The organism is Fastidiosipila sp. (assembly GCA_012511175.1).
GTDB lineage: Bacteria > Bacillota > Clostridia > Saccharofermentanales > DTU023 > UBA4923.
Window position 1 is genome coordinate 1 of record JAAZGO010000024.1, and the last position, 57,671, is coordinate 57,671.

At 51.4% G+C, this 57,671-nt stretch carries 49 protein-coding genes (1 of these 49 running past the window's edge); 16 read left to right on the top strand and 33 right to left on the bottom strand.

The genetic code is table 11. The features are described from left to right. Both GX839_04600 and GX839_04605 read left to right on the top strand, forming a co-directional pair. The coding region (locus tag GX839_04600) for an amidohydrolase family protein (GenBank protein ID NLB04737.1) at window positions 1-1,191 on the top strand (1,191 nt) is incomplete at its 5' end. After that, window positions 1,188-2,522: an amidohydrolase family protein gene (locus GX839_04605; protein NLB04738.1), complete on the top strand. Its 1,335-nt coding sequence runs from the start codon at window positions 1,188-1,190 to the stop codon at window positions 2,520-2,522. The genes GX839_04600 and GX839_04605, both read left to right, overlap by 4 nt. Before the next feature lie 98 nt (window positions 2,523-2,620). Here GX839_04605 and GX839_04610 read toward each other — a convergent pair whose 3' ends face one another. The 4 genes from GX839_04610 to GX839_04625 all read right to left on the bottom strand — a co-directional run bounded on the left by GX839_04610 (window position 2,621) and on the right by GX839_04625 (window position 7,188). Further along, window positions 2,621-3,871 (bottom strand): 2-oxo acid dehydrogenase subunit E2, encoded by a 1,251-nt coding sequence (locus tag GX839_04610; GenBank protein NLB04739.1) that lies wholly within the window; start codon window positions 3,869-3,871, stop codon window positions 2,621-2,623. Between the two features lie 20 nt (window positions 3,872-3,891). Next, the gene (locus tag GX839_04615) at window positions 3,892-4,872 is read right to left on the bottom strand and encodes an alpha-ketoacid dehydrogenase subunit beta (protein NLB04740.1); all 981 of its coding nucleotides are present in this window, start codon (window positions 4,870-4,872) and stop codon (window positions 3,892-3,894) included. Then, window positions 4,865-5,851: a thiamine pyrophosphate-dependent dehydrogenase E1 component subunit alpha gene (locus tag GX839_04620; GenBank protein NLB04741.1), complete on the bottom strand. Its 987-nt coding sequence runs from the start codon at window positions 5,849-5,851 to the stop codon at window positions 4,865-4,867. Before GX839_04620 ends, GX839_04615 begins: the two co-directional genes overlap by 8 nt. 302 nt (window positions 5,852-6,153) lie before the next feature. Beyond that, the gene (locus tag GX839_04625; protein NLB04742.1) at window positions 6,154-7,188 is read right to left on the bottom strand and encodes a lipoate--protein ligase; all 1,035 of its coding nucleotides are present in this window, start codon (window positions 7,186-7,188) and stop codon (window positions 6,154-6,156) included. Between the two features lie 173 nt (window positions 7,189-7,361). Between GX839_04625 and mch the strand changes: the two genes are divergently transcribed. Further along, the gene (gene mch, locus GX839_04630) at window positions 7,362-8,357 is read left to right on the top strand and encodes a methenyltetrahydromethanopterin cyclohydrolase (GenBank protein NLB04743.1); all 996 of its coding nucleotides are present in this window, start codon (window positions 7,362-7,364) and stop codon (window positions 8,355-8,357) included. A 44-nt stretch (window positions 8,358-8,401) separates the two neighbouring features. Here the strand turns inward: mch and GX839_04635 are convergent, their stop codons facing one another. The 15 genes from GX839_04635 to GX839_04705 form a co-directional block, all read right to left on the bottom strand. Further along, a complete protein-coding gene (locus GX839_04635) occupies window positions 8,402-9,619 on the bottom strand; it encodes a YgeY family selenium metabolism-linked hydrolase (GenBank protein NLB04744.1) in 1,218 nt (405 codons plus the stop codon). A gap of 24 nt (window positions 9,620-9,643) precedes the next feature. Further along, window positions 9,644-10,798 (bottom strand): epoxyqueuosine reductase, encoded by a 1,155-nt coding sequence (locus GX839_04640; protein ID NLB04745.1) that lies wholly within the window; start codon window positions 10,796-10,798, stop codon window positions 9,644-9,646. A 508-nt stretch (window positions 10,799-11,306) separates the two neighbouring features. Further along, window positions 11,307-12,176 (bottom strand): RimK family alpha-L-glutamate ligase, encoded by an 870-nt coding sequence (locus tag GX839_04645; GenBank protein ID NLB04746.1) that lies wholly within the window; start codon window positions 12,174-12,176, stop codon window positions 11,307-11,309. Then, on the bottom strand, window positions 12,173-12,931 hold the full coding sequence (locus tag GX839_04650; protein ID NLB04747.1) for a hypothetical protein: 759 nt from the start codon (window positions 12,929-12,931) through the stop codon (window positions 12,173-12,175). Before GX839_04650 ends, GX839_04645 begins: the two co-directional genes overlap by 4 nt. Before the next feature lies 1 nt (window position 12,932). Continuing rightward, a complete protein-coding gene (locus tag GX839_04655) occupies window positions 12,933-14,459 on the bottom strand; it encodes an amidohydrolase family protein (protein ID NLB04748.1) in 1,527 nt (508 codons plus the stop codon). Continuing rightward, window positions 14,453-15,364, bottom strand: a complete 912-nt coding sequence (locus tag GX839_04660; protein NLB04749.1) for a hypothetical protein — start codon at window positions 15,362-15,364, stop codon at window positions 14,453-14,455. Before GX839_04660 ends, GX839_04655 begins: the two co-directional genes overlap by 7 nt. Then, window positions 15,354-16,430, bottom strand: a complete 1,077-nt coding sequence (locus tag GX839_04665) for an ATP-grasp domain-containing protein (GenBank protein NLB04750.1) — start codon at window positions 16,428-16,430, stop codon at window positions 15,354-15,356. Before GX839_04665 ends, GX839_04660 begins: the two co-directional genes overlap by 11 nt. Then, the gene (gene fhcD / locus GX839_04670) at window positions 16,427-17,305 is read right to left on the bottom strand and encodes a formylmethanofuran--tetrahydromethanopterin N-formyltransferase (protein ID NLB04751.1); all 879 of its coding nucleotides are present in this window, start codon (window positions 17,303-17,305) and stop codon (window positions 16,427-16,429) included. The genes GX839_04665 and fhcD overlap by 4 nt, the downstream gene beginning before the upstream one ends. 43 nt (window positions 17,306-17,348) lie before the next feature. Further along, a complete protein-coding gene (locus tag GX839_04675; protein NLB04752.1) occupies window positions 17,349-18,689 on the bottom strand; it encodes an amidohydrolase in 1,341 nt (446 codons plus the stop codon). A 100-nt stretch (window positions 18,690-18,789) separates the two neighbouring features. Next, window positions 18,790-19,557, bottom strand: a complete 768-nt coding sequence (locus tag GX839_04680; GenBank protein ID NLB04753.1) for a hypothetical protein — start codon at window positions 19,555-19,557, stop codon at window positions 18,790-18,792. 105 nt (window positions 19,558-19,662) lie between these two features. Continuing rightward, entirely contained in the window at window positions 19,663-20,424 is a 762-nt protein-coding gene (locus GX839_04685) for a hypothetical protein (protein NLB04754.1), read from the bottom strand. 316 nt (window positions 20,425-20,740) lie between these two features. Further along, a complete protein-coding gene (locus tag GX839_04690; protein ID NLB04755.1) occupies window positions 20,741-21,565 on the bottom strand; it encodes an ATP-binding cassette domain-containing protein in 825 nt (274 codons plus the stop codon). Then, the gene (locus tag GX839_04695; protein NLB04756.1) at window positions 21,562-22,431 is read right to left on the bottom strand and encodes an ABC transporter ATP-binding protein; all 870 of its coding nucleotides are present in this window, start codon (window positions 22,429-22,431) and stop codon (window positions 21,562-21,564) included. Before GX839_04695 ends, GX839_04690 begins: the two co-directional genes overlap by 4 nt. Before the next feature lie 18 nt (window positions 22,432-22,449). Then, window positions 22,450-23,199: an energy-coupling factor transporter transmembrane protein EcfT gene (locus tag GX839_04700; GenBank protein NLB04757.1), complete on the bottom strand. Its 750-nt coding sequence runs from the start codon at window positions 23,197-23,199 to the stop codon at window positions 22,450-22,452. An 827-nt stretch (window positions 23,200-24,026) separates the two neighbouring features. After that, a complete protein-coding gene (locus GX839_04705; protein ID NLB04758.1) occupies window positions 24,027-26,339 on the bottom strand; it encodes a molybdopterin-dependent oxidoreductase in 2,313 nt (770 codons plus the stop codon). 751 nt (window positions 26,340-27,090) lie between these two features. On the opposite strand from GX839_04705, the gene GX839_04710 reads away from it, so the two are divergent. From GX839_04710 to GX839_04735, 6 genes are all read left to right on the top strand, one after another. Further along, the gene (locus tag GX839_04710) at window positions 27,091-28,050 is read left to right on the top strand and encodes a methenyltetrahydromethanopterin cyclohydrolase (GenBank protein NLB04759.1); all 960 of its coding nucleotides are present in this window, start codon (window positions 27,091-27,093) and stop codon (window positions 28,048-28,050) included. A 117-nt stretch (window positions 28,051-28,167) separates the two neighbouring features. Next, entirely contained in the window at window positions 28,168-29,331 is a 1,164-nt protein-coding gene (locus tag GX839_04715; GenBank protein ID NLB04760.1) for an FAD-binding oxidoreductase, read from the top strand. Window positions 29,332-29,429: 98 nt separating this feature from the next. Continuing rightward, the gene (locus tag GX839_04720; GenBank protein ID NLB04761.1) at window positions 29,430-29,786 is read left to right on the top strand and encodes a (2Fe-2S)-binding protein; all 357 of its coding nucleotides are present in this window, start codon (window positions 29,430-29,432) and stop codon (window positions 29,784-29,786) included. Next, entirely contained in the window at window positions 29,783-30,928 is a 1,146-nt protein-coding gene (locus tag GX839_04725) for an FAD-dependent oxidoreductase (protein ID NLB04762.1), read from the top strand. The genes GX839_04720 and GX839_04725 overlap by 4 nt, the downstream gene beginning before the upstream one ends. Then, a complete protein-coding gene (locus GX839_04730; protein NLB04763.1) occupies window positions 30,925-31,203 on the top strand; it encodes a (2Fe-2S)-binding protein in 279 nt (92 codons plus the stop codon). Before GX839_04725 ends, GX839_04730 begins: the two co-directional genes overlap by 4 nt. A gap of 49 nt (window positions 31,204-31,252) precedes the next feature. Beyond that, entirely contained in the window at window positions 31,253-31,663 is a 411-nt protein-coding gene (locus tag GX839_04735) for a 4Fe-4S binding protein (GenBank protein ID NLB04764.1), read from the top strand. A gap of 66 nt (window positions 31,664-31,729) precedes the next feature. Here the strand turns inward: GX839_04735 and GX839_04740 are convergent, their stop codons facing one another. The 9 genes from GX839_04740 to gcvT all read right to left on the bottom strand — a co-directional run bounded on the left by GX839_04740 (window position 31,730) and on the right by gcvT (window position 42,577). Beyond that, window positions 31,730-32,431: a flavodoxin family protein gene (locus tag GX839_04740; protein ID NLB04765.1), complete on the bottom strand. Its 702-nt coding sequence runs from the start codon at window positions 32,429-32,431 to the stop codon at window positions 31,730-31,732. Window positions 32,432-32,515: 84 nt separating this feature from the next. Beyond that, complete coding sequence (locus tag GX839_04745; protein NLB04766.1) at window positions 32,516-33,856, bottom strand: amidohydrolase; 1,341 nt, start codon at window positions 33,854-33,856, stop codon at window positions 32,516-32,518. 83 nt (window positions 33,857-33,939) lie between these two features. Next, on the bottom strand, window positions 33,940-35,040 hold the full coding sequence (locus GX839_04750; GenBank protein ID NLB04767.1) for an FAD-binding oxidoreductase: 1,101 nt from the start codon (window positions 35,038-35,040) through the stop codon (window positions 33,940-33,942). A gap of 101 nt (window positions 35,041-35,141) precedes the next feature. After that, window positions 35,142-36,101, bottom strand: coding sequence for a methenyltetrahydromethanopterin cyclohydrolase (locus GX839_04755; GenBank protein ID NLB04768.1), 960 nt, complete (start codon window positions 36,099-36,101; stop codon window positions 35,142-35,144). Window positions 36,102-36,283: 182 nt separating this feature from the next. Further along, entirely contained in the window at window positions 36,284-37,213 is a 930-nt protein-coding gene (locus GX839_04760) for an ABC transporter permease (GenBank protein ID NLB04769.1), read from the bottom strand. Next, the gene (locus GX839_04765) at window positions 37,197-38,288 is read right to left on the bottom strand and encodes an ABC transporter permease (protein NLB04770.1); all 1,092 of its coding nucleotides are present in this window, start codon (window positions 38,286-38,288) and stop codon (window positions 37,197-37,199) included. Before GX839_04765 ends, GX839_04760 begins: the two co-directional genes overlap by 17 nt. Before the next feature lie 76 nt (window positions 38,289-38,364). Continuing rightward, the gene (locus GX839_04770) at window positions 38,365-39,441 is read right to left on the bottom strand and encodes a BMP family ABC transporter substrate-binding protein (protein ID NLB04771.1); all 1,077 of its coding nucleotides are present in this window, start codon (window positions 39,439-39,441) and stop codon (window positions 38,365-38,367) included. 1 nt (window position 39,442) lies between these two features. After that, window positions 39,443-40,969 (bottom strand): ABC transporter ATP-binding protein, encoded by a 1,527-nt coding sequence (locus GX839_04775; GenBank protein ID NLB04772.1) that lies wholly within the window; start codon window positions 40,967-40,969, stop codon window positions 39,443-39,445. Window positions 40,970-41,440: 471 nt separating this feature from the next. Next, window positions 41,441-42,577, bottom strand: a complete 1,137-nt coding sequence (gene gcvT, locus GX839_04780) for a glycine cleavage system aminomethyltransferase GcvT (protein ID NLB04773.1) — start codon at window positions 42,575-42,577, stop codon at window positions 41,441-41,443. Between the two features lie 208 nt (window positions 42,578-42,785). Between gcvT and GX839_04785 the strand changes: the two genes are divergently transcribed. The 5 genes from GX839_04785 to GX839_04805 all read left to right on the top strand — a co-directional run bounded on the left by GX839_04785 (window position 42,786) and on the right by GX839_04805 (window position 49,136). Continuing rightward, window positions 42,786-43,931 (top strand): FAD-binding oxidoreductase, encoded by a 1,146-nt coding sequence (locus tag GX839_04785; protein ID NLB04774.1) that lies wholly within the window; start codon window positions 42,786-42,788, stop codon window positions 43,929-43,931. A gap of 376 nt (window positions 43,932-44,307) precedes the next feature. Next, on the top strand, window positions 44,308-44,982 hold the full coding sequence (locus GX839_04790; GenBank protein NLB04775.1) for a UbiX family flavin prenyltransferase: 675 nt from the start codon (window positions 44,308-44,310) through the stop codon (window positions 44,980-44,982). Next, window positions 44,969-46,306, top strand: a complete 1,338-nt coding sequence (locus GX839_04795; protein NLB04776.1) for a UbiD family decarboxylase — start codon at window positions 44,969-44,971, stop codon at window positions 46,304-46,306. Before GX839_04790 ends, GX839_04795 begins: the two co-directional genes overlap by 14 nt. A gap of 127 nt (window positions 46,307-46,433) precedes the next feature. Beyond that, the gene (locus tag GX839_04800; GenBank protein NLB04777.1) at window positions 46,434-47,897 is read left to right on the top strand and encodes an aldehyde dehydrogenase; all 1,464 of its coding nucleotides are present in this window, start codon (window positions 46,434-46,436) and stop codon (window positions 47,895-47,897) included. A 141-nt stretch (window positions 47,898-48,038) separates the two neighbouring features. After that, entirely contained in the window at window positions 48,039-49,136 is a 1,098-nt protein-coding gene (locus tag GX839_04805; protein NLB04778.1) for an iron-containing alcohol dehydrogenase, read from the top strand. A 120-nt stretch (window positions 49,137-49,256) separates the two neighbouring features. Here GX839_04805 and GX839_04810 read toward each other — a convergent pair whose 3' ends face one another. After that, complete coding sequence (locus tag GX839_04810; GenBank protein ID NLB04779.1) at window positions 49,257-50,465, bottom strand: YgeY family selenium metabolism-linked hydrolase; 1,209 nt, start codon at window positions 50,463-50,465, stop codon at window positions 49,257-49,259. 400 nt (window positions 50,466-50,865) lie between these two features. Between GX839_04810 and GX839_04815 the strand changes: the two genes are divergently transcribed. Next, window positions 50,866-51,861, top strand: coding sequence for an ornithine carbamoyltransferase (locus GX839_04815; protein NLB04780.1), 996 nt, complete (start codon window positions 50,866-50,868; stop codon window positions 51,859-51,861). Window positions 51,862-52,102: 241 nt separating this feature from the next. On the opposite strand, the gene GX839_04820 is transcribed toward GX839_04815, so the two are convergent. Continuing rightward, window positions 52,103-53,347: an amidohydrolase family protein gene (locus tag GX839_04820; GenBank protein NLB04781.1), complete on the bottom strand. Its 1,245-nt coding sequence runs from the start codon at window positions 53,345-53,347 to the stop codon at window positions 52,103-52,105. Between the two features lie 302 nt (window positions 53,348-53,649). On the opposite strand from GX839_04820, the gene GX839_04825 reads away from it, so the two are divergent. Next, the gene (locus tag GX839_04825; protein ID NLB04782.1) at window positions 53,650-54,699 is read left to right on the top strand and encodes a zinc-binding dehydrogenase; all 1,050 of its coding nucleotides are present in this window, start codon (window positions 53,650-53,652) and stop codon (window positions 54,697-54,699) included. A gap of 96 nt (window positions 54,700-54,795) precedes the next feature. On the opposite strand, the gene GX839_04830 is transcribed toward GX839_04825, so the two are convergent. The 3 genes from GX839_04830 to GX839_04840 all read right to left on the bottom strand — a co-directional run. Continuing rightward, a complete protein-coding gene (locus GX839_04830) occupies window positions 54,796-55,572 on the bottom strand; it encodes a fructose-bisphosphate aldolase (GenBank protein ID NLB04783.1) in 777 nt (258 codons plus the stop codon). A 279-nt stretch (window positions 55,573-55,851) separates the two neighbouring features. Then, on the bottom strand, window positions 55,852-56,913 hold the full coding sequence (locus GX839_04835; protein ID NLB04784.1) for an ABC transporter ATP-binding protein: 1,062 nt from the start codon (window positions 56,911-56,913) through the stop codon (window positions 55,852-55,854). Window positions 56,914-56,929: 16 nt separating this feature from the next. Continuing rightward, window positions 56,930-57,671, bottom strand: partial view of an ABC transporter permease subunit gene (locus tag GX839_04840; protein ID NLB04785.1) — the end only. Its footprint extends 1,109 nt past the window's final position; the window shows 742 of its 1,851 coding nt (coding positions 1,110-1,851); its start codon lies off the right edge, out of view; the stop codon is at window positions 56,930-56,932.

A 57,671-nucleotide genomic window follows, 5' to 3' on the forward strand; every position in this document is an offset into this window, starting at 1 on the left:
CCATCAGAGGAAACCATCGACGCAAGCGGATTATTCGTTATCCCGGGCTTGATCGATCCCCATGTGCATCTGGCCATGAGAAACCGGTTTGCGCAGAGTGCTGATGATTTTGAATCGGGCAGCATTGCGGCTGCTTATGGCGGAGTCACCACCATCATCGATTTTCTCGACGAGGCCACTTCAGCCCTGGAAGTAAAACAACGCTTCGATGAGCGAATGAAAGTGGCTGTAAATGTGCATATAGACTTCACCTTGCATGCCGCCGTCAAAGATATCGCCGATGATCCGGAAAATATCGCTTCCGCCGCTCTTGAACTGGGAATGCCCACCATCAAGCTCTATACCACCTACAAGGCAGATGGATCCTATTCATCACCGCGAACTGTGGAGGCCATGATTCGCCGCTCCGCCAAGGGCGATCTTCTGATCCTCTGCCACAGTGAAAAGGATGACATGCTTGATCTTGTCAATCCGAATGTCTCGGATCATAGTCTGAACCGGCCCCCCGAATCGGAGGTTGAACAGGTTCGGGAGATTGCCGGATGGGTCAGGCAGTACCGTGGCCGTGCCTACATCGTGCACACCAGTTGCGGAAGTACCATCCAGATGCTTAAGAATGAGTTCGCAGATATTCTGGGATCGAATCTTTTTATCGAGGGATGCCCGCAATATTTCCTGTTTAATGACAGCGTCTATCAGGGGCCGGATGCTCCTCTTTATACGATGACACCCCCTATAAGACCCGTTAAGGAGCAGGAATTGCTGAATAAGTATTGGCGTGACATCGACTGCTTCGCCACCGATCATTGTCCCTTCCTAAAAAAATACAAGTTTAAACCCAGCCTGCAGGAAATTCCCATGGGATGCGGCGGCATTGAGCATTCCTTCAGCGTGCTCCATCCACTTTTCGGTGACGCTGTAATTGACCGCTTTACGGAAAATACCGCACGCCTGCACGGGCTCTACCCGCGTAAGGGCGTTTTGCGGGCTGGCAGCGACGCAGACATCACAATCTTCAGCAAGACCGCTCCCGCCAGGCGGATCGATCATTCCGCTGCCGATTATTCGATTTATGCAAATGTCCCCCGCGATGTTGAGATTGTTTCTGTCATCTCCCGCGGTTCTTTTGTAATCAGGAATGGAGTCCACCAGCACCATCGGGGTCAGTATCTTGAAAGGAGGCTGTTATGAAAGCATTAAAAGCGAGATGGCTTGTCATCTCTTCCGAGGAAGTGAGAGAGAATGCCGGATTCATTTTCCAAGATGACAAAATTGTCGGCATCCTGTCGAATTCCGAAATTGAAGAAATGGAAATTGCCGGCGATCTCGGCGAAGTGATCGATGCCACGAAAGAAATTGTCTGCCCTGGCTTCATCAACTCGCATATGCACCAATATGGCTTGATATCCCATGGCATGATCCCGCGCTCAATGATTCGCAACTTCGATTCTTTCCTTGCGGATTATTGGTGGCCGGATATCGAGGACCAGCTCCGCAAGGAGGACTTGGTCGCGGGAACGTATGTCTCTGCCGCCGAATTGTTGCACTCAGGCTGTGTCGCTCTCTGTGATATTCTGGAAGCTCCCTTCATCGAAGAGGATGCCTTGATCGCTCAGGGAGAGGCACTGGAATCAATTGGCATGCGTGCCGTTGTCTCATTGGAATCCTCTGAACGTGTCAGCTACGAGAACGGCCTCCGGGGCTTGCATATGAATCGCGATGCCGTACGTCATTTCAGGAACAGCGAGCTGGTTCGCGGCGCCATCTGCACCCATACAACATTCTCCTGCAGCGAAGCCTTTATCCGCCTGGCGAGCGATATAGCACTCACTGAGGGGGCCATGATGCAGTTTCATCTTTCTGAAAGCTCATATGAACCGGAAAGAATCATGCGCGAATACGGCACCAAACCCGTCAAAATATATGAGAAAGCGGGCGCCCTGCATCCGACAACACTGGCATCCCAATGCGTCAAGGTCGATGAAGAGGAAATCTCCCTGATGGCGAAATATGGAATCAAAGCGTCTCACATGCCCATCAGCAACTGCGAGGTCGGGGGCGGCATCGCGCCGATCCCCTCTCTCTTGGACGCGGGAATTGATGTGGGTATCGGAACTGACGGGTTTGTCAATAATTTCTTTGAATTAATGCGGGCAACCTTCCTGATCCACAAAGCGAATCATGAACGAACCGATATTATGCCCGCCTCCCTGGTTTTTAAGATGGCCACCGAAATGGGAGCCAAAGCGATGGGCCTGACCCGCTCCGGTTTGTTACGCGAAAACTTTGTACCTGATTTCGTTATCATCCGCGCTGCTTATCCAACCCCCGTGCTCCCCGCCAATATCTATGACCAGATTGTCGTTTACTCGGAGCCTGCCTATGTGCGCGACGTCTACATCGGAGGACATGCGATCGTGAAAGAGGGCCGCATTACAAGTTTCGACGAGGCAGCAGCCAGAAGAAGGCTGATGGAACGAACCGAGCTGCTCTGGCACGATCAGGGAAGACCCCGGTCTTAAATAGATACTGATCCCTCGGGCACAAGAAAGCAGGGTGGCCGCTGTCAAAGCGGCCATCCTGCCTTTTTTCTAACTATTAAGCAAGTGATCCTGAAGAATCAGAATTCCGGAAAATGCTGCAGTGTGTCCACGACCTGTTTTAGAAAACGCGCGGCCGGCCCCCCATTGATGATACGGTGATCGTAAGTGAGGCTTAAATACATAACCGGCGCAATCGTCATATTGCCCTGATTGACTACAATCTGTTCGCGCATTGCACCGACACCCAACAGCGCCCCCTCTGGCGGATTGAGCACGGGTGTGAAGTAGGTGACGCCCATATTCCCCATATTACTGACGGTTATCGATGCATCGCCCAGCTCCTCGTATTGCAGTGCGTTGTTCCTGGCGCGCTCCGTCAAATCGCGCAATGTCAGCGCAATCGTTCTCAGATCCATAAGGTTGGCATCACGAATCACCGGAACGATCAGGCTGTCGTCCGGTAAATCAACGGCAACACCGATTGAAATGCGGTTGGATATCCGCACTTGCTCCTCATCGATCAAGGTCGTCCGAATTCTGGGGTGATCCTCCAGAGCCATCGCTACCGCCTTGATTATGCACGCCGTATAGGTCAGTCTGACACCTTCCTCAGCGTATCGATCCTTGAGCTCACGATACACTGAAACAAGATTCGTCATATCCGCTTCGGTTGCAATGGTGGTCTGGGCTGAACCAGTCATGCTGTCATGCATGGTCTGCGCAGTCTTCTTTTCAATCGAAGAGAGCTTCCTGACATAATCTGTCCCTGATCCCGCAACAAATCCGGGCACTGGTGCGGGGGAAGGAACTGCAAGGTCTGCCTGAACTGCCCCATCCGAACGTGGTTTTCCGTGTTTCTTAAGATCGTCGACCGTAATCGCACCGAGGAGGCCCGTCCCTTTGATGTGGCCGTAGAGGAGATTCTGTTCTTCAGCCAGTTTCCTGGCCCTCGGCGTAATGGCAACCTCGCCCGCAACTGAACTGGCCTGGGTCTCGGCTTCAGGCAGAAGCTCCTGCTCTGCTTCAGCTGCCGATCCATATTCCGGCATGGCTTCAGGAGTTCCGGATGATTCTGTCAAAGCCTCCTCAGCCGATTCCGTCATCAATGCAATCACTTCTCCACAAGGAACAGTGTCTCCTTCCTCAGCGAGGTACTTTCGCATGTAGCCATCTTCAGGACTGATGACCGAATTGGTTATTTTATCGGTTGACACTTCGGCCAGGATATCGCCTTTCGCCACTTTTTGTCCAACCTCGACCAACCATTCGTCAATGGTTCCTTCTTCCATGGTGAGGCCAAATTTCGGCATTGTAATTTGAATGAGCATCTATTAATCCCCCTTATGCCCTAGCCGTAATGAACCAGGTCTCTGCAGGATGCCAGCAAATCATCCTTTTGCGGCATCACGCTGTCTTCCAGCACAGGAGCAAAGGGAACCGGCGTGTCTTTTGATGTTACACGCTTGATCGGGGCGCTTAAGTATTCGAAAGCGTCTTCTGTCACCATTGCCGAAAATTCAGCTGCCCATCCACCGACTTTCGGACCTTCCTGAAGGAGAACAAGACGACTTGTCTTCGCAACCGAATTCAGCAGTGTTTCCTTGTCGTACGGGAAAATGGTGCGGGGATTGACGATCTCAACAGATATACCCTCTTGTTCCAGAGTCCGGGCCGCTTCATCAGCCATCTGAAGCATCGTCTGGGTGGCAACGACGGTCACATCGGTACCTTCGCGTTCAACAACCGCTTTATAAAGCGGTAATTCGTAATACTCTTCCGGGACTTCACCCTTGACATTGTAAAGTTTTTTGTGCTCCAGAAAGATGACCGGATTATTGGATTGAATGGCCGATGTCAGCAGGCCTTTGGCTTCATAAGGCGTGGAGGGACAGACGATCACCAGGCCGGGTGTGTTGAGGAACCAGGCTTCAACGTTGGCCGAATGGTGATACGCGCACCGGATACCGGCGCCTTGCGGCATACGCAGTGTGAGCCCGCAAGATGTTTTGCCCTGAAACATATAACCCAGCTTGGCTGCATTGTTAACAATCTGATCAAAGGCAACCCCGGCAAAATCAGCAAACATCATTTCCGCGACCGGTTTAAGGCCACAGACAGCGGCCCCACATGACAGGCCAACGATCGCCGCTTCAGAAAGAGCCGTATCTTTCACGCGGTTGGGCCACTTTGCCCACAGACCCTGGGTGATACCGAAGTCGCCACCCATCTTCGCAACGTCTTCGCCTATGACAAATACTCGTTCATCTTTTTCCATGACTTGATGCAGGGCTTCGTTGATGGCCATCCCATAAGAAAGCTTTCTAGCCATTGTTTACCTCCACTTTTCTGTCCGCATAAACGTACTTCGTTGCCATTTCAAGATCAGGCTCAGGACTCTCCAACGAAAACTTCAACATTTCCATGACATGGTCTTTCTCCTCGTTTTCGATCTTCTCGAGCTCTTTCTCCGGCACTCCTTCACGTTCCAACAGAATATTCTTAAGCCGCATCAAAGGGCATTTTTTCCTCCATTCCTCAACTTCCTCGTCAGGGCGATAAGCTGCAGGGTCACCGGCAAAGTGTCCCTGCCACCGATAAGTGACAAATTCCAGCAAAGTCGGTCCTTCCCCTTTTCTCGCCCTCTCCACCGCAGGCTCCATCGCAGATACAACGGCTTCGATATCGTTTCCGTCAACACGAAAACTGGGTACTCCGTAACCCTCGCCCCAGGTTTTCAATTCTTTTTGCGGGTGGACGTCATCCGTGTGCGTGGAAATCGCGTAGAAGTTATTCAGCAGGCAATAGACAATCGGCAAATTCCATGTCGCCGCCATATTCATGCTCTCATGACAGGTCCCTTCACCCAGGGTGCCATCACCAAAGAAGATGGCAGTCACATCATCCGTATTATTGTAAACAGAAGCAAATGCCGTCCCCAGCCCTGTGACCATGGTTGAACCCTGGATGCCGTTGAATCCCATATTTCTGCATTCAAGATCATTGATATGCATTGAGCCGCCGCGCCCATGGTTGATTCCCGTATTTTTGCCAAATATCTCGGCCATCACAAGCTTCGGATCTGTCCCGCAGAGCGCGATGGCGCCGTGCCCCCGGTGATCGGGGAATTTATAGTCCGTTTTTTTCAGACAATCCACGACCCCCGCCTGGCACGCTTCCTGCCCCGTGGATAAATGGACAAATCCGGGGATCGTCCCGTTCGCCGCATACTGCTCAATCACATTCTCGAATTGACGGATCATGAACATGTCGCGATACAGTTTCAGTAATCTCTTTTTTGGTAGTTTCATATAAGCTCCTATATGTGATTGTATTCATGCCACAAGGCACCAAACAGCCGAAGCTGTTGCATCCAATGGTTCGATAAACTTTTGTGCACTGAACAGATCGGCATCAGCTCAAAACGGTACCCGCTCCTACTGGAAAGCGGACGCAAACCGCTCAGATCATGCTAGTAAATTTGAAGGAGGATGTCAAGCGTCCTGATCGCTGAAGAGCCGTGAACCGCAGAAGAAACGACCGACCCATCGGCACAACCCCGGCGCTTCCGGAAAGGCAATACCGGCAACTTCCATGTCCGCCTGCGCCACCTTCATTCGCCCTGGTGCTTGTCTTCCCCCATAATTGTTCCGACAATCCCGTTCCGGGTGAGCCCTCCAAAATACAAGTCAAGACGACTCATTGAACCTGTGGTTGATTCCTCGAATTTCTTCAAGACTGCTTCCACGGATTCCCTGCTGTAAACAACACCAACCAGGGCGGATGCCACCTCATCCGAATCAAGCCATCCAAGGTAGTCGCCCTCAAAATGACAGTGTTCGATACGGGAATGGTGCACCAATAGTTTCACTGTTAATTCTCCCTTGTCAAAACGGCGGCTGTATGAAACATTGAATGAAGGATTTTTGCCGAAGGTCCATTCATCATTTCGGTATTTGCTTTCAGCCAATGCAAGGATTGCCCGCTTCTCCTTCTCGCTTGGTTCATATGGCAAATATGTCTCTGAATCCATAAAGGCATTCAGGAGGAGTTGTTTGAACTCCAGGATGTCAAGGGATTGTGGCAAATGGTCTGCAATTCGGGTCACGCGTGATCTTACGGAAGGAACACCTTTTGAGACGATTTTTTCCTTATTGACCGTCAAAACCCGGACTAGGACACCCAGATCAGAAGAATAAAGCAAAGTACCGTGAAAGAGAACACGATCGCCAACGACGCGCGCCGCACTGCCTGAAATCTTTCTTCCTTCCACCAAGAGGTCATTACGGCCACTGATCTCCGCGTCGATACCAAGAGTTGCCAACGCGGTTTGCACCGGCTGCAAAAATTGATGAAAATCGAGGTGATCCAGATCCGTTTCCAGGCGGATAAAAGAATAACAAAGATTTCCCAGGTCATGGTACACTGCGCCGCCACCCGTAGTACGGCGAACCAGGTGAATACTATGGGATCTCAAATAATCGTAATCAACCTCACTGTACGTGTTCTGAAAGGCGCCAACGACGACGGTTGGTTCATTTCGCCACAGCATGATAATGGGATCATCAAATGCGGCATGACGTAGATAATACTCTTCGTAAGCAAGATTGAGAGCCGGATCCGTCGTGTTGGTTTCGATAACAAACATAAATCCCTTATCAAGCACGCTTCTCTTATTCTTCCTCTACTTGAGCCGGAATATAATGCCTGCGGCCTGTCTTTCAATATATAATAAACCTCTGGGACACGAAAGCCAGCCCGCCCCGCTTGCGACAATTCGATAACTTATGGGTCTCAACTGTGCGAAAATGATGATCCCGCATGAAAGAAAAATTAATACGAAAAGAGGTTGCCTCCATGCAACTAAGCAAACGAAGCGTTGAGTTGATCGAGAAAGATATCCTGCCCCGTGCAGAAGCGTTAGGCTGTGCGGTGACCACCCTCTCGTGTGGCGCGACAGTCATTGATATGGGAATTCACGTACCTGGAAGCTGGGAGGCGGGTCGTCTTTTTACTCAAGTGTCCTTGGGAGGGCTGGGAGAAGTCTCTTTCAGCCGGTTTTGCCAGGGGCAGGTCGACCTGCCGGCTGTCGCGGTTACCCTGCCGCATCCTCAGGAAGCCTGTCTGTCATCACAGTTTTCAAGTTGGAAAATCAAGCAAACGGGAAGCTACCGCTTGTACGGTTTTGGGTCAGGACCTGCACGGGCCATTGCCCGGCAAGATGATGTCGCCAGGATGTGGCATTACCGCGACAGCTGGCACGCCACGGCCCTGTGTGTACAAACAGCGGAAATGCCGGATAACGAAATTGCTTTGGAGGTTTCCAGGGCTTGCGATGTTGACCCCTCTCGCGTTTATCTTCTGGCGGCAACAACGGGCAGCCTGGTTGGCTGTATTCAGATTTGCGCCCGTATGCCTGAAGTGGCCCTCTGGGGGTTGGCTGTCAACGGCTTCCCGCTGGAAACCGTTCTTGGCTTTGATGGTTACGGGGTTGTCGCACCCTGTGCAAGGGATGAGCTTCTTGCAATGGACCGCGTCAATAATTCCATCTTTTATGGTTCGTACGCACGCCTGCTGGTTGACTGTGAAGATCATGCGATCGAGCGTATTCTGCCAATGATGTCCTTTGCTGACACGATCCACGCGGGAAAAACATTTGGCAAGTTATTTGAAGAAGCCAACTACAACATTTACAACATGGACTTGAGTGTCCATAAAGTGGCTGTGTGCGAACTGAATAACCTTCGAAGCGGCAGGTCATTTCGCACAGGATCCTTCAATCCGGATATACTCTACGCTAGTTTTTATGGCCCCTAAACCGACCTCCGGCACTTCCCTCCTTCAGGAATGGGAGAAATGCCTTATTCGGCATGCTTGGACACATACAGCGGCAATGCTGCATAAAACTGTATCGCTTTCAAATACTCGTCAACCTGAACCCTGTCCCGGTTGGAGTGGCAAAAGGCCTCGTCTCCCGGACCGAAGCCGATCGAGGGGATTCCCAAACGGCCACAAAAATGGGTCGCATTCGTGCAAAAGGACCACTTGGTGATAACGGGTTCATTTGAAAACAGATCCCGAAAGGTTTCGACCCCTGCTTGTACCAATGGATGGTTTTCGGGCAGCACCCAGGATGGCAAATAATCAACCATCTCGATCTCGTAGCCTGAATAGGTCTTCACGTGCTCCGTATTGACCCGAATCTCGACTCCTTCAATGTCCTGATCCAAGCAACGGGCTTCCATCAGGAGATCTTCGAGCGATTCATTTGCAGCAGTACGGCGGTCACAAGTGATGATGACTTGACCGGGAATCGTGTTGAGTGATGGTGTCTTGCACTCAAGACATGTCACTTCGATGGAACCCTTCCCCAAAAAAGGATCCTCCGGAAAATCCTGATAGTCGTCAATCGCTTTGATAATCGGCAGTGCTTTGACAAGCGCATTGTCTCCGCGCCAGGCTGCCGATGCATGTGCCGCTTTTCCCGGAACCAGGAACTGAAGCAGGGCTCTGCCTTTATGGCCACGCATAATGCGTAGTCCGCTTGCTTCGGCAACCAGAACAAAATCCGGCTTTATATCGAAATTTTCCTTCAACATGGCTTCAACGCTGGCACCTGTGACGGCTTCCTCCGAGACTGAACCCGAGACCCAGAGCGTGACATGATTGGCCAGACCAAGCTCCTTGACAATTCGCCCCGCCCAAGTGATGCCCATAAGGCAGCCCTTGTCGTCACAGGCGCCCCGCCCGTGAATAGCTCCGCCCGCAAGCTGTCCTGAGAGCGGCGGATATTCCCATTCTTTCTCATCACCGAGTGAAACAGTATCAATATGCGCATCGTAAAGAATGACGCGAGGTCCGTGTCCAACCCTGCCCAAAACATTCCCAACCGGGTCGATCCGAACTTCATCGTAACCGTAAGTTCTCATTTTGTCGGCCAGGAAGCGAACCGCTCTCCCCTCATTAAATGTGACACTCTCAATTGCAACAAGGCTCGAAAGATCCTGGACGATAACCTCCCGGTACACTTCAACCATCGCTCTGATACGGCTGATCTGTCCTGCGTCACTCCGCTCCATTTGCCCTCCCGCCAAAACAAGTCTCTAGCCTTTGGACTCGATGGAATCGAGCGCCTGGCTAATCTCAAGACGTACGTCAGGGTCGCTTTCCTGATTTAATCGCGTCTCCAGCAATGCCTTCCCCTTGTCTGTTCCGATTTGTCCGATCGCCCAGGCCACATGGGACCGGATCATCGCGTCATCATTGTCGAGCTCCCGGCCCAGATCATCAAGATAACGGGGATCATGGGTATTACCCAGAGCGACTGCCGCGTTGCGCTGAAAATAGCGTGGTTTCAGATCAAAGTTGTAGCCGATGGGTTGAACGTATTTCTCGAAATAATCTTCTTCCATGTGCAGCATGCCCACAAGTGAAAACTCCTTTGATATCTTTTCAAGAAGCGGATCTTTCGGCAGCTCCATCCGCAATCGCTTGGCATTGCGCGGACACACTTCCTGACAAATATCGCAGCCGAAGACCGCCTCGCCCATTTGTTTTCTGACCTGGTGAGGAATGCTGTCGGTCACGCCAAAACCGGTTTCGTCCTTCGCCATTGAGGTATTAAAATTGATGCAGAGACGCGGTACCAGCCGGAAAGGCGCGTACAGCGCCTGGGTTGGACAGGCATCGATACATGCAGTACAGCCGGGTGGACACTTGCAGGTTGTCTCATCGACGGGTGTATCGTAGTCGAGTTCACGGTCAACCACGAGGGCTGAAAGATAGATAAAGGACCCCGTTCCGTCCACAAAAGCGAAATTATTACGTCCTGTATTGGTTATGCCAGCGCGCATACCGAGCCTGCGTTCCGGAAGCATCAAGAACGGCGCAACCTGGATCCCCTTGGAGCGGATGAAGTCTTCAACGGATTGGAGCCGTAAACCCGCAATGCGCGGTGCAAAAGCGTTCATGGTACGTGATTGGTAAACACGGCCGACTTTGCCCAGCATATTCTCCGGAAAAGAGGTACGAAAATAATCATAGGCCATAACAATGATGGACTTGGCCGGTGGCCACACCTCTTTCGGTCTGGCGGCAAGCAATGGCTGATACGGTCCTTCTGTATAAAAATCATAGAGATCCCCTCGTGAGAGAAGTTCTTGAATGTGATCTTCAAAATCGTCTGCCGGTGCGATTCCGACACGGCAGTATCCCTGATCCAGGGCAAATTGCTTTATTTGTTCTGCGAGCGTAACCATTATGCGCCCTCCTTCTTTTTCATCTGGTAACCGGTTTCAGGTCACTTGTGACAGGTTGTCCTTTGGCAGCCATTGCTTCATGGAGCCTACACAAACCTGCACAGGATCAGCCGGCTGCGGCCATGTTGGCCCGGTATGTTTTTTGTTTTTTATCGTAGCCCTGAAAATTCCGCTCGTAAGAGCGCCACGGAACTGGCGTGGCAGAATACAGTATAGCTGCCAGTCAGTTCATAGGAATTATCTGCCGGCGGAGCAGGATCGCCTGATCCGTTCAATTATGTCGGGCAAAACTCTTTCGCACGATATAAGCACAGGGGGTGTATACCACGCGCCCGGTGTCTTTCAAAATACATGCAAATCCTTTCTTTGATTCAACTGCTTCCCCTCCGGAGACAAAAGAATTCAACCATCAAAACTGAAATCCATTCTGCTCTTCTTAAATAAATATATCAAATCACAGGATTTTGCGTCCAATGAAATCGGGGAGTACCAGCTCTTGGCGTGCAGCTCAGTTTTCGCCTGTTTTCTTTAGCAGATACCGGGCAATTTCCAGAGGAATATCCACATCCGACACGAGAGATAATCCCCGCCATGCGGGGGAGCCGTTGACTTCACTCACATAATATGTTCCGTCCTTGGCCGGTAACAGATCAACTCCCGCCATCTCGGCACCAATAACGGAGGCAGCTTTCAGCGCTAAACTTTTGATAGATGGAGACGGTCGGTAAGGAATGGGTTTACCTCCCAGTGCGCAATTGGCGCGCCACTCGACCCCAATCCGCCGCATCGCTGCGACCACTCTGCCTCCAAGGACAAAGACACGGATATCCTGTTGATCACACTGGATAAAACGTTGCAAATAGAGAACGGCACCATTGGAAACAAGCTCGCGAAATGACCGTTCAGCCGTTTCCTCATCGGTAAGCCGCAGCATCCCTTTTCCCCCTGATCCAAAAAGCGGTTTATAGACCACATCGCCGCCCAGGCTGTGAAAAGCTTCCACGCCTTCGTCGACCCTTTCTGTAACGATGGTGGGTGGGACAGGTAAACCGTGTTCGGCTAGAAGCGACGAAGTATAGTACTTGTCGACTGTCTTTTCGATCGTTTTAGGCGAGTTCAGAAATACAACCCCACGGCGCTCCAAGGCGTACAAAGCATCCATTCTGAAGATGATCTGTTCCAACGAACCACTTGGAATCGCACGTAACACCGCACCATCACACCCATTGAACAGGTCCGGAAGATTCGGAGAGTGGGCATGGAGTGTCAGTTGATCGATCGGAATGAAGTTTGATACAGCTCCTAAACGGACGAACGCTGATAAAAGTTGTTTGGAGTGAAACCCTGGTTTTGACCCTGTGATGATAAATTTTTTCACTCAGTTTTCTCCGCGACAAAGATTTCAGCCTTGCAAAGTCCGCTTTTGGCACCACGATAACGCTGGAATAGCACGTGCTGCCATGAGGCGGGAAAAGGGAGATCTGCCTTTTCCATTTCCGAAAACAGCAGCTGCAAAAACGATGAAGGAAGCTTCTCTGTCACATAGAAATCCTTCGAAATTTCTGTTTCACAGGGAAGGATCATGCTGCCGCGATCCATACCGGGGCCAATCCGGACGTGCGGGCTAAGTCTTTCTGTGACAACAACCGTTCCTCCCCGCATATCCCGTCCGATTGCAGGACCATCCATTTGCCTGACCAGAACGAGTCCGCGGCGCATACGCCAACCTAATTCCCCACTTGCTTTCCCCTCAATCAGAACGACACCGTTCTGCATGTAATTGCAACAATCGCCCATGGCATGACCTGAAACGCGAAGACATCCACCCTCCATGTCCCTCGCAAGCCCCGGCCCGACATCTCCCTGGATCCATAGATTTCCCTTCTTCAGGCCAGAGCCAATCCCCATAGCACGTGAACAGTCCCCTTTGAAGACCAGCATGTTCTCCTCCCCGTGTTCGAACTGAATATCGAAAAGGCTGTCGCTGGACAGGAGCTCCCGTCCCATGCGAATACGGAGGCCAGTCAAGCTGGAACCGGAAAACGACTCTCCAAGCTGGTCGGCAACGGCTGAAAAGGGTGACAGATCCATCCACGTCCAGGGTGAATCCCTGAAAGTCAGTATGACCTTCATATCAGGCAGTCTCTCCTTTCCTCTTCAAAGTTCGCACCCCATTGTCGTCGAGGAATCGATCCGTCAAAAAGGTTTGATCAAAATCGATACTCATCCGGTGCAGAAGTTTTTTCTTGACAGATGCCCGGTCATAGTCGGGAAACGGTGTTCGCCAGATGGAGGCTGTTTGTTGCCAGCCAAGAGCAGGGTCAAGAGGCACGCCTTCCTTGATGACCTGGCGCGGTTCCCGGAACATTCGCCCGCGGTCAGGCAGGTCACGATAGATAACCAGATCGGCGTCCGCGCCAATCCCCAGCTGTCCCTTGTTGGCGAGACCAAGCGATGAAGCAGGGCCTGATCGCGTCAGTCTGGCAATTTCCGACAAGCTGAACTCCCTTTGAATGCTTTTCAAGCAGGAGCGAGAGAGTGCCTTGCTGTTTAATTTCCCCGCCTCCGCATCACGGAATGCCTTATCCATCAGCAGCTGGATCAAGTAGGGGTAAGCCCGGAATGATCCCCCGTTCGGATAGTCGGTCGTCAGCATGCATTGTTCCGGATTCCGGGTAAGCAGCAGAAGCTCAAGCCCGGCCAACCACTGGATCGAACCCATGTAAGAGCGCTTATATTCCAATGGGAGTGCGCTGAGCGTGCCGTCCTCCTCCCATTGTTGTTTCATCAGACCACTGCAGGCACGACGGCCACTCAGGTATTCCGCAAATCCAGCATCGGCCGTCACTACCTCTGCCGGACCGAAAACAACGGCACCGACATCCGATGTGAGCTGAGGATTATCGTTAAGACAGCGCGCCAATTCCTGTGAAGCCGTGGTCAATCTGCCCTTATTGTCAGTTTTATAAGCGTAAAATTGTAAATGAGCCAGATGCAATCGGCGTCCCCGGGCCCGATTCACCGTATCCACAACCATCCGCCAGGCATCTCGTTGGCCGAGAAAAGGGTGATGCAGGTGAAGTGCGTGTGGCAGATCGAGGTATTCGTTGGCGTCAATCAGGCGATCAATCATCTTCTCCGGGGAGAGTCTGTCGGACGTCATCCCTCCGCACGGGTTGATGCACTTTAGACCGTAAGCAGCGGATATGTCAAGCGTAAAAGAAAGATATTCCCGTAAAGCCGCATCTTCGCCTGTTTCAAGTAAAGCAAGAAGTGTTGGATTCTCGCCCAACCAGACAAGATTCATCTTGTCCGGCCCCCCGCAGGCTCCTTCCAGAATCGCCTGCCGCGCGCTGAGGGCAGGCATAGCCGCGTTGACCACAGCGGTGTAGCCCAGAGCCAGATAGTCCTGGGAAATGGATTTTACACCCGGTACCACCTTCGATTGCGACTGCCGGACCAATTGAAGCGGATAGCCACAGACATGGCTGTGAATGTCGACAGCTCCCGCCATTACGACATCCCCGGCTGCATCCAGTGTTTTGCCCTGGAACAAGGCCGGTTCTGGAATGATCTTCCCATCCCTGACCCAAAGGTCGGCCGACTCCCCCTGTTTCCCATTGACAGGATCGAACAGACGGGCGTTCATAATCTTCAGCATGCTTTTACCTCGGACAGCAATCCTTTCAAAACATATCGTATAGACGGGTAAGGTGATCCCATTTTCCCGTATTGCGTGAGAACCATGCCGTCGGGACGGAGGATGGTGTATTCCTCTTCGGCTTGGACCGCACTTTGGAGACCGTCACAGGCATCCGGCGGACAAGCTGAAGGGCCTATGGCAATCAAAGGAATACCGTCCAAACGGGGGTCCACGCCACTTTCACCCAACCGTAAAACCAGATCCGTTACCTTGGCATCACATAAACTGACTACATCAAAACAACGGTCAGCGCGAGGTATGCCGCCTGACCAGACAGACGCTGCACCGCCTGCTTCTTCCAATGCAATTTCGTATGCACCCGCAGCATTGCGACCGAGAACATCCTGCCCGCTTTCCCATTGCATGGCCCCCGACAGTCTTCCCTGGTGGAGGAGCGGATTCAGCCAATCGAAAAGTTCCGGAACAAGCACGGCTTGCCTGAAAACCAAGACCGGCTCGCACCGGCGCATAAGCTCGACTACATCCTCAAGTTCTGAAATCCTGTCATTTCCAGGCGCCCTGCCCCGCAAAGAGGCATGGAGAGACGGCCAGACCTGGACTTCGGCCAGTGCATCGCAGCGAATGACAGGAATATCTGGTGAAAGAACTATTTCCGATGGCAAATCAGAGCTGCCCACGAAAATCACAGCCGGTGCACGGAGCATCGTGCCGACCGTGAGCGTCGAGCTCAGGCGCGGGGTAACAGAAATATAGGCACCAAGCGCTTCGGCCAATCGAAACGCAAGGCGCTGTTCTTCCAGCGATAACTCCCACAGACCGTATATTGCCGGTGCACGGGACCGGCGCATGGCACCTGCAATCCTGGCCACCTTGCGATTTATCTGATCCCAATCAACAGGCATGATTCTTCTCCAGTCGCTCGTAAAGCAAATCTGCTTTCACCAGCAAGGCATTCAGGCACGCGTCACGGGTGTCAGCTTCTGCGAAAACCGTACACAGGGGGTGCTGTGGCTTGATTATCTCGCCGGGCATCGGGACATCAGCCATTCCATCCTGTAACCATTCTAGCGAATTAGAAGGAACATGCACGCCCGAATCCGGAGCATAAAGCACTGCTTTGCCAACTGCTCCGACCGGCAGGTCAGTGACAGGCGGAAGCTGTCCTTCAATTTGGGCAATCGCGGGAAGAAATCCTGGAATTCTCTCAAGCAATTCGAATGAACCGCACCATCGCGGATTGATCTCCAGCAGAAGCGGTTCGCAGTCCTCACCCATGATGAAATCAATGCCGTTCAGCCCAACCAGATGGTATTCCCGAGTTAGGCATCGCGCGATGGAAGTCAGACGGGCGAGCAGCTCCTCATTCCAGTCCCGAAGCAGAATATTTCCACAGTAGGCGTATCCTGGCACATGGAGAGTTTCGCTGATCTTCCGATCGAAGCCCAGTTGTTCTGTCACTCCCAAAAGCGTGACCTCACCCTCTGAGGCAAAGAAGCTGGCCGAAAAGGATTGGGCTTCTTGTTTTTCCTGTAAAATGGATCCCCTGGGTATTTTTCCCCCTGTCCATGGGCGCACGCCGGTTCCGCCGTGCCGGGAAGGATTCTTCTCCAGAATCTGCACATGGTCGGGCAGTTCAGCGGCTGAAAACCAGGTAGGGGGGAACCCGATGCCCGCACAATCCAGAAAATCAAACCAAGCCCGGATATCAGCTAAGCGGCGGAGCGTGTCAGCTGAGTTGCCACTGATCTTCCCCGGGAATGATTCCACCAGCGCCTCGGCGTTTGAACCATAAAGCAACACATCGTAATGGGCTCGTTGCTGCAATGCTTCATTAAGCGAAATAACCGGAATGCCTCGTATCTTTAAATCAGCATCCCCGTACGCGTCCGCTGCGGTGACATGGTATCCTGCATCATGCAAAGAACAAGCCGGACTTCGCACTGACCAGCCGGCGACCAGCACCCTCATGAGAAGAGTTCCCACAAGGGAATGCGGACTTTTCCAAGGTTACCCCCATAATTGCCGGCTGTGATCCGGACAATACCATCGATGGCAGCGGCTTCAATTCCAGCTTTCATCGCACGTCTGACATCGTTCTCGTGTTCACCGCAAAGGACAATTTCATAGCAGCAATTCACTTCCGCCCCGATTTCTGAATCAGTCAAATAAGCTAATGACGGACAGAAGAGATGATTCGTCGAAGCACGAAGATTTTTATACCTGGATCCCACTTTGCTTCCCGAACGCACAATACCGCCAGGGAACGGCAAAATAACACGCCCGCTGGAGCGCATGGCGGCTACAGCGCATTCCGCAGCCTTCAAAGCAGCCTCGCGTGACCGCCCCAGAAGAATCAAGTTGCCGTCGGTTGCATTTTCAAAAGATCCGAACGATTCTTCAACCAGGAATTCGCCGTCCATAACAGGGATACGCCAGAACCTGCGGCCAAATAGCAACTTTGACATCTGGTGTCCATCTCCAAAGTAACGTAAGCTGCTTCCCACCTTAATGGGCTGGCCGCCCATGGTTCCGTTAAAGCATGCGGTCGTCGGACAGGTGAGCACACATTGGCCCACCCGAGCGATCGTCTGCTCTTCCAGCATCTGTCGTGTGAGAGACAAGATCACAATCGATACGCCGGGACGTCCATCCGGGCCCGCTTCGATTTCCGATTCAATATCCGCTTCACAACCACAGGCGACTACCGAAGTGGCGAAACCGGTTGCCTTCCTTCCGGCCTCCCTGGCCCACTCCAGGCTGTCTGCAGTAACCAGGAAACGCGTTCCCACCATATGGAAGCCTTCGGCAAACGTATTTTCAATCTCAACACCGTTAATCTTCATGATGCCCGTACCCCTGCCGGAAGAAAGGGCTCTGCCGCGTTAATCAGTTGGTGTACAAACGACCATATGGGATCGTTCTCTGGCGATCTTCGGCCAGGGCAATAGCTTCCCCGACCAATTCCTCTTCGGAGACAGTCTGGATGACGCCATCCATCATGACTGGTTTCCCATCGATGATGACATTTCGAACATCCGAAGATTTGCCGCAATATACAATCTGTTGAATCACGTCGTGGACGGGTGCAAAATGGACAGCGCCGGTATCCATGATCACTATGTCGGCAAGCTTCCCTTCCTCCAGCACGCCTGCGTCCAGGCCCGCTATTTCGGCGGCATTTTCAGTAGCCATTTGGTATACCTGTTTGGCAGTCAGAGCTGCCGGGTCTTCATACTTCAATTTCTGCAGCATTGAGCCAAAACGCATCTCTTCGAACATATCAAGCAAATCATTTGAGGCCGCCCCGTCCGTGCTGAGACCGACATTGAGGCCGCGGTTCAGATAATCAACAATCGGGGCGATACCGCTGCCAAGTTTGCCATTGCTCTTGGGGTTGTAGCAGATGCTGACTGCACGTTCCGCAGCAAGTTCCCGCTCGTGTTCGGTAAAATGAACAGCATGCACGGCGCAGAACGGATAATCCAGGAAGCCCACTGAATCCAGATACTGCAAGGGTGTCAAGCCGGTATCCCGAAGCGACTCCTGAACCTCCCAGGCAGTCTCCGAAACGTGGCAGAAGGTTTTCAACCCATATGCCTCGCTTGTGTCACGAAGCCAAAGCAGGTAATCCGGCGTGCAGGTAAAAGGTGTGGAGGGTGCAATGGCGACCCGTTGCAAACCTTTGTTATGCCAGCGCTCAATCGTTGAAATAATTTCAGCCCTCATTGCTTCCGCGGATGAAGTGAAGGCTTCGGGTACCCATTTGTCAACTGCCTGAATCGCTCCGGTACCACGTATTCCAATGCGTTCCCACATGGAAAAAAGATCATCCGAGAGGACATCCATATCGACAAAAGCGGTGATTCCACTTTTCAGCATTTCAATGGCACCGAGACCGCCATAGAAAGAGCTCAAACGATGGTCGCCTGAGTGGGCATCTTCGAGGATGACGCCAACAAAAGGAAAAGTAACTTCTTCACACCATTCCTTAATCTTCAAACGATCTTCCACGCCCTTGAGCATATTTTGGTACAAATGCGTGTGCAGGTTCACGAAACCGGGTGCAACGACCTTATCTGAACAATCAATCGTCAGGCATCCCTCTCCCGGTACCGGGATATCAGAACCGATCCGTCTGATTCGATTGCCCTCGACCAAGAGATTGACATCCTGGACGACGCGATCTGAATCTTGCACCAAAAAAGCGATATTTTTAAGATAAATCATAATATCCTATCCATAATGGGCGGCAAAAGAGTTGGTTCTCTTTTGCCGCATGACAAATTTGCTATTACCTCATGTGAGATAGATGATTCCAGCAAACCACTCAATCCTCATCCATTGCTTCATCCACAACCGGTTCATCCTGGCATTGATCCTGGGGACCCACATAGACACCTATTTTGGGTAATCCCTTTAGCAAGGGTACCCCGATAATTGCTGCAATGGCTGCAAAAAGAACACGTTGCAGCGGGGTAACCAACAATAATGGTTGGAAGATTTCGGCGGGCAGTCCATAGAGCAAAATGGCAAAGAAGTTGCCAATTGGAAGTGAAGCTCCCATGAATCCTGCAAATGCGCAGATCCAAATCGCCATAAACTGAAGGCCAATATTCTTACCGATCAGCCATCTGCGGGCAAACAAACCGCCAATGATCATTGCAATTGCCGCCAGCCCGTACAATACCATATACAGGGGGAAGGCCTGTCCTGTCGCTGTGGACAGCCAGAGTACGACGCCGCCTCCCGCAATAACCAGAGATAATGGCCAAAACTTTCCTCCACGGCTGACGAGACCTGCCGCCAAGGCACAAAACAAGTCGGTTACAAAGCTCGCAAGCCCCAAAAGAGCAGTGTGCGGAGCGATGAGTGATCCAATAAATGAACCGACCGAGGCCGTAGCAGCACCCGCGACGGGACCGAAGAATATCCCTGCCAACGGCGCAAAAATGACACCCACTGAGAAAGACGAACCTGTCCCAATAATGGGGATCGTTGGCAACAGCGCGGAAGCTGCGTGCAAGGCAGCCCAAACAGCAACGATGGCGGGATGCGTATTACCCAATACCGTAAACTTCTTTTTGTTCTCGCTCATACTCAATTCTTTCTGATACCTCTCTGAATGCATGACCAAAGCCTAATGATTGAGACAGCAAAACTGACTGCCATCCCAACCATTAGGCTGAATCTGTTAACCTCTCTACGGTTCTTCGTCTTTTATTTCTTCTTCATCAAAAGCTGCTTCCTGCGGGCCGACATAAACACCAATTTTGGGCAAGCCAATCAGCAGCGGTGTGCCAATGATTGCAGCAACCAGGGAGAAAATGGCTCGCTCCGTGGGAGTCAACAAAAGCAGCGGTCTGAAAAGTTCCGCGGGCAGTCCATACATCAAAATTGCAAGGAAGTTGCCGGACGGCACAGACGCACCAAGCAGCGACGCGAATGTGCATATCCAGATTGCCACGAACTGAAGAACGATATTCCTGCCAGTCAACCATTTGCGGGCAAATAAACCGCCAACGACCATGGCTAGCGCAGCAAGCGCATAGAGGACCATGTACAGAGGGAAAGCACGGCCGGTAGCCGTCGCCAACCAAAGTGCCGAGCCGCCGACAGCAAAGAGCAATGACAGAGGCCACAACTTTCCACCACGGCTAACTAAACCTGCCACCAATGCGCAAAGCAGTTCCGGTATGAAGCTGATCAGACCGAAAGTTGCTGTGTGCGGAGCAATAAGGGATCCAATGAAAGAACCGACTGTCGCTGCCGCCGCACCTGCAATAGGTCCAAAGAAGATTCCTGCCAAAGGTGCAAATATCATCCCAACGGAAAAGGAGAATCCTGTTCCGATAATGGGAATCGTCGGTAACAGCGCGGATGCAGCATGCAAGGCTGCCCATACGGCAATTACAGCCGGATGTGTGTTACCGAGTAATGAATATTTCTTTTTCGTACCACTCATACTATTCCTCTTTCTACGATGCAATGCATCAATCGCTCTACGGACATCCCGTTATAACCAACTGCGGACGCCCGCCTCCCAATCCGATCTGTCCCCGCCAGTCAAGAGCCGACGGGGGTGCCAACGAAATTGGTAAACATGTCACCGCCCGGTTCCTGATTAGTCCGCAACACAGGGGTGACTATTGAGTGCTGAACTTCCTCCCGGTCTGCCTCCTTTCCAGTGCCGAACGGCCATTCGGCACCAATTCTCTCTCTTCAGTTCCCCCAAAATTCATCTGCTTGTCCCGCCGGTCTTGTAGCCGGCACAACTGTTCCTAGTAACTTTCAACCAAATAATCACATAACTGACCCACTGTTGTCGTTTGCGGCAAATTTTTCATTTTTGCCCGGAGACGGTTGGCCAGTTGAGTGATCTGAGGAGGCAAAATATTTGTCTTTGCAAGCTCCTCTTCCTTCACAAATACTTCTTCTGTCGCCATATCCAACATAAGCTCTGCTTCGCTCAGAACGATCGTTCTATCGGCATACTCAGCGACCAAGGGCATCTGGTGGGTCACGTAAATGATCGTACGTCCCTCTTCGTGAAGGCGCCTTGCAATATCCATGATCTGATAGCAGCCCCTGTAATCCTGACCGCTGGTCGGTTCGTCCAGGATCAAAATTGGAGGATTCATGGCCAGAACGGATGCAATGACAACCTTGGCACGATCACCCTTGCTGAGTGCAGGAGGATATTCTTCAAATTTGTCTGACACTCCGACAGCTTCCGCTGCCTTATTAACCCGTTCGTCAGCTTCATCCGATGGTATCTTTGCATTCTTTAAGGCGTACAGGATTTCGTCCTTGACAGTCGACTCGAAAAGCTGGTTATCCGGATTTTGCAGCACGAAACCAATCTCGTGCGAAATCTCCGCAACAGACATGTCCTTGTTATCCTCGCCGTTAATAAAGACCTTCCCGCTCGTCGGGCGTAGCAGGCCTGTGATATTTTTCAGGAGGGTGGATTTTCCCGAACCGTTCTGTCCGATGATGGCAACAAATTCGCCGCGCTTGATGTCCAGGCTGACATCTTTCAGAGCCTCCACACCGCTGGCGTAGGTATATGACAGATGATCAATCTTCAGAACTGTTTCACTCACGAGAAGGTCTCCTTATTCTTAAACAACTGATAGATAGCTTGTTCCGCTTCATCCAGTATGATGGGATGCCGTGACATAGGCAACCCTTTTTCGCTCATTCGTCTGGACAATTCCGACACCTGAGGCGGCCTGATCCAATTGTCCTTTAGCAGGTCGAACTGTTCGAAAATTACATGCGGTGAGTCAAAGGCGACAATACGGCCGTTATTAATCACGCAGATTTTGTCCGCGTACTCAGCGATTTCCTCGCTCTTGTGCGTCGCCATGACAATGGTCATGGAATGCATACCACGAATTTTGTAGATCACCTCAAATACTTCTCGTGTTCCAATCGGATCCAATTGAGATGTCGGTTCATCGAGCACCAGTATTTCCGGCTGCATAACGAGCGCTGTGGCAATAATCAATCTTTGTTTTTGGCCGCCCGAAAGAGCCAGAGGTGAATCTTTGACACGATGCCACAGGCCCACAACGTTAAGAGCCCATTCAATACGTTCCTTGATTTCAGCAGCGGGAAGCTGCAGGTTCTCCGGACCAAAGGCTGTTTCTTCCTCAATGCTGTGGGTAAATATCTGCGTCTCCGGGTCTTCCAGCACCACACCGACATGGCGCGACAATTCAGCAACTGTCGTTTCCTGCGTATCCAGTCCGGCAACTGTCACTTTCCCGCGCAGTGTTCCAGAAAGCGAGTGCGGAATAATCCCATTAATGCACTGGCAGAGAGTGGATTTACCTGAACCGTTTGCCCCCATCACCGCAATAAATTCACCCTGTTTAATCGATAGGTTAATTTTCCTTAGTACCCAGCGCTTTGTCCGGCTGTAGCAATAAGAAACATCATCAAAGCAAATCATATCCTTCACCACAATTAATTCCCCCTCCACTTAAAAATAGTAGTTGGCCGTAATAATTGCGGCGCAATATAGACACACCAGCAAAAGCGCGACCCAGTCTGTTGGTTTTGTACGGATCTCACTAACGTAAGTCTTCTTCTTAAATGCGCCGAATGCACGTGAATCCATGGCAATACCCATTTGCTGGGCACGACGCATCCCACCGATCACTAGAGGTGTGACGAGGGCGGGATAGGCCTTCGCTTTCACAATGACATTCTTGTGCTCAAAAGCGGTCATACCGCGCATTTTCTGTGCTTCCTGGATCGACCGGATCTCGCTTTGAAACATTGGGACCATATTCATGGTAGTTGTCATAATGTAAGCTGCCTTGTATGGCAATCCCATCCTTGTCATTCCAAGGGCGAGACGATTCAAGGGCGTTGTCATTGTAAGCATGGGCATCAACAGGATCAGAGAACAGAGCCGAATACCCAGAACGATTCCGTAAATCAAGCCGTTAAGCTTAAAAATTCCCAGAAGATTGCGTTCCGCATCAGGGTAAAAGATCATTTGCAGCACAATGATGAATACGATAAGAAAGGACAAAAATTTCAGGTACCCCGTCAGGTATTTCCCCGGAAGCCGGGCAGCAAACCACAGGGCCAAAAAAGTCACGAGAAATGCGATTACCAAATAAAGGTTGGTGACCATAAATACAGTCACAGTCAGCATCAAAACACTGAGTAATTTGATTCTCGGATCCATTCTCGTCAAGAAACTCTCTTTTGCTTCGGTCATTGACAAATTCTCCTCATTTCTCTTGTGCCATAATCACCGATCATGCTCCCTGCTATCCAAGACGGCAAGCAACCTACACCGGCAAACAGCTGTCCACGCGACAGCGATCCCAAACGAGTCCCCCAACTGGCTGACGGTGCATATTGCCCTGAAATAGGTTGCAATTACGATCAGTCTGGCGGGATGTTTCGCTGGGACTTTATCTTATAAGTTTGATCGTGCGTGTCAATAAAAAGGAATGCGTACCAGGCCCCAGGTCAATCGGAAAACAAGGTTTGACTGACTTTCGCAGACAATATGCCATCTGCACGCACCTCCCCAAAGAGCAATACCATCCTGACTTCGCGAGTGACAAGTTCGGGGGTTGCTTCTCACTTCCAGAATATCGCTTAGTCACATTAATACCTGATAAACTACACTGCGCCCGACCCATGCCTGTCCGTTAAATCTTATCAATAAACGGAGCTTATGACTGATAATTGTTGCATTTATACTGCAGTAAATGCATTTAAAAGTTACTTCGGTCATACTAGACCATCACCGTGTAATTGTCAACGAATCTTCCGCATAGGACAAGATCAAAATGATAAAGCTCCTCAATTTGAACGCATATTCAGGAAATATCCAGACACTTTTACCAATTTTTTACGGACGACCCAAAATCCATTGCAACCATAAAGAAACGCCGGTCAGGAGAAACATTCCAAACAATGACGATGAGCCACGGTCCGGCTGCCCCGGTCATCCACCGCATTACAGGCGCAACAAAGGGCAGTGCACCTGTGCAACCATCTTCGGAAGTCCTGCTGAAATTTCTGAAATTTTATTCAAGTGATGTCATTCTTCCCGCCGATTTTTCTCAGGACCGTCTCAGGATGAATCGGCAGCTCATCGAACTCACAATCGAGCGCATTGGATATGGCGTTCGCGATGGCCGGTGCAACCGGTACTGTTGAACACTCGCCGACACTTTTTGCTCCAAATGGGCCGCTTTCCTCTGGTTGGCCGACCGTAAGAATCCGAATCGGAGGCATCTGTGTCGCTGTCGGCATACGATATTTTCGCAAGGTGCTGTTCCTGCTTCTCCCTGTTTGGGGATCCACGTCGAGTGTCTCAGATAAGGCATAACCGAGTCCCATCTGAATGGCACCTTCAATCTGGCCTTCCAAGCCCATTGGATTGATTTCACGCCCCAGGTCGTGAACCGCCAAATAATCTATCACGCGGCAATGGCCTGTTCTTGTATCGACCTCCACTTCGCAAAAATGGGCTGCATATGACAAGGCCAAAGCGTTCGAGGCGAAGGTCTTGGCATGGCAAATATCGGTTTCATGATGATCATGTGCGTATTGCGCCACTTGTGCCAGTGTGACCCTTTGCCCCTCATCCTCCCTGGACACGACCGAACTCTCTTTCAGGATCAGTTGTTGAACGTCCAGCTCCAGCATTTCGGAGGCATAGAGCAATACCTCCTCCTTTACGGCTTCAGCCGCCTTAATGGCTGCCTGCCCGCAGACAAAGGTACCGCGACTTGAATAATCACCAAGATCCCAAAGTGTCACGTCCGTGTCGGCCTGGATGGCTTCAATTTCGTCCAAAGACAAGCCCAGAATTTCAGCAACAAATTGTGCTTGAACCGATACAACGCCGTTTCCCATATCGCTGGCGCCTGTCAGCATATGAACGGTTCCATCTTCATTCATCTTTAATATGACACCATTCGTGTCGGGCATGATGCCAAAAAGACCGTTGCCATGGACGGCCACAGCCATGCCGATGCCGCGGCGCACGGTTTCATGTTTGTTTCTTCTATCCGCTTCTTGTTTTTCCCATCTGGCTTTCCAATCAAAGGTTTCCGCCCCCATGGTCACACAGTCGGTAGGGCGCGCCTCCCCATGGGATTGTCCATCCCTCGCATCCACTGACGACGGCGTAACCAGGTTCTTGAGTTGCAGATCGATCACGGAAATGCCAAGTTTTTTGGCTATGGTGTTCATTTGACGTTGTTGAGCGAAACAACGCTGTGGCGACCCATATCCCCTCATGGCACCGCCAACCGGGCTGTTTGTGTAAACGGGAAGCGCGCGGAAACGGATATGGGGTGTACAGTAATTTTTAAAAACTTTCCCTCCAAGCGCCCATACCACACTCATGGCTCCCGCGGCATAGGCACCTGCGTTAGAAATAAGGTCAAGTTCGTGACCGACGATCATCCCATCCTTGTTCACTCCGGTAGTGGCTGTCAAATACATTTCGTGCCTGGTCCGGGTCGAGGGTATCATTTCGCTCCGTTTGAACACAAGCCTGACTGGTCTGCCGGTGGCGATCGCCAGCGCCATGACGACAGGCTCAAGTACAGCGTCAATCTTCCCTCCAAAACCGCCACCCATGGCAGGGCTGGCCACCCGGACACGGCTCATGGGAAGATTGAAGATTCGGCAAAGGTTTTTTCGAACACCGAACACATCCTGGGTTGGCGTATAGACGGTTACCTTGCCCCGGGCATCCGGTACCGCCAATGCAGCATGAGGTTCGATGGCTCCGTGATGGATCGGTGGTACATGATAGGTATTTGTGAACACATAGTCGGCTTCAGCAAAGGCTTTATCGGGGTTTCCGGCCTGCATTATGACTTCCTGCAACAGGTTGCCGTCAGGATGAATGGCGACAGCCTCCGGTTCAGAAGCCTGGCGCGGATCTGTGTAGAATGGCAAATCCTCGTAGGTGACCTTGATCAAACGGACAGCCTGTTCGGCAATCTTCTCCGAATCGGCCGCCACGGCTGCCACGCGATCCCCGACATAACGGACCTTGTCATCGAAAACCCGCTGATCATGGAATATATTGATATCCTCACCACATGGATTGAACCGCACTGCCGGCGTATTCTTGTGGGTCACAACAGCACGCACGCCTGGAAGTTTTTCAGCCTCAGACGTATCGATATCAACGATCCGCGCATGAGGTTTGGGGCTGAACAGGACTTTCGCATGCAGCATGCGGGCAACTGTCATGTCTCCCACGTATTGCAATTCGCCTTTGACCTTGAGTACCGCATCGCGAATCGGGAATGATTGCCCGATTTTGCTATCATTTCCGGATGTATAAGTTGTTAATTGAGATGAATGTTCACTATCCATGTTTAGCTCCCTTTCGCTCAGATGAGTATAACAAAGGCCCGTAAGGGGTAGCAACTCCATATCGTGATGGCGTCAATCTGATATGCCGGCATCCTGCATTGAAATAATTGGCAGCAATGGCGCCGGAACAAAGTTCGTCATGAAACAGACCCGGTCTTCGAGCTTACTTCAGACCGCTGCCCGCAGTATCTTCATGCGCACTTGCTCCAACTCCGGCACACCTGCCGTATTTTGAATTGAGATTTTTGTGCGCGAAAAATATTGGCCCCGTATCGGCGATCAATAAAAACATGTGTTGCTGGTCTGATTGCCTCAAATGCCATGGGGTGTCCGTGCAGCTCTCGTCTTGGCTCCTCGTTTGTAACGATATTGTTTGGAGGATGTTTTGCATGTAACGTGGCATCGACTCAGACAAGGCACCCGGAAAGCAGCTCCCTTGAATGATGTCAACAATGCGGGGCTTGCCTTCGTGTCAAGAATTTGCGCGGCAAGCGGTAGATCTTCCCATTCGGGAGATTGATCAAGAATATGAGCAGCAAACTGATTATTGTTCTGTTTCAAGGTGTCCGTAAGAAAGCCTGGCAGGAACTGGTTGACGGATCAACCTTCACCCACACTAAACCCGTTAAACGTAATCGTCATAATTTGATTTTATTCAAGAATGAGTGCTAGACTTGCCCTGTTTATAAATAGAAAGGTGCGGCTGACCGGATATACATCAGATCGCACTGAACGAAAAGGAGAACAATATATGTTTAGTGTCAATCAAAGAGCAGTTCAAATCGTCAAGGAAAAAATCATCCCGAACGCCGAAATGCTGCAGTGTGAAGTTCATCAGCTGAAAAATGGCGCGACCGTCATCGACATGGGTCTTTTTGCACGGGGGGGGTACATGGCCGGCAAGCTGTTTGTTGAGGCAACCATCGGAGACATGGGACATGTCGATTTTGGGCGCTTCACCCTTGGAGCAATCGATCTGCCCTCCATTGACGTCTACATCGACCTGCCTCAGACAGCTACCCTTTCGTCGCAGTTTTCCGGTTGGGACCTCAGCGCAGGTTATGAAAAAGGAACGCTGATGCCGATCGGCTCAGGCCCGGCGCGCGCTATCTATAAAAATGATCTGGGTTCAATTGACTGGACCTATAAGGATATTCATCACGAAACAGTCTTTGCGGCACAAACAACTGATATGCCAAACGAGGCAATGGCAGAAGATGTCGCAAAAAAATGCGGCTTGAAGCCCGAAAACGTTTACATTCTGGCGGCAACTACGGGTAGTCTGGCTGGTTCGATACAGGTCTGCTCGCGCTCAGTGGAAGCCTCCATGTTCTGCATGCTGCAAAAAGGATTTCCCCTCGAAGCAGTAATCAGTGGAATGGGAATATGTCCCATCGCGCCGCCAACCAAGGATGAGCTCAGTGCGATGGACAGAGTGAACACAGCCTTGATGTACGGCTGCACCGTCCGCTATCTTGTCGACTGTGAGGATGATGAAATAGAAGCCTTTTTGAAGGTGGCACCTTTTAATATCTCACCGAGATTTGGCGAACATTTTATCGATCTCTTTGAAGAGGGCGATCGAAATTTTGTTGAAGTCGATGCCAGCATCCATACCGTAGCCTGTTACGAAATAACCAACTTCAAAACGGGCAAGACATTTAGGGCGGGAGAACTCCGTGAGGACATGCTGGCAAGATCCTTCTTCTAGTCAACCGTTTGCACCAGCTTTCCGGAGGGAGAAAAAAACGGATTTCATTTATTAAACGGTGGTCATCATGGACAGATGCATTGCGGAAAGGAAGAGGAGCTGGAGGCGGGCCGAAAGATGAAAACAGAAGGGGTATATGATGTTGCAATAATTGGAGGTGGGGTTTGCGGATCTGCTATCGCTTACAATCTGGCAAAAGCGGGAGTCAAGGTCGCATTATTGGAAAAAGGGGGGATTTGTTCAGGGACCACCGGAACAAATCCCGGTTTTTGTGTACTCACCTATCGGGAAGATCCCATAGTCATGGAAATGGCTCTGCGGCAGCGACTGGAATGGAATGCACTGGCAGAAGATCTTAAAATCGATCTGGAATATGTTGAGACGGGGGGGCTGATACCGATCAGCAATCACCGTGAACTGGATGTGCTTGATCATGTGGCCGGTAACTGCCGTCAATGGGGGCTGAAGGAAGTTGCGCTTGTGACACCTGAACGGGCTGTTCAACAGGAGAGAGCCCTCGATCCCTCTCAAATCATCGGGGCGCTCTATTGCCCTTGGGAAGGAAAAATTAATCCCTTCAACCTGACCATCGGCATGGCAAACATGGCCCGGCAACTGGGAGCAGAAATTTTTATCGAGGACGAAGTCATCGCAATGGAAGTCAACGGCCATGAGGTGAAAGCTTTAGAAACCTCACAACGGAAAATCAAGGCCGATTTGTTCGTATGTGCTGCAGGAGCGTGGACTGCTGATGTCGCGGCTCAGGCAGGCGTGGACCTTCCGGTTTTATACGAGCGTGGCGAGGCCATGGTTAGCATCCCACTCCCTCCCCTAATTCGCGGAATGGTCACGGACGGACAACTTTTCGCTGTTGGTGAGAATCCACCTGACAGGGTAATTGGGGCATGTTTGGGGCAAACTGTCACCGGGAACATTGTCATTGCCCAGGCGACCACCGATGTTGACAACTACGATTGTTCTTCGACGCTTGATGGTCCCAGGGAAGTCGCCCAACGTGTATTGAAACTCTTCCCCAAGCTTGACGACTTGGAAATTCTGAGAATGTGGGGAGGGATCATTGCCTACACCCCGGACCGTGCCCCCTTGTTCGGCTTTCCTGAAAACCGGAAAAATTTGCTTGCGGTGGTCGGGTTCCACAGTGCGATCGGAATTGCACCCGTTCTCGGCAAGATGGTTTCCGATATCTTCTCCACAGGCTCAGCCGCTTATGATGTGTCCGCTTATTCACCTCTTCGCTTCAGGTCCGCGGAAATACGATGACAGAACGGGCCCGGAAAAATTTTCATTGAAATCCGGACGTTGCAGAAGAGGATAAACCGATCGTCCTGACTGGACTTGAAAGGTAAGGGAGCAAAATTATGGAAAACCGTTATGTGAAGGAACATCCGATCTTGGCTTGGGAATTCGATGAACAGCTGACCATCTATTTTGAGGACAAGCCTCTGGTGGGGTGGAAAGGTCAGACAATTGGCGCGATCTTGTTGGCCCACGGGATCCGCTACTACCGTGAAACACAGCGGCTTCACGAACCCCGCGGCATTTTCTGTGGAATCGGCCAGTGTTCAGACTGCTATATGATCGTTGATGGTCAGCCGAATGTGAAAGTCTGTACAAAGCTTGCCTGTGACAACATGCATGTGCAGCGTCAGATTGGAACTGCTCAGGCAATGCTGAGACCAGACAAATCGGTTTCCGGAGAGGATGAAACAGAATGAAAACCTACGATGCCGTTGTAATCGGAGCTGGGCCGGCGGGACTTGGGGCAGCCATTGAAATTGCCAAAGCTGGCGGCACGACTCTCTTGATTGATGAAAATGAACGCCCCGGGGGCCAGCTTTTTAAGCAAATCCATAAATTCTTTGGCTCAAAAGAGCACTACGCGGGAACCCGCGGTTACGAAATAGGGCAAATGCTTTTGCGCGAAGCAGAAGAGGCACGTGTCGACATTCGCCTCAACACGCGGGTGTGGGGCATTTTCCCCGATCGTACGGTGGTCGCGACCGACGACAATAAAAGTTTTTCATGTCGTGGAAGAACAATTATTCTGGCGACCGGCGCCAGCGAAAATGCACTGTCTTTCCCCGGTTCAACTCTTCCGGGCGTCATGACCGCGGGAGCGGCGCAAACAGTAGCCAACCTCTACCATGTACTGCCGGGGAAGAGAATCCTCATGGTGGGCAGCGGCAACGTTGGCGTTATTGTGGCTTACCAGCTGCTGCAAGCCGGTGCCCGTATTGAAGCAGTAATTGATGTGACTGACCAGGTGACCGGTTACGAAGTACACGCGCGCAAGATCAAACGCGCGGGTGTTCCGGTTTTGCTCCGTACAACCATTAAGGAAGCTTGGGGCAACAAGGAAGTGGAAGGCGCGATTTTGCACCGGGTCGATGATCGCTTCAAACCCATTCCAGGTACGGAATGGCGAATCCAGGCGGACACCATCTGCCTCGCAGTCGGTTTAACCCCCCGACTCGAGCTCGCTGCGATTTCCGGCTGTGCATCAGCTTACAATCCCATTTTAGGTGGTATGCTGCCAATTCACACAAGCACCATGCAGACGCTCCAGGAGGGGATCTTCGTCGCCGGCGATCTGGCTGGTATTGAAGAAGCAAGCACAGCTCTTGATGAAGGAAGGGTGGCCGGTCTGCAGGCGGCACTGGATTTGGGGCTTGGGGAAACCGACACCTTGGAAGACTTGCTAAGGCAGGGTCAAGAACGACTAACCTCGCTTCGACAAGGTCCTTTTGGCGAACAAAGGCAGCTTGCGAAGGAATGCATCTGGCAGCTGGCCGGACAAGACAGCCACAAACCAGCATCCACAATCATCAAAGGCGGTGGAAAGGAGAGAGAGGCATGAGCAAGTCAGTCATTATCTGCCGCTGCGAAGACGTAACCGAAGAGGAGGTCATCCAGGCAATCGAGCAGGGTGCCCGGAGCCTTGAGGATGTTAAGAAAATTACGCGTGCCGGTATGGGGTACTGCCAGGGAAAGACATGCAGGCGCCAAATTGCGCGATTGCTGGCAGAACAGACCGGTTGTCCGATTGAACAGTTTTTGCCAGGAAGTTTTCGTATGCCCGCAGGACCGATCAGATTGGAGTTGCTTGCGGGGACGGAGGAAATGGAAGAATGAGCCTTCAGCTGCACCCACCTCGTAAAGGGAATAAATCTGGAGATAGAATATGCGTAAAGTTTTAATTGATTGCAGGCAGGAAATTCCTTGCGATCCTTGTCAATTTTCTTGCCGCTACGGTGCCATAACCCTTGATTCACTGACAGCGATCCCTCAGGTTGATGAATCTTTGTGCATCGGCTGTTCGCTCTGCGTTGCCGCTTGCCCCGGACAGGCATGTTTTGTGGTCGATGATGAATACAGTGATACATTGGCAAGCGTCGACCTGCCATATGAATACCTTCCCTACCCAGCTGTCGGTGAAAGCTGGCTGGCGGTAAATAATGACGGGGAGGTCCTGTGCACAGGCGAGATCCTGCGCGTAATTCATCCGCCGTCATTTCATAACACCGCAGTAATCACGGTGGCTGTTCCCAAACAATATGCCTATACGGTCCGAGGCCTGCGGCGCCGTGAATAGCCATCGCACGGTCCCGTGTGCGATACTCCCGGCCTGGCTTTTCCCGGATTAAGACCGCTTTAGCGGTCAATCCTCATGGGAAAAGAAGAGGCGGCGCTCTTCGTCGTAGTCTTCTTCGTCGAGAAATCCTGCGATCTGGGCTTCCGTCAATTGCGGCAAAGCATCCCGGCCGGCCTGCAGAAGCTTTGCCATTACGGCAACTCTGCGGGCCATGACTGATACCGTACGCATCCCAAGCTTGTCTTCCCTGGCACCTTCTTCCTTGCGGTCCTTGGACCAAATACCGCCGCCGCTATAAGCGAATATGCTGCCCCCTGCCAAACACATACCGTGACTCATCAGCGCGCGGTTCATGATGCCAAGCGCTTCTTCAATGCCGCCGTTTCGTGCACCGCTGACCGCGATCGCACCACCGACCTGGGTTGCAAATGAACGCGCTGTCAATTTCCCAAGCGGCCGTAAACGGCTTAAAAATGCACTCATGAGTGGCGAAATCCCCATATCATAGACAGGGGAAGCAAGAATGACTCCCTGTGATTTGGGAAGCAGCTCGTAAAATACCTGCATCGCATCATCGAAAACCGGGCAATGAAACAAATCCTTGCATCGGTCGCAATGGATGCAAGGGGAGAGTTTTCCCTGACGCAGTTCATGGAAACTGGTCGTTACCCCCGGCACTTCTTCCGCGTACTCGAGGGCCCGTAACAGTGCATAGGCAGTCGCGCCTTGGCGGGGACTGCTGTGAATTCCAACGATATGACAACTCATCTGTCTTTTTCTCCGGCTCATCATTATTTCGTCTATCGCACATCCCAGTCATTGGGCATCTTCTGATCACGATTGCTGCTGGTGTTAAAATTCAGCTACGAGCGCTTCGCCTGTCAGTGACTCCTGTTTTTCCAACGCCAGCTCAAACCCTTGTCGGACGAGAGCCGGTTCGTCGACTGTCAGGATGCGCGTATCTTTCATTAGAAATCTTCCGTTCACCATAACATCCCGCACATCACATGATTTCCCGCAATAAACGATTTGTTGCACCACGTCATGTAGCGGACCGAAATGAACCTGTCCGGGATCAATGATCACCAGATCGGCCAACTTGCCAGATCGGAGAATACCTGCATTCAAGCCGAGAATCTCTGCCGGGGTTTCCGTCGCCATGCGAAAAACATCCTGTGCGGATATGACAGAGGGATCCTCGTAACGCAACTTTTGCAGCATCAGTCCAACACGCATGTCTTCAAAAAGGTCAAGCAAATCGTTTGACGCTGCCCCGTCGGTGGAAACAGCCACCTTGAGGCCAAGACGCAGGTAATCAACGATCGGGGCAATTCCGCTGCCAAGCTTGCCGTTGCTCTTCGGATTGTAGCAAATTGATACACCGCGGGATTGCGCAATACGATGCTCTTCCTCAGTAAAGTGAATGGCATGGATGGCACAAACCGGTGCTTTCAGAAATTGGATGGATTCCAAATATTCAAGCGGTGTCATACCGGTGGAACGCAGTGAATCTTCAACTTCCCATTTTGTCTCTGAAACGTGGATGAACAAAGGCATATTTTTTTCAACAGCCAGGTCGCGAAGCCAAAGGAGAAACTCTTTAGTGCAGGCAAAGGGGGTTGACGGCGCGATGGCTACACGGAGTAAATCCTTGCGGTCCCACAGGTCAACCGTGCGGAGAATCCGTTCCTTTCTTACATCGTCCGGTACCATGAGCGGTTCTGGCACCCACCGGTTGACTGCTTGTATGGCGCCGACTCCGCGGGTGCCAAGATCATGCCAAGCTTGAAAGACACTGTCAGACAAAATATCCATGTCAACAAAGGTGGTAATGCCAGCGTGAAGCATCTCCATTGCACCCAGAATTGCGTAGGCATAGCTCATCCGGTAATCGCCGTCTCTTTCGCTGGCATGAATGATGGAACTGAATGGAAAAGTCACTTCTTCACACCAAGGTTTCAGTGTCAGCGTGTCACCCCAGCCCTTCAGCACACTTTGATAAAGATGGGTATGAAGATTGATGAGACCCGGCATCACAATCCTGCCCTGGCAATCGATCACTTCATCGGCGCTTTTCTCCGGAATCCCCCCGTCAATGGCAGTAATCTGAGATCCATGCACCAACAGATCCATACCGCACCTTACCGTCTCCGCATCCTGGATCAGATGCCCGATATTTTTAAGTAAAATCACTGACAAATACCTCCTTGTCTCAATCGTGGCTGAAGGCCGTCACCCGCCATCCGCTAATCGGAAGGCATTGGATTGACGCGTCTTCATTTCAGACATTTCAAAATATCTTCAGCAGCCATTTTCCCCACGGCAGGAGCCGTTGAAAAAGCTCCTTTGAATCCTGCGACAGTGAAGAAATTTGCGACTTTTCCATCAAGACCGTAGCATGGTTTCCCGTCGTCTGTATAGGGTGTGACGCACGCCCACGTCCTGACAGCTTCAAGACCCGCCAGATCCGGGAAATACCGAATGGCATTTGCTGTCATCCGGGAAATCCCTTCCAATGTCACATCGCGGCTGTCTGGTTCGCTCGGTTCAGTGGCTTGAGCAAGCAGCACGGTTCCATCCTTCGACTGAATCAGTGCAAGTCCGATGTGACAGGCGGGAGGTTCAACTGCAGCATCGGGGAATAAAAATCCACCGCCAACCACCGGCCCCCGGATAAGAGGCTCGATGGATTGGGTCACCAGGGCCGATCCCCGGTGGTGCTTCAGCGGAATTGCGACATCTGCCAAGGCAGCTACTTGCTTTGCCCAACCGCCTGCCGCGTTGATCACGAAATCTGCTTCCAGTTCGCCCTGGGTCGTTTCAACCCTGACAATCCGTGAGTGGTTTTTCTTGAATCCCGTCACCCGGGTACGGGTCATCACCTGTACCCCCTGCTGCCTCGCCCTGTCAAGAAAGGCAAGGGTTACCTTAAGCGGATTTAATTTTCCTTCGATCGGGCAGTAAAGAAACCCCTTTATGAAATCCGCACAAAGATTTGGCTCCTGCTCATTGACGCGGTCACCTTGCAGGAATTCAGCCTGCACACCCAGCGCATTCAGCCGTTCGAGAAGTCCGGGCACCTTATGAACTTGATCGTCATGAAGTAAAACAACGCCACCCCCCGACTGCTCGTATTCGACATCAACCTCGGACTGCATTTCCTTGTACAGTCGAAGAGATTCCATGGCAAGCGGCATATGCCAGTCCTGTGTCCGGTCAAGGATGGAGAGCTGCCCCAGATTGGCACCTGAAGCACCTGAAGCAAGGTCATATTGCTCGATGATTGCAATGGGACTGTCGGTCTGCTGGGATAAGTAATAAGAAACAGCTGCACCGAGCACCCCGCTCCCGATGACAACAATTCTTCGGTTCTTCATCAGTGACTCCTGTAGGAGGGGATGCCGGCCGTCCATTCTGCGATGAAACGGCCGCACATCCCCTTGAATCCGTAAAGAGAGGTATACGGAACAGCGAGTGATTAGAAAAAGGATCTCGCCAACATATCTTCACGCAACTGACCCGCCTTGAATGTACGACCGGTCTTGAAGTTGGTGATTTCGTAGTAGGCTACGGTATGAATACTCTTATCTACCAGATGGAAATCTCTTTGACCTTCCTCAAACAGGTCATTAAAATGCTCACCGAAACGGGGTGAAACGCTGAAGGGTGCGATTTCGAGGAATGATTCAATGTCACTGTCTTCGCAGTCCACAAGATAACGCACCGTGCAGCCGTACATCAAAGCTGTATTCACTCTGTCCATGGCGTCAAATTCATCCCGGGTCGGGGGAGGGATCGGGCTGGTGCCCATGCCGCTGATTACCGATTCGAGCGGAAACTCCTTTTTGAACATACAGAACATGGAAGCTTCCACCGAACGGGAGCAAACCTGAATCGCACCGGCCAAGCTGCCCGTCGTCGCCGCCAGAATGTAGACATTCTCGGGACTCAAGCCACACTTCTTGGCAACATCCTCGGCCATGGCTTCATCCGGCAATACGGTTGTTTGCGCGGCAAGCACTGTTTCGTGATGAATGTCCTGATAACGCCACCCCTGCGCGCCAAAATCAATTTTCGCGATGGCACGGGCAGGCCCCGATCCAATTGGAATAATCGAACCTCTTTCAAAATCTTCACCCAGTTCCCAGCCCGAGAACTGGGAGGAGAGGGTTGCCGTCTGAGGGAGATCAATATAGACATCAATGGAGGGAAGGTCAATCTCGCCGAGCTTGAAGCGCCCGAAGTCAACATGGCCCATGTCACCGATTGTTGCCTCCACGAATAATTTTCCTGCCAGATACCCGCCCCGCGCATGAATGCCCATATCAATGACGGTCGCGCCGTTTTTCAGTTGATGGACTTCACACTGCAACATTTCTGCGTTCGGGATGATTTTTTCCTTAACAATTCTCACTGCTTCCTGATTAACACTAAACATAGGTGCTCCTTCTTAATTCAAGCTTTCATTTATAACTGTCTTTTCTCTATTACCCTTCCTGCTTGTCTGTCACATCCGGCTCATCAGCCTATCACCTCCCTTTTCGACCCGGTTCGTCAAAAGACAACTCCATCGTTTCTCTCGTTCGATTATCGCACAGGCCGCTGCCTGGGTAAAAGTTCTTACCTGTTCTTAAAATATGGTTTGCCGAGGGCGGCAGGACCATGGCTTCGCTGTTTGCCGCTGCTGACCAATGCCAGTATCGCCATCACATAGGGCAGCATCAGGGCAAGGTGGCTTGAGACTCCAAGATTTAGAACCTGAACCTGATTCGAGATCGCGGAGGCAAGGCCAAAAAGCAGCGAACCGAGGAATACGCCCCGCGGTCGCAGCCGGCCAAGGCACAGCGCAGCAATCGCAATCCAGCCCCGGCCGTCCGTCATCCCCTCGGCGAAACGGCCGACCTGCGTAAGCGTCAGATAGGCACCTCCAAGGGCAGGTAGAATACAGGAGATAATAATGGCCGTGTAACGGTACCTAAACACGTTAATCCCCGCACTTTGAGCGGCGGCGGGATTTTCCCCGACGGAGCGCAAGCCCAAGCCCCGCCTGGTGCGATTAAGGAACCATGCGTAAAAGATGTAGAAAACAATAACAAGATAGACCAACACGTTCTGACCAAACAGCATACCGCCGATCACGGGGATTCTTTTCAAAAATCCCGACGGAATATCGCCCATGACACTCGGCAAGCGCGGTCTGACCGCCTTGTCCATGTTGAGCAAACGCTGTCCGAAGCTTGTAATTCCCAACAGCAACGTGTTGAACCCCAGCCCGAGAACCATTTGGCTGACACCGAAACGCATGATAATAAAACTGAGAAGCAAGCCGAACACCAGGCCGCACAGAACAGCGCCTATAACACCTACCAGAAGACTGCCGGTCGTCAAGGCAAAGAAATAGCCAAAAAAGGCGCCCCCCAGCATCATTCCCTCCAAGGCAAAATTATAAACACCACTATGTTGCGCCACCATGCCACCCAGGGCAGCAAACATGTAAGGGGTGGACATGCGCACGGCCATGCTCAGCGTGGTATTAAGTAACGAAATCATGCATTATTCTCCTTGTAGCCACTTTACTGTTGATCTTGTCGACGAAATATTTACTGGTAATCACAGTTACGATCACGGTGCCTTGCATAATGAAAAGAATAGGTGTCGGAACGCCAACGCCGCGCTGCATACTGGCCGTTCCCGTGCGTAGCGCGGCAAACAGAAGTGTCGTGAGGAAAATTCCGACAGGATTATACTGACCCATAACAGCGATTCCTATCCCGTCAAAACCAAACCCGGCTGTGAGACCTTCCATCATCTTGTGCTGATTGCCCATCAACTCCAGCGAACCTCCGAGTCCGCCCAGAGCTCCGCTGATAAGGATGACAGCAATCAGTGCACGCCGTTGCCTCACTCCCGCGTAAAGTGCTGCTTTTTCGTTGGCGCCGGAAAGCCGCATTTCAAAGCCAAGGGTCGTTCGGCTTTGCAAAAACCAGATGAGAACCAGGGCGGCGATCGCAACAAATACCCCTAAGTGCAACCTCGAACCGTGAAGTATGACGGGGAGCCTGGCCGTAGACGGTATAAGAGGAGTCTGCTCCATATTGCTTTCAGGATTTTTAAGTGGTCCATGCAACAGCAAGGAAAGCAGAAACTGCATCACATAGTTCAGCATCATGGTCGTAAGTAGTTCATTGGCGTTGAAATAGATGCGCAGAAGGCCGGCAATGGAAGCCCAGACGGCACCGCCCAGCAATCCTACAAGCAGGGTCAGCCCGATGGCTATGCCCGACGGCACAGATCCCATCCTCAATGCCACGAGCACTGCACACAGGGCACCCGCGCCGAACTGCCCCTCGGCTCCAATATTCATGAAACCGGATTTCATTGCAATCGAAAAAGCCAGGGCGCTGCAAAGCAGCGGCGTAAACTTATTGATCGTCTCCCCAAAACCGTAAACATTACCGAACGCACCGGCAAGAAAGTGGCGATAAGCATCACCGGGATTGATTCCCATCAGCGCGATAATTACGCCCCCGATCACAGCAGCAAGGAGTATTGCGAAAAAGGCGATGCCACCGGTAATAATCAAATTGCTCCGCTTTTGCAGGCTCGTCTTAAGCGTCAGATTCATCAGTAGTTCTCCTACCTACAGGCAAGCCCGGCCGGTAACACCTACCGGCCGGGCACCGTTCAAAAGCATCGTGCGTTTATGAATACAAGTCATCTTTCACGATCTTCCCGGCAATGATGTCAGCCCTGATCTGGTCAATCTTTTCAAAGACTGCCGGATCAACCTTATCTTTGATGTCGGGGTTGATTATGAAGTCCTCAATTCCTTCTTTGAGTCCCATCACCATCACTTCGGTGGAGGGCGCCAATGTTCCTTCAACATAGCCATCAATGATGACACGCAACATGTCGCTCGGCTGCAGCATGGCACTTCCGATGACGTAGTCAGGTGACCAGTCATTACGATTGACGATGGCACTGACAGCGAAAATTCCATTTTCAATGCAGTAATCCATGACTGTTTCATTGGTGTCGCCAGAATTGCAGAAGATGACGTCACATCCCTGGTCAACCAGGCTGATCGCCATCTCCTTGCCAATCGCCAAGTCACTGAAACTGCCCGTGGCAACGTGAATGAGTTCGACGTCGGGATCGTGGGCCCTGGCGCCGCTTCCCCAAGCAGCAACCATGAGTAATGCCGAATCGGAGTCGGTCGAGAAGGTGATCAGGCCGATCTTTTTCGATTCGGTCACACCCCCGGCCATGACGCCCGCCAGGTAGATGTGTTGCCAGTTATCGCCTGTTATGGCGTACATGTTACCCGTTTCAGCGGCAACATAACCATTGATGCAACCGAAGGTTACGTCGGGGAACTCGGTTGCGATAACCGCCATTTCCTCTGCATGATACTGCTCATTTGAAATGACAAATTCGTATCCGCTCGCTGCGTAGTTACGCAGGACATCAGCCACCTCAGTTCCTTTGACATCTTCCTGGTAGCTTAACTCGAAACCGTGCTTGGCCGCCAGTTCATTGACGGCCGCAAAGCCATTCTCATTCCATCCGCCGTCGGTCAGGGAGCTTTCACAAATCCATGCCATTTTTCTCAGCGGTGGCGCCTCCGTTGGTTTTGCAGTCTCTACCTTGCCCGGTTCTGTTGGTCCCTCCGAAGGCGGTTCGGTGGGCGTTTCCGTCGGACCGGGGCCGCAACCGACCAGCAGTGCCATCACAACAAGTATGGCGAAGACAATGCTCAGCGTTTTCTTTAATCTCATGTCAGACTCCTTTCATCTCTCCATTTTGTATTTCAGGTCGTATTCCGGTCATCATCAGGCCGATATCCGATACCGGTGTGGTGACTGGATCGACTTCATCCATAATCTGTCCCTTGTACAGGACAAGCAGGCGGTCAGATAGATTTCTTACTTCCTCCAGATCGGTCGAAATCAAGAGAATGGCTGCTCCGCGGTCACGTTCTTCGATAATCTTGTCGAACACGAAGGAACACGCACCGATATCCAGGCCCCAGGTAGGTTGTACGATCAGAAGGATGTCAGGTTCTTTCAACATCTCGCGTGCAAGAATCAGTTTTTGCTGATTCCCCCCCGAGAGATTCCTGGCCGGAATTGTCGTTCCCGGTGCCTTAATTCGAAAATCGTCAATATAACCCTTCGTCTTGCTCCTCATCTTGCCAAGGTTTAAAATGCCTCTTTTTGAACAGGGCGGCTGGTAATACTCTGTCAGGGTCGCATTTTCAAAAAGCTTGAAATCAAGAACCAAACCTTCTCCCCGGCGATCCGCAGGTATGTAGGCAAGTCCAAGGTTGTGTCTGGAACGGGCTCCGTCGCGCGTTACATCTTTGCCGTTGATCCGGATGGAACCCTCCTGAGGAGACGCAACGCCCGAGATGATCCGGGCAAGCTCGCTTTGACCATTGCCATCAACGCCTGCAATGCCGACAATTTCACCACTTCGTACGCTGAAACTAATTCCTCTTAAACTGCTGGAGTGCGTGTCGCCTTCCGCCTTCACATTGTCAATTTCGATGCGGACATCGCCCGGCGTACGGGGTGCTTTGACACAGGTCAGACAAACTTCACGGCCAACCATCAGGGAAGTCAGTACCGCCGGTGAGCATTCGTCGCGGTCAAGTGTCGCGATCAACTCACCGTCGCGCAAAACGGAGATCCGGTCAGAGATACTCATCACCTCGTCCATCTTATGGCTGATGAACAAGATGGTGCACCCCTCTTCCTTGAGTTTTCTGAGGGTAACAAAAAGATCCTCACTCTCCTGTGGTGTCAGAACCGATGTCGGTTCATCCAGCACAAGGAGACGGGACCCCCGGTAAATTGCCTTCATGATCTCCACTTTTTGCTGGACACCAATCGGCAAGTCCATTACCCGCTTGTCGGGGTAAATCTCCATATGAAGGCGGGAGGCCACCTCCTGTATGTCTTCAATGATTTTTTCGACCGGCAGTGTAATGGATTTTTTCATATCCTGCCCCAAGGCCATGTTTTCCCAAACGGTAAAATTGGGTATCAACATGAAATGCTGGTGGATCATACCGATTCCCAAATCCATTGCATCATTGGGAGACAGGATCTCAACCGGTTCCCCATCAAGGACTATTTGTCCTTCATCTGCCCGATAGAGGCCGTAAAGAATGTTCATCAAGGTTGATTTGCCTGCACCATTCTCGCCCAAAAGGGTGTGAATTTCTCCCCGGCGTATATCCAAATTGATATTCTTGTTCGCGATCACATTTGGAAAATACTTCGTGATATTTTCAAACCTCAAAATGACATCGTGTTCCAATTTTCACCTCGATTTGTGCTGAAATAACCGGCTTCTGAATGTGAAGCCGGCCATCTGTCGTACCCATAAGAGATCCGCCGGCGCAGGTGAAAACCATTTGTTATCGCCGGACCGCCCTTGCCTCCTTGTGATTATGCCTGTTTTCGTGAGTGGATTTGGTCTGATGAAGGAATACCCGCTGGAATACTCCACGCATCCTGGGACGTCGCAATTGATTAAGATAGTTTCTGCAATTTTCAGGCTTATCGTCCTCATCACTATCCCAGGCACATTTGCCTTCTGCTACACGCGAATGGACACCTGCTGAACATTATGGCTATTCTGCCGTTTTTTGGGCAATGTGTCAAATACGGTTTAAATCTGAAAAGAGATATCATGACAAACAACGGGTTCCATTGCATCCGGCGCCGAATCCGTATTTCATAGGCCCCGCCCTCGATGCAGCTGTTTGTGTTAATCCGCGTACTTAAAGTTCACACTTTTCACAAAGGGAGGTGCAACGACCTTGAAAGGTACTCCTCGATTTCTTATCATGACCCGTACCTCTTCTTCCAACCCTACCGAATCCGCTTTGACCAATGCCAATGCGATCCCCTTTCGAAGCGTTGGGGAAAACCCGCCCGAAGTAATGAATCCGACTTCAAAGCCGCTGACGAAGACAGGATAACCTTCACGGGGGATCTCTCTTTCTTCACCAAGCAGGGCAATCAGTTCACGGGTTGTGTTCGCTTTCATTTTATTCCTGCCCCGAAATTCATGGTCAAAATCAACGGCAAAACTCATGCCGCCTTCAAGGGGGTTAATCTCCGCGGAAAGTTCATGTCCATACAGGGGAAGGCCTGCTTCGAGGCGAAGTATATCCCGCGCACCCAGTCCACAGGGAACGACGCCTTTTTTCAGGAGTTCATCCCATATCGTTGCGGCCACTTCAGCGGGGCAAAATACCTCATAGCCTCTTTCGCCTGTGTACCCTGTGCGGGAAATCATCATATTTCGCTTATGGCCGGGCACTTCCACTTGGATATGGTGAAAGACTTCAAGCGCTCTCAGGGCTTCACTGCCCTTCTCCCCAAGTCCCAAGGGCTCTGCCATGCTCAACATCACGGATAGGCTTTCAGGGCCCTGCACAGCAATCAGGGCATAGTGATCCGTCTCATCCAGTACCTCAATGCTATGTTCACGCTCCGGATAACGTTCTTTATACATCTCCATGCTTTCGGCAATATGAACCAAATCTTTTTCCTTGTTGGCTGCGTTGACGATCAACAGATAGCTTTCAGGTGCTATCGTATAGACCAGGCAGTCATCCACAACACCTCCCTCGTCATTGCAGATAATCGCATAGCTAATCAGATCCGGATCCCCTTTTGCAACCTCATGACTCAGAAGCCAGTTGAGAAATCCGCCGCTCCCCCTGCCCCGGATAAGTACTTCGCCCATGTGTGAAACATCGAACATGCCTACCTTTCCGCGTACAGCCAAGACTTCTTCAATGATTCCTTCATACTGAAGTGGCATCTCCCATCCAGCGTAATCAGTCATTCGCGCCTTGAGGGCATAATGACGGTCATTCAAAGGGGTTTTGTTCATGATCATTCCTCCTCATCCTTGGTTATTCATACCAAATATGTGACCAAGCATTCATTGTATTTATAGCAAATCACCGCAAAACCGACAAGTGACCACCCTCTTTTCACTGGCCCCGTCAATTACTTGATTGCCGCGGTTTGCGAGGAGCGATTCTTGATGTCTATAATGACTTGAGCCTGGTCCACGCCAGGTATTGGGGAAGCGAAAAATGAAGTCGGATATCGTGGTGATCGGTGGCGGTATTCTGGGTGCCACAGCTGCCTGGTCGCTTTCAAAAGAAGGCCACCGAGTTGTGATCCTGGAAAAAGGCGATCTGGTGTCAGGTGCCTCCGGGGGCAATTTGGGAAAACTCTCGGTCATGGAAAGGCAGGAAGACTGGCATATTCCGTTGGCACTGGAATCACTGGAACAATACGAGGAACTGAATAAGAGCACTGACATCGAATACTGCAACTGCGGGGGTACCATGCTGCTCCAATCACCGGCACTCTTCCTTGCTGCGCAGCAAATGAAAGAAGCGATGGATCGGGCGGGGGTGCCTTTGGAATTTTCTAAGGGGGAGTCAGCGCTGAGACATGAACCGAATTTGAACCTGCAAAGCATCTATGCCACGGTATTTTGTCCTTTGGAGAGTGTTCTTAACCCCATGCGCGCAACCTTGGCCTTTCTTGAACTTGCCAAGCAGCATGGGGCAACGGTACACACACATGCCAAAGTGGAAGGCTTTGAGATGTCCGGAAATACCATTCGCACTGTTAGGTCAACGGCCGGCTGTTTTCCTGCCGATGTCGTTGTGAACGCAGCTGGATCCTGGGCTGGTCCATTGTGCAGGAAGCTGGACATTCATATTCCGGTTGGGCATCACCGGGCAATGGCCTGTGTGACTGAGCCAATCGCTCCCTGTATCAGGACGGCGGTCCTGGACGGAAGTTTCTTGTCGCCGTCGACTGTTGCCGGAGACGTTTGCAGGATTACGATCGGAGTCGCACAGACTGCGCACGGCAGTCTGGTCATATCACGCGCCGCGGAGGAAGCAGACCTGGAAAACAAAGATGTATCTCTCGAGGGTTTGCGTAGGATGATACAGAATTTTCTACACTATTTCCCTTCACTTCATGCCATCGAAATCGTCCGGGCGTGGGCATGCGTGACCCCCCAGACTCTCGATGACCTGCCCGTATTTGGTTTCAGTGAGAAAGTACCCAATTTTTTTATTATTGCCGGGTTCAAAGGTGCATTTGGCACAGCCCCCGCCATTGGAAGAAAGGTTGCCCGAGCCATTGGAGACGGGTTGATCTGGGAAGGAGGCCTTTTTTCCCCGGATCGCCTGCGGGCCAATTCGCCAATCAGCTGATCTCACGACGTGAGATGACGAGGCAGGAAATGTATGGTTGCCGCCGATACCGATAATCTCTCCGGAAACTGTTTTGACGAGCACCTTGACCCGCCTGTGATCCAGCCCTCGTTTTTCCACCTTTTCAATGAATCACCTCACCGGTCATAGGCATATTTCCGGTTCTTGCACCTCCGTGTGGTGTGGTATATACTGACGGCGTGGCGCGGTGATCCCGGCTGCGTGGGTTGCGGTTCCTCGGGCAAATCGGAAAATGGTTGCCACTTACCAGTTATAGGGAGTTTGTTGAACCTTTCACAAAGGTTAAGCGCAACTCCCTTTTGTCTTTTAATCGGGACTTTGCCTGGCCGGCTGCCACCTTCACGAAAGGATCGATATGGGACTTTACGTTATCGGTATTACTGGAGCATCGGGAACAGTCTATGCAAAGTCGCTGTTACTCGAACTCCTCTGCATGAACCACAACATTGACTTGATCATCTCAAGGGCTGGTTTGATTGTCGCCAATGAAGAGCTGGGCTGGCAAATACCTGAAAGCGAGGCTCAGGCATCGGTTTATTTCAGGGATCTTTTTCATGACCTTGCCGAGAAGGATAAAGGGCTGGTTGGACGAAAGCTGGGCAGAATCAACTATTATCATGACGATCATATCGCTGCACCTCCGGCCAGCGGCTCTTACCTGTCGGATGGAATGATTATCGTACCATGCTCCATGGGTGCTGCATCAGCTGTCGCGTCCGCCAGATCCGCAACCCTCTTGGAGAGAGCGGCGGACGTTGCGTTGAAGGAACATCGCCGGCTGGTCATCATTCCCCGCGAATCTCCAATGAGTGCCATCCACTTGAGAAATCTTCTGACTTTGGCACAACTGGGCGTGCATGTCGTGCCGGCTTGCCCTTCCTTTTACCAGCAGCCCCGGTCACTTGACGATATGGTTGAGTATTTCACCTTGCGGACACTTGACCAAGTTGGAATTCATCAGGAGTCTGATCAGCGGTGGTCCCAGGCACAATCACCTGACAGGAAAGGATTCGAAAATGACGAAAATTAATGATCTGCGGACTTTTATTGAAGTATTGCAGCAAAACAACCGGATCGCCTTTATTGAAAAGGAAGTTGACTGGGATTCTGAGCTGGGGTCCGTATTGTCAACCCTGGAGCGATCGGGGGGGCGGGCCGGCTATTTTAAGCAGGTTAAGGGCAGCACCTTTCCAGTCGCAGGGGGTCTGCTGTCCTCCATGCAAAATGCAGCTCTGGCGCTTGGCTGCGAAGTTGACGAAATAACAGACTTTATTGAAGATCGTCTTACAAAACCTATCGCACCACTTCAAGTTGCAGAAGCTCCCTGCCAGGAGAATATCCTGACCGGTGACCAAATCGACCTGTTTTCATTGCCCATCCCGCGTCACGCACCGGGGGACGGGGGACGCTTCATCACGGGAGGTGTTATCTTTTCCAAGCGGCTTCGTGAGCCCTCCCGCCAGAACCTGTCATTCCAGCGTATGCATATCAAGGAGCGGGATAAGACCGGCATTATGATCAATGAGTGGCGGCACCTGCGCGATTTCTTGGACGAGGCCCAGGCGATGGGGCAAAAGCTTCCTATTTCAGTTGTTTGCGGGGCCGACCCGGTCGTTTACATTGCAGCAGGACTGCGATCCGATCTGGACGAAGTCTCTCTTGCGGGCGCACTGCGCGGTGAAGCAGTTAAAGTAGTCAAGGGTATCACCAACGATATTCTGGTGCCTGCGCTGGCCGAGTTTGTCATTGAAGGCGAAATTGACCCGGACCGCCTCGAAATGGAAGGCCCCTTGGGCGAGTTTACGGGGCATTACAGCGAGCCATGGAACAGTCCCGTCTTTCAGGTAACCGCCATCACGCACCGCAACGACGCCATCTACCAGACCATCAACGGCGGTTCTTTTGAACACATCAACCTGGGTAATTCCCTCCCGCGGGAACCCTTGCTCCACCAATTTACTTCTTATGTCAGTTCCGGCGTACTCGATGTCCATATACCAGCTTATGGCTGTGGCTTTCTGGTAATCGTCAAGATCAGGAAAAAGAATCCCGGCGAACCCAAGAACGTAGCCTTGGCTGCCATGACGACCTATGTCAACATTAAAAATGTCATCATTGTTGACGAAGATATCGATATATACGACTCTTCTGACGTGTTGTGGGCCCTGTCAACCAGGGTCAAAAGTGATGAGGATATATTCTATGTGCCAAATGCCCAGGGGCACGAACTCGATCCTTCGTCGGACAAGCGGGGTGTGCAAACCAAGATGGGAATAGATGCTACCCGCGATACCGGGAGCCGTTGGCATGAACGCGTCATCTATCCGCAATTGGACCTTGCTGATTACCTCTGAACCGTGAGTTCATGACAAGGTCAGGTGCCCGCCTCTCCCGGAAGGATTCGGGAGAACGCATATCACATAAATAACAGGAAACTACGATCATGAGATCGACAAAAAGGAAAGGAACGTAGGAGTTAGCATGAGTTATGTCATCGGAGAATTTAAGAACTATGTAAAGGGAGTCTGGACGGATCCCGCGGACGGGCAGTTTCGTGAACAATTCACGACCATCGACGGAACGGCTGTTTCGAAATGTGCGCATTCGGGCAATTCTGACGTTGATGTCGCTGTAGCGGCCGCCAGAGAAGCGTTCGAGCTCGCAGATTGGAAAGAAAATCCGAGAAAGCGATCCAAGGCGCTGCAACACTGGGCAGATCGAATGCGCGAAAATGTTAAGGAATTGGCAACTTTGCTCAGCTGGCAGGTTGGGAAACCCTACAAAGAGTCTTTCGGCGAAATGATGGGTGCGATCGGCTACATGGAATACTATGCCTCGGCAGCCCGCACAATCTACGGCTCCAATATGTCGGTTGATGATGTGACCTTGTCCATCATGCTCCGTGAGCCCGTGGGTGTTATCGGTGTCATCGTTCCCTGGAACTATCCCATCACCCTCCTCATGCGCGATATGGCCCCCGCACTGGCAGCCGGCAATACGTGTGTCGTCAAACCTGCCGGACAAACTGCGGGCATCACCATGCGGGTCATCGCCTTGCTGGATCAAGTCGAAGAATTTCCTCCTGGAGTGGTCAATGCTGTTTCGGGTCCCGGTTCGATCGTCGGCGATGTGCTGACCGGCCACCCTGATGTTGACATGATCAACTTTACAGGCAGTGTCGATGTCGGCAAAACAATTATGCGTGCATGTTCCTCAACCATGAAAAAGGTTTCACTCGAACTTGGCGGGAAGTCAGCGAGCATCATTTTCTCCGACGCGGATCTTGAGAAGGCGCTACCCTACGCCTTGACCAGCATTTTCACCAATGCGGGGCAGTTGTGTACGTCAGCGTCGCGTATTCTCGTTGAAGAATCAATCGCAGAGGACTTTATCGCTCAACTGAAATCCGCGGTCGAGCAAATGCAGGTTGGCGATCCCTTTGATGCGGCAACTGCTATGGGGGCCATGAATACACCGCAGCAAATGGACACCGTCCTCAAATACATCGAGCTGGGAAAAACGCAAGGCACCCTATTAACCGGGGGCCACCGGCTTGTGGGCAATGGACTTGAAAAGGGGTGCTTTATTGCACCAACTGTATTCGTTGACCTGCCACAGGATTCCCCCCTCATTCAGGAGGAAATCTTTGGTCCTGTACTCTGCGTCAATACATTCAAAACCGAGGAGGAAGCTGTTGAAATGGCAAATGGAACTGTCTTCGGCCTCGCTTCCGGTGTATGGACTCAGGATATCAATAAAGCTGTCCGGGTCGGTAAAAAAATGAGGGCTGGAACATGCTGGATTAATTGTTACAATCGCTTGTTCAATGAGTGTGAAACGGGCGGGTATAAGCAGAGCGGTCTTGACCGAGCAGGTGGCATCGAGGGAATCAAAAAGTTTACTGAGGTAAAACATCTCTGCATCGACTACAAGGAAAACCACTAATCAGTCCTGCAACAAAGCTGCTTCAGATAGCTGAAGTGCGAACACAAATCGTTAAATTATGGAAAGGTTTCGAATAATTGAAAAATGAACAGATTTTTACTTCCAACTGAGATGATATGGGGACAGGGTGCAGTTGCTGAATTGTCCCGGTTTGTTAAAGAAAAACAGAAGGTCATGATCGTCACCGACGCCTCCCTGGTCAAACTCGGTGCAGCTGAAAAAGTAAGCAGTGTGATCAAGGATCTCAATGCCGAAGTCACCGTGTTTGATGCAATTCCGCAGAACCCGCACGCACCCGATGTTTACCATTGCCTGGATCAGGTCAAGGAAAGCGGAGCCCATCTCCTGGTTGCTTTAGGAGGAGGCAGTCCGATGGATGTTGCCAAGGTTGTTGCCATGATGGCGACAGATGGCGGCAAATTGGAAGACTACCAATGGAACTTCCGGCAGGCAACCGTCGCTCCCTTGCCCTACATTGCCATTCCTACCACGGCGGGAACGGGCTCCGAGGCTACGAAAACGGCTGTTATTGTGGATCGCGACACCAAAAAGGGCTTCGGGGGAGACGCCTTGTTTGCCAAGGCAGCTTTGTTGGATCCGGAAATGACGGTCAGCCTCCCCGCACACCTCACAGCGACAACTGGCGCTGACGCACTGACTCACGCCATTGAGGCGTACGTTGGCAGGGGGCATCACCCCTGGACCGATGCCATGGCTTTGGAGGCCATTACCTTGCTCGCCGAGTATTTGCCACTGGCCTACGCGGATGGTCATGATTTGCTTGCACGCGAAAAGGTGGCCTTGGCGGCAGCCATGGCTGGCTTGGCGATGGATCAAAGCGGCCTGGGAATCGTTCACTCCGTGAGCGGGCCGATTGCCAGCCACTATGACGTACCTCACGGTCTTTCCAACGCCGTCTTATTGGTAGAAGGCATGAAATACAATTTGCAGACAGTACCTGCCCGCTTTGCACGCGTCGCCAGGGCAATGGGGGTGGACACGACGTCCATGAGTGACCATGAAGCTGCTGAAGCCGCTGTTGATGCCGTTGACAGGATGTTCCAGAATATGAAGGTTCCGGGTGACCTCAGTGATTACTTTGAGCAATATGGAGCAAAAGAAGAGGACATCCCGAAATTTGCTGAAGAAGCATGTGCCATGTTCCTGATGCGAAACAATCCCAGGACACCTGTTCCGGAAGAAATGGAAGTCATCATCAGAAAAGCGCTTGGCTGTTGATACTGCCCGCGGCCAGCTTCAACCTGATGACAACAAAAGCCCGCCGGTGCCTTTTACGGTACCGGCGGGCTTTCTGTTTCATCTTGCATGGATAGGTGGAGGTCTGTAATACCTCGATAATTAGTCTTTTTTGGGCACGAACAGGGGCAGGGCAGCGTAGAATTGAATCGCCTTGATCAGCTCATCGACTCTCACCTGATCTTCACTTGAATGGCAGTACGCCTCCTCTCCAGGACCAAAGCCCAGGGCGGGGATGCCTTCACGGCCACAAAGATGCGTTGCATTCGTGCTGAAGTCCCACTTGGTTATTTCAGGGGCCTTTCCGAATAGACCTTCATAGGCCTTGGCTCCGGCCTGGACCAATTCGTGCTCTTCATCCAAGACCCATGAGGGGAAGTAATCAAGAGCCGTAATCTCATAACCGGAATAGGTAACAACTTGCTCCGTTGCGATTTCAGGTTTTACACCTTCAATACCCTGGGAGAAGGCCCGTGCCTCTTCCAGGAGATCCTCGGCAGTTTCGCCGCACGAAATCCGGCGGTCGCAGGTTATGATGACTTCGCCAGGGATGGTGTTCATCGAGGGTGTTTTACACTCAACATGAGTCACCTCGATGGTACCTTTACCCAGGAAAGGGTCTTCCCTGAAATCGTCAAACTCGTCAATTGCCTTGATGATCGGCAGTGATTTAATCAGCGCGTTTTCACCGCGCCAGGCTGCTGATGCATGCGCGGCTTTCCCCGGCACGCTGATGCGGATCAAGGCGCGCCCCTTATGTCCCCGCATCAGGCGCAGGTTGCTGGACTCGGCAACCAGTACGTAATCGGGCTGTATATCGGGTGATTCCTCCATCATCGCTTTGACACAGGCGCCTTCAACATCCTCTTCCGCCACTGATCCGGAGACCCAAAGGGTGAAATCTTTATCCAGCCCCAGCTCTTTCAGCGTCTTGCCGGCCCAGGTAATGCCCATTAAACAGCCCTTGTCATCAACAGCGCCGCGACCGTGAATGACACCGTCTTCGAGATGGCCCGACAGGGGAGGGAATTTCCAGGCAGCGGGGTCACCTGTTTCGACCGTGTCTATGTGGGCGTCATATAGAAGGACTGTTTTACCCTGTCCAACCCGCCCCAGCACGTTCCCAACCTTATCGATCCGCACTTCATCAAATCCATAAGTACGCATTTTATCGGCAAGAAAAGCGACCGCCTCTCCTTCGTTGTATGTCAAGCTTTCGATTGCAATGAAATCCTGTAAATCTTTCGTAATCTGATCTTGATTGCCTTCGATGCAGTTCTTGATCTTTTCCAAAACTTCTGTTTTCTCCATATTCGGGATCCTCTCTTCATCGATATTTTTTCGCGTTTGCGACAGTCGCCAGAATGGCCAAGCGAGTCCACTCTAGCATAGGATCAAGTTGCTGACAAGAAAGCGATCTACCTGGCAAGTAATGCCTGCGAAATAGACATCGCCGTTTCATGACCCGCTTCCAATTGAGCGGTCGCCGACCGGTGAAGCAGAAAAGGCAACTGGACGCAGAGTCAGATTGTCCATGGATTCAGCCGGTATTTATTGAGAAGGCTGTGAATTATGTTCCAAGACTCAATTTGCTTGGCAATTCGGCTGGTTGACAGTTTGCTGCTTCATTCCTATACTAGCTGTGACAAATTCAGAAAGACAATTCACCGTCAGAAAATCTGTCAAATTTTAGAAAATTGGGGGTATTACTATGCGAACTGGAATGATCGGAAAACACCTTATCGCGGCACAAGATTGGACAGACGAAGAGCTGAACACCTTGCTGGACGTGGCAAAAGAACTGAAGATGCGTTATGCACTGGATATGCCGACAGATATACTCAAGAACAAAACTTTATTTTTATTGTTTTTTGAAGAATCCACCCGTACCCGTAACGCATTTGAATGCGGAATGACGCAACTGGGTGGTCATATGAACTATCTTACCCCCGCGGGAACTCAGGTTGATCACGGTGAAACGCCAAAAGATACCATTGAAGTCCTGGCACGCATGGGCCATGGGATCGCAATCAGGAATTCATACGTCGACGGGCACAAATGGATGAGAGCAGTTGCGGAGCACTCCAAGATACCTGTCATGAATGCCCAGTGTGATATCTGGCATCCGACCCAGGAACTCGCCGACATCATGACAATCAAGGAAAAGTTCAACAATGAATTGCGCGGGCGGAAATTCGTAATTTCCTGGACATGTGCCGGCAACTATATGCGTCCTCTTTCCATGCCTAACTCGCTGGTCACACTGATGCCTCGCTTCGGTCTTGACGTGACACTGGCTCACCCGAAAGGATTCGAGCTTGAAGATGAAATTATGGAAATTGCGCGTAAGAATGCGGAAGCGCATAATGTCAAACTTGAAGTTGTCTATGACATGGAGGAAGCCTTCAAGGATGCTCACGTTATTTATGCCAAAGGCTGGGGCCCGATCACAACTGTTGGAGACGATGCCGTCCGTGGCGTCCAGATGATCAACGAACACCCCGAATGGTTTGTCGACCAAAGGAAAATGGACCTTGGCGCGAAAGATGCCATTTACATGCATTGTATGCCCGCTGACCGTGACGTGGAAGTAACAAGTGAGGTCATGGACGGACCGCAGTCCGTTCTCTACGATGAAGCCGAAAACCGCCTGCATACGATTAAAGCGCTTATGGCGCTGACCATGGGCAATACAACCCGCAGGTGATCCGGATACCGCTTAGCGGTTGAACACATCGATTCGATCCATAAACGAAATTGGCAAGACCGGCAGATCGCCGGTCTTGCTGCCTCAAGGAGCAATCTTCGGGGCTGGCGGGAACCGCTCTTCATTAGAGGTTTTGATACTTGGAACTTATCTTCGTGCATCGTCTGCACGTCACGACACATATGAAAAGCCGGAACCAGCCATCAATTTTTCAAGGTTCACCGTCCGTTCCACAGGTAAATCAAAATGCTACAGAAGTGATTCGCTTGCTGGTCGCGACGATCCGTCCATTCTTGATCACGGCCAGCCGCGTCGCCTGATCCCGGAAGGCAGAGGCGATATCCGAAGCATCAAGAAGAACCAGATCCGCCCGCTTGCCAACCGCAAGACCGTAGTCATCAAGCCGCATGGCCCGGGCTGCGTGGATGGTGCCCATCCGGTGAATGACCTGCAATTCCGAATCTGACAGCATCTGTGCCACCTGACCGGTCAAGAGGCCCTCTTCGAGCATATCGGCGTTGCCGATGGGCCGGAAGGGATCGCGTACGTTATCGGATGCATAGGCGATATTGACTCCGGCTTCCAGGAATTCCTTGATCCTTGTTACACCGCGCGGTATCGGCTGACGGTCCGCCCTTGCCATCAGGTAGAGATTGCAGGATGGGAGGGTAATGATATGAAGGCGCGCTTCTTTTGCCATGGCGATGGCTTCAGCGGCAAGCCCGTCATCGACACGGCAGAGCGCTGTGACATGGCCACAGGAGACACGTCCCTCATACTTGTTTTCCAGCGTCAGGCGGGCCGTTTCCAGGAAGGTATCGATGTTGGGGTTATCATGTTCGTCAATATGGAAATCTACATCAAGGTCATTCTTTACGGCAATTCTGAACAACTCCCGCGTAAATCCTATCCGCTCGTCATAGAAATGAGGCGCCCCCCCGATCGCATTGATCAACCGATTTCTTGCCATCCTGTCCAGCATATCGAAGTGTTCCTGCTGTTCATCAAGTCTGCCGTGAAATACCGGAAATGCTGTAATTTGAATCTCGATGTATGGCTGCATTTCATCCCGGAGCTCATTCATGGCTTCGACACTTCGCCAGCCATTGACAGCATCGACACTGACGTGGGTCCGAATGCTTGTCGTTCCGGCAACAACAGCCTTGCGCAAGCTCCTCCGTGCCCGTTTCTTAATGTCAGCTGCCAGCTCTTCAGGTGTGAGGTTTCTTAAATATTCGGAGTAATTCTGTATGGCCTGTGCCAAGGTAGTTGATTCACCCGCCGGCATGACGCCGGTTGTGTCAAGATGCGTGTGGCTGTCTATGAAGCCAGGGGACAGAAGCGACCCGTTCGCGTCAATGGAATCCTTTGATTCAATGATCGGTCCGGGTCGGCGGATCTCAACGATTTTGCCCTCTGTGATCAGTACATCCAACAAACCGCTGTTATTGGGCAGCTGCGCCTGGTAAATGGCCAAGTCAATCATCTTATCAAAACTCTCCTATTCCCTTTCATGTACCGGCACCTTAAGCCTTCGAATTTCTTCACTGGCCGGATGTCATTCAAGTCCTGATCTGTCACGATACTTTTGGTTTCCATAGTAGCGCAGTCTCTACCTTCGTGCACCCCGCACACAATTTTTGACCGTACGGATGCCGGCCTCAACAATCCGTAATGCCTGACACCTGGCCCCTGTCCCTGTTGAGCAAATTGAAGCAGGTTAGATTATCGACTATACTGTTTTTGTATGGAAAATCTTGAATTGTTCGTCAGGAAAGCAGGTAAATAATGATTCCAAAAACAATGAAAGCAGTTGTGGTCATTGCGCCCGAAAAGGTTGAAGTCAAGGAAGTATCCACCCCGGTTCCGGTTGAAGGCGAAGTGCTTGTGCGCATCGATAATTGTCTGATTTGCACATGGGAACAACGTATCTTTTCCGGATCCGGGGCCGATTTACCGTTTATCCCGGGCCATGAGGTGTCAGGGGTAGTTGCCGCGGTTCCCAAAGAGACGATCGCGAATGTGACTCCCGGTCAAAAGTGTGTTGTTAAAACATATGACAGCTGTGGAAGTTGTGAGTTTTGTTTTCGTGGACTCAACAATCTTTGCAGCGGTCAATCAAAAAAACGCACCTTTGATGGGATTGCCGGTACGGGGGGGATGGCACGCTATATTGCCATTGCAGCTGACCGTATCTACCCTCTGCCCGTCGAATCAATAGACCTTGAGCTGGCCGCTTTTGCAGAACCTCTCGCCTGTTGTCTGCACAGCATCGAACAGGCTGATGTTTCCTTCGGTGAAGACGTCGTCGTGGTAGGTGCCGGCGTGATGGGCCAATTGCTTGCCATTCTGGCCAGATTGAGGGGAGCGCGTGTTATTGTGGTGGAGATAGACAAGGCCCGGCGTGAACTGGCAATGAAGATGGGTGCACACGAATCCATTGATCCCTCATCCACCGACTGGCAAGCGGAACTTTCGCGCTTAACCAGCGGACGGGGCCCCCATGTTGTACAGTTCACCATCAACAATCTGGCTATGGCCAGTCAATACATCAAAGCGCTCGCGCCAGCCGGCAGGCTCGTTTATTATGGCTCTTTTCGACCAAGTGAAGACGTACCATTCAATCCGAATGACATTCATTACACCGAGAAAGTCATCACCGGCTCCTACAGCCCCACGGTAAGATCATTCTGGCAGGCCTCCCAAATGCTTGGACATGGCCTGGTCGACGTAAAGCCTTTCTTGACAGAGTGCTTCGACATGAACGAAGCACAGAGAGCATTTGAACGTGCAATGAGCACTGAAACGCTGCGGGTCCTCATACGGTTGTCGGACTGAGCCGGGAAGATCTTAACGGGAAATATTCTGTTCATTGAAAAGGGGCGTTTTCGCCCCTTTCATACTTCTCTGACCTGATCAGTTGGCAACAAGCCGTCAAAGGCCGCGAACTGCCTCTTCCGCTTTCGCATTCCCGTGCACCAGCTCAACCAGGGCCCTGACAACTGCTTCAGGATCCTCGTGGTTCCACACATTTCTGCCGATAGCCACACCTGCGGCACCGACTGACAGAGCGTCCTCAATGCAGGCAAAAAGACTCGTCAGATCATTGGCAGCGGGTCCCCCCAGCACAACAACCGGCTGGTAGGCGGCATCAATCACTTGTCTGAACTGTTCCCTGTCTCCGGCGAAGGTGGTCTTGATGATATTGGCGCCATACTCACACCCCACTCTTGCTGCCAAACGTACATTTTCAGGTGTATGGGGGACAAGTTTGTCAAAACCTCCCGGTAACATTTCAGCCATAACCGGCACGCCCCAAACCCTGGCTTGGCGCACAGCCTCCGCAACATTCTTCATGCAATCCTGCTCACTGGGTGTGCCGGGGAAACCGTTAAGAACCACTGCATCAGCGCCGAGTCTGAGCGCATCTTCGACCGAATATAGAAGACGGGGATGCCCCGTTGCTTCCGAGGGCAAGGCTGAATACCCGCCGTCTATGCGTAAAATGACACCAATGTCGCCGAGAACATGGGCAAATCGGGAAGCAATCCCATAGGTAAGCAGAACAGCATCTGCGCCCCCTGCAACTATTTTCCTGAGTTTCTCCTCTGCATCATCAAGTGCAGGATTGACATTTAATCCAAGCCCGTGATCCATGGCAATAATAACTGTTTTGCCATTTGCGCGAAAAATCCTTCTCAAACGTTTCATTGATCCTCCTTCGTGTCCTGATGTTCGCCGGAAGCGTGGAATACCAGCGGTCTGTTACCATTCGTCCCATGAATCCACGCGGGACAGCGAACCCGAATCATACCTTACCGGATTCTTCGGGTTTGTTCACCGTCTTTTTCTCTCCGATCATCCGGTGCATTTCCCTCCTGCCTCGTGCATTGTTTGCCTTTGCTTCAGCTTCTGTTTTGGAAATAATGCGGCTTAACCGAAAAACCTCTCGTTCGGCCGATCATCTTGCCCCGTGCAAAGCCATGGGCCTCACAGAAGGATACCATACTGCTTATCCCAGTGAATGAAGACCTCGTCTCCTTTTTGGTAAGGCTTGGATTGTCCGTACACCAGTGTCTTGAAAACAATAGAATCTGACACCCGGACTTGATAGTCCGTCATTTCGCCAAGGAAAATGACCTCTTCGACGGTTCCTTTCAGAACATTGTGACCGGAGGGAATCTGGTCATCATTGTCGGCAAGCTTCAGATACTCAGGCCTCAATCCGAGTGAGTAGTCCCCTGCCTCAAGCTCCGATTTTTGACCTTGAATCAATACGATATTCCCATCCTCCAGCGTGCAGCAACGTTTGACCGGATCATAACGGGCGACAAAGAAGTTTGATTTTCCAATAAAATCCGCAACAAAACGATTGACCGGATGATGATAAATTCCACGAGGCGTGTCAACCTGTTCGATGATGCCGGCATTCATGACCGCGATCCGATCTGCCATGGTCAGCGCTTCCTCCTGGTCGTGGGTGACAAAGATGGACGTTATGCCTACACGCTTCTGAATGCTGCGGATCTGAGAGCGGGTTTCCACGCGCAATTTCGCATCCAAATTACTCAGTGGTTCGTCAAGCAGCAGGACCTTCGGCTCCATAACCAGGGCTCTTCCAAGGGCAACGCGTTGCTGCTGACCACCGGATAACTGCCGGATCGCCCGATTTTCGAGTCCTTCCAAATCGACAATTTGGAGCATATCCCGTACGCGGCTGCGAATCTCTTCCGAGGGCAACTTTCGAATTCGAAGGCCGAAGGCTATGTTCTCAAACACGTTCAAATGAGGAAAGAGCGCATAACTCTGGAACACGAGAGAGGTGGGTCTTCTCTCAGGTGGCTGGCGTGTGACATCGCGTCCATCCATGATAATCTTTCCCGCGTCCGGTACAAGAAAACCGGAAAGCAGCCGGAGAAGAGTCGTCTTTCCGCAACCCGAGGGTCCTAAAAGGCAAAGCATTTCGCCGTCTTCAATCTGCAAACTTACGTGATCGACGGCGCGTACCGTTGCAAATGACTTGCACAGATCTGAAATTTCTACCATTGACATTGCGATTATCCCTCAATCAGATTTGAAACTTGTTGATACCCACCGTCCGGTCGATGATGAAAAGAACCACCATGGACAGCGTGACCAGCAGACAGGAAATTGCCGTTACCGTCTGATCAAGCCCATATTCCAACTGGGCAAAAATCCGCACAGGTAAGGTAATGTTGCCCCCTCTGACGATAAAGCGGCTGATCGTCGTCTCGTCCATAGAAACAATGAAGGCAAAGAGGCCCGCGACAACGATGCCCGGCTTTATGATCGGAAAAGTGATTTTCCGAAATGTGTAGAACTGGCTGGCACCAAGGTCGCGAGCCGCTTCTTCCAGCGATAGGTCAAAACCGACCAATGATGAAAGAACCATACGGATCACATATGCGGTTGCTAACATGATGTGGGCCAAAAGAAGCGATTTATTGTCACCAACCCAGCCGAGTATGATGCTGAATCGAAGCAAGGCAATCCCGACAATTACGGCTGGCAGCGTAAGAGGTGAGAGGAAAAAGGTTTTCAGCAAATCAACACTTCTGAACTTGAAACGTGTCAGGCCAAGCGCGGCCAATATCCCAATGATCAAGGACACCGCTGTGCAAAACACAGCGACCTTGATGCTCAGCCAAAATGACAGGGCATACTCCGTTTTGAGAAAAACACTTTTAATCCATTGAAAAGAATAGCTTGACGGCGGGAAGGTAATAAACATCTTGTCGCCGGAAAATGCTGATATCACCACGATAATGAGTGGCAAAACAATAAAGAAC

Coding starts and splice junctions, on each gene's coding strand:
- gcvT (NLB04773.1), bottom strand. CDS start 42,577: ATGAACAAAACCCCTTTGAATGACCGTCATTATGCCCTCAAGGCGCGA.
- GX839_04615 (NLB04740.1), bottom strand. CDS start 4,872: ATGGCTAGAAAGCTTTCTTATGGGATGGCCATCAACGAAGCCCTGCAT.
- GX839_04680 (NLB04753.1), bottom strand. CDS start 19,557: ATGAGCGAGAACAAAAAGAAGTTTACGGTATTGGGTAATACGCATCCC.
- GX839_04660 (NLB04749.1), bottom strand. CDS start 15,364: ATGCCTGTTGATTGGGATCAGATAAATCGCAAGGTGGCCAGGATTGCA.
- GX839_04795 (NLB04776.1), top strand. CDS start 44,969: ATGACGAAAATTAATGATCTGCGGACTTTTATTGAAGTATTGCAGCAA.
- GX839_04750 (NLB04767.1), bottom strand. CDS start 35,040: ATGAAGAACCGAAGAATTGTTGTCATCGGGAGCGGGGTGCTCGGTGCA.
- GX839_04605 (NLB04738.1), top strand. CDS start 1,188: ATGAAAGCATTAAAAGCGAGATGGCTTGTCATCTCTTCCGAGGAAGTG.
- GX839_04710 (NLB04759.1), top strand. CDS start 27,091: ATGTTTAGTGTCAATCAAAGAGCAGTTCAAATCGTCAAGGAAAAAATC.
- GX839_04830 (NLB04783.1), bottom strand. CDS start 55,572: ATGAAACGTTTGAGAAGGATTTTTCGCGCAAATGGCAAAACAGTTATT.
- GX839_04715 (NLB04760.1), top strand. CDS start 28,168: ATGAAAACAGAAGGGGTATATGATGTTGCAATAATTGGAGGTGGGGTT.
- GX839_04770 (NLB04771.1), bottom strand. CDS start 39,441: ATGAGATTAAAGAAAACGCTGAGCATTGTCTTCGCCATACTTGTTGTG.
- GX839_04730 (NLB04763.1), top strand. CDS start 30,925: ATGAGCAAGTCAGTCATTATCTGCCGCTGCGAAGACGTAACCGAAGAG.
- GX839_04720 (NLB04761.1), top strand. CDS start 29,430: ATGGAAAACCGTTATGTGAAGGAACATCCGATCTTGGCTTGGGAATTC.
- GX839_04810 (NLB04779.1), bottom strand. CDS start 50,465: ATGGAGAAAACAGAAGTTTTGGAAAAGATCAAGAACTGCATCGAAGGC.
- GX839_04760 (NLB04769.1), bottom strand. CDS start 37,213: ATGATTTCGTTACTTAATACCACGCTGAGCATGGCCGTGCGCATGTCC.
- GX839_04640 (NLB04745.1), bottom strand. CDS start 10,798: ATGGTTACGCTCGCAGAACAAATAAAGCAATTTGCCCTGGATCAGGGA.
- GX839_04635 (NLB04744.1), bottom strand. CDS start 9,619: ATGGAGCGGAGTGACGCAGGACAGATCAGCCGTATCAGAGCGATGGTT.
- GX839_04725 (NLB04762.1), top strand. CDS start 29,783: ATGAAAACCTACGATGCCGTTGTAATCGGAGCTGGGCCGGCGGGACTT.
- GX839_04820 (NLB04781.1), bottom strand. CDS start 53,347: ATGATTGACTTGGCCATTTACCAGGCGCAGCTGCCCAATAACAGCGGT.
- GX839_04685 (NLB04754.1), bottom strand. CDS start 20,424: ATGAGTGGTACGAAAAAGAAATATTCATTACTCGGTAACACACATCCG.
- GX839_04700 (NLB04757.1), bottom strand. CDS start 23,199: ATGACCGAAGCAAAAGAGAGTTTCTTGACGAGAATGGATCCGAGAATC.
- GX839_04835 (NLB04784.1), bottom strand. CDS start 56,913: ATGTCAATGGTAGAAATTTCAGATCTGTGCAAGTCATTTGCAACGGTA.
- GX839_04800 (NLB04777.1), top strand. CDS start 46,434: ATGAGTTATGTCATCGGAGAATTTAAGAACTATGTAAAGGGAGTCTGG.
- GX839_04625 (NLB04742.1), bottom strand. CDS start 7,188: ATGTTTGTTATCGAAACCAACACGACGGATCCGGCTCTCAATCTTGCT.
- GX839_04655 (NLB04748.1), bottom strand. CDS start 14,459: ATGCTGAAGATTATGAACGCCCGTCTGTTCGATCCTGTCAATGGGAAA.
- GX839_04740 (NLB04765.1), bottom strand. CDS start 32,431: ATGAGTTGTCATATCGTTGGAATTCACAGCAGTCCCCGCCAAGGCGCG.
- GX839_04735 (NLB04764.1), top strand. CDS start 31,253: ATGCGTAAAGTTTTAATTGATTGCAGGCAGGAAATTCCTTGCGATCCT.
- GX839_04755 (NLB04768.1), bottom strand. CDS start 36,101: ATGTTTAGTGTTAATCAGGAAGCAGTGAGAATTGTTAAGGAAAAAATC.
- GX839_04675 (NLB04752.1), bottom strand. CDS start 18,689: ATGATTTATCTTAAAAATATCGCTTTTTTGGTGCAAGATTCAGATCGC.
- GX839_04825 (NLB04782.1), top strand. CDS start 53,650: ATGATTCCAAAAACAATGAAAGCAGTTGTGGTCATTGCGCCCGAAAAG.
- GX839_04665 (NLB04750.1), bottom strand. CDS start 16,430: ATGAGGGTGCTGGTCGCCGGCTGGTCAGTGCGAAGTCCGGCTTGTTCT.
- GX839_04705 (NLB04758.1), bottom strand. CDS start 26,339: ATGGATAGTGAACATTCATCTCAATTAACAACTTATACATCCGGAAAT.
- GX839_04785 (NLB04774.1), top strand. CDS start 42,786: ATGAAGTCGGATATCGTGGTGATCGGTGGCGGTATTCTGGGTGCCACA.
- GX839_04815 (NLB04780.1), top strand. CDS start 50,866: ATGCGAACTGGAATGATCGGAAAACACCTTATCGCGGCACAAGATTGG.
- mch (NLB04743.1), top strand. CDS start 7,362: ATGAAAGAAAAATTAATACGAAAAGAGGTTGCCTCCATGCAACTAAGC.
- GX839_04790 (NLB04775.1), top strand. CDS start 44,308: ATGGGACTTTACGTTATCGGTATTACTGGAGCATCGGGAACAGTCTAT.
- GX839_04765 (NLB04770.1), bottom strand. CDS start 38,288: ATGAATCTGACGCTTAAGACGAGCCTGCAAAAGCGGAGCAATTTGATT.
- fhcD (NLB04751.1), bottom strand. CDS start 17,305: ATGAAGATTAACGGTGTTGAGATTGAAAATACGTTTGCCGAAGGCTTC.
- GX839_04650 (NLB04747.1), bottom strand. CDS start 12,931: ATGAAGGTCATACTGACTTTCAGGGATTCACCCTGGACGTGGATGGAT.
- GX839_04610 (NLB04739.1), bottom strand. CDS start 3,871: ATGCTCATTCAAATTACAATGCCGAAATTTGGCCTCACCATGGAAGAA.
- GX839_04620 (NLB04741.1), bottom strand. CDS start 5,851: ATGAAACTACCAAAAAAGAGATTACTGAAACTGTATCGCGACATGTTC.